The sequence below is a fragment of the Kribbella yunnanensis genome, from assembly GCF_039529655.1.
GTDB classification, from domain to species: Bacteria; Actinomycetota; Actinomycetes; order Propionibacteriales; family Kribbellaceae; genus Kribbella; species Kribbella yunnanensis.
The window spans coordinates 188201-240474 of record NZ_BAAANF010000020.1 but is presented as its reverse complement, the minus strand read 5'-3'; the positions used below and the strand labels follow the sequence as shown (position 1 = coordinate 240474).

At 67.1% G+C, this 52274-nt stretch carries 48 protein-coding genes; 27 read left to right on the top strand and 21 right to left on the bottom strand.

From position 1 onward, the window contains the following. The first annotated feature begins 433 nt into the window (after positions 1-433). Together ABD231_RS31120 and ABD231_RS31115 are read left to right on the top strand one after the other, a co-directional pair. A complete protein-coding gene (locus ABD231_RS31120) occupies positions 434-1006 on the top strand; it encodes a hypothetical protein (protein WP_344159811.1) in 573 nt (190 codons plus the stop codon). A gap of 18 nt (positions 1007-1024) precedes the next feature. Further along, a complete protein-coding gene (locus ABD231_RS31115) occupies positions 1025-2275 on the top strand; it encodes a winged helix-turn-helix domain-containing protein (protein WP_344159808.1) in 1251 nt (416 codons plus the stop codon). Here the strand turns inward: ABD231_RS31115 and ABD231_RS31110 are convergent. From ABD231_RS31110 to ABD231_RS31095, 4 genes are read right to left on the bottom strand one after another with little or no spacing between them, the layout of a single operon-like run. Continuing rightward, a complete protein-coding gene (locus ABD231_RS31110; RefSeq protein WP_344159805.1) occupies positions 2250-3473 on the bottom strand; it encodes an MFS transporter in 1224 nt (407 codons plus the stop codon). The two genes, ABD231_RS31115 and ABD231_RS31110, sit on opposite strands and share 26 nt — an antisense overlap. Then, positions 3470-4834: a GH1 family beta-glucosidase gene (locus tag ABD231_RS31105; protein ID WP_344159802.1), complete on the bottom strand. Its 1365-nt coding sequence runs from the start codon at positions 4832-4834 to the stop codon at positions 3470-3472. The genes ABD231_RS31110 and ABD231_RS31105 overlap by 4 nt, the downstream gene beginning before the upstream one ends. Continuing rightward, positions 4824-5444: a YbjQ family protein gene (locus ABD231_RS31100; RefSeq protein ID WP_344159799.1), complete on the bottom strand. Its 621-nt coding sequence runs from the start codon at positions 5442-5444 to the stop codon at positions 4824-4826. Before ABD231_RS31100 ends, ABD231_RS31105 begins: the two co-directional genes overlap by 11 nt. 15 nt (positions 5445-5459) lie before the next feature. Further along, complete coding sequence (locus ABD231_RS31095; RefSeq protein WP_344159796.1) at positions 5460-8621, bottom strand: penicillin acylase family protein; 3162 nt, start codon at positions 8619-8621, stop codon at positions 5460-5462. A gap of 126 nt (positions 8622-8747) precedes the next feature. Here ABD231_RS31095 and ABD231_RS31090 point away from each other — a divergent pair, with 126 nt between their 5' ends. After that, a complete protein-coding gene (locus ABD231_RS31090; protein ID WP_344159793.1) occupies positions 8748-9836 on the top strand; it encodes an aminotransferase class V-fold PLP-dependent enzyme in 1089 nt (362 codons plus the stop codon). 45 nt (positions 9837-9881) lie between these two features. Here ABD231_RS31090 and ABD231_RS31085 read toward each other — a convergent pair whose 3' ends face one another. Next, positions 9882-12104: a DEAD/DEAH box helicase gene (locus ABD231_RS31085; protein ID WP_344159790.1), complete on the bottom strand. Its 2223-nt coding sequence runs from the start codon at positions 12102-12104 to the stop codon at positions 9882-9884. Between the two features lie 348 nt (positions 12105-12452). Between ABD231_RS31085 and soxR the strand changes: the two genes are divergently transcribed. The 5 genes from soxR to ABD231_RS31060 all read left to right on the top strand — a co-directional run bounded on the left by soxR (position 12453) and on the right by ABD231_RS31060 (position 16879). Beyond that, positions 12453-12926: a redox-sensitive transcriptional activator SoxR gene (gene soxR, locus ABD231_RS31080; RefSeq protein WP_344159787.1), complete on the top strand. Its 474-nt coding sequence runs from the start codon at positions 12453-12455 to the stop codon at positions 12924-12926. Positions 12927-13114: 188 nt separating this feature from the next. Then, positions 13115-13789, top strand: coding sequence for a snapalysin (snpA, locus tag ABD231_RS31075; protein WP_344159784.1), 675 nt, complete (start codon positions 13115-13117; stop codon positions 13787-13789). 83 nt (positions 13790-13872) lie between these two features. Next, complete coding sequence (locus ABD231_RS31070; protein ID WP_344159781.1) at positions 13873-14481, top strand: nitroreductase family protein; 609 nt, start codon at positions 13873-13875, stop codon at positions 14479-14481. Positions 14482-14506: 25 nt separating this feature from the next. After that, positions 14507-15022: a hypothetical protein gene (locus tag ABD231_RS31065; protein WP_344159778.1), complete on the top strand. Its 516-nt coding sequence runs from the start codon at positions 14507-14509 to the stop codon at positions 15020-15022. Between the two features lie 75 nt (positions 15023-15097). Then, positions 15098-16879 (top strand): exo-alpha-sialidase, encoded by a 1782-nt coding sequence (locus ABD231_RS31060; RefSeq protein ID WP_344159775.1) that lies wholly within the window; start codon positions 15098-15100, stop codon positions 16877-16879. Here the strand turns inward: ABD231_RS31060 and ABD231_RS31055 are convergent. Then, complete coding sequence (locus tag ABD231_RS31055; RefSeq protein ID WP_344159772.1) at positions 16876-17895, bottom strand: LacI family DNA-binding transcriptional regulator; 1020 nt, start codon at positions 17893-17895, stop codon at positions 16876-16878. The genes ABD231_RS31060 and ABD231_RS31055 overlap by 4 nt on opposite strands. Positions 17896-18195: 300 nt before the next feature. Here ABD231_RS31055 and ABD231_RS31050 point away from each other — a divergent pair, with 300 nt between their 5' ends. Then, positions 18196-19275 (top strand): ABC transporter ATP-binding protein, encoded by a 1080-nt coding sequence (locus ABD231_RS31050; RefSeq protein WP_344159768.1) that lies wholly within the window; start codon positions 18196-18198, stop codon positions 19273-19275. A gap of 902 nt (positions 19276-20177) precedes the next feature. Here the strand turns inward: ABD231_RS31050 and ABD231_RS31045 are convergent. Beyond that, positions 20178-21158, bottom strand: a complete 981-nt coding sequence (locus ABD231_RS31045; protein ID WP_344159765.1) for an ABC transporter permease subunit — start codon at positions 21156-21158, stop codon at positions 20178-20180. After that, the gene (locus ABD231_RS31040) at positions 21155-22078 is read right to left on the bottom strand and encodes an ATP-binding cassette domain-containing protein (RefSeq protein ID WP_344159761.1); all 924 of its coding nucleotides are present in this window, start codon (positions 22076-22078) and stop codon (positions 21155-21157) included. The genes ABD231_RS31045 and ABD231_RS31040 overlap by 4 nt, the downstream gene beginning before the upstream one ends. A 149-nt stretch (positions 22079-22227) precedes the next feature. On the opposite strand from ABD231_RS31040, the gene ABD231_RS31035 reads away from it, so the two are divergent. The 7 genes from ABD231_RS31035 (at position 22228) to ABD231_RS31005 (ending at position 28038) form a co-directional block, all read left to right on the top strand. After that, positions 22228-22698: a nuclear transport factor 2 family protein gene (locus tag ABD231_RS31035; RefSeq protein WP_344159758.1), complete on the top strand. Its 471-nt coding sequence runs from the start codon at positions 22228-22230 to the stop codon at positions 22696-22698. A 103-nt stretch (positions 22699-22801) separates the two neighbouring features. Beyond that, positions 22802-23101, top strand: coding sequence for a metal-sensitive transcriptional regulator (locus ABD231_RS31030; protein WP_344159755.1), 300 nt, complete (start codon positions 22802-22804; stop codon positions 23099-23101). Positions 23102-23118: 17 nt separating this feature from the next. Beyond that, positions 23119-23352, top strand: coding sequence for a heavy-metal-associated domain-containing protein (locus ABD231_RS31025; protein WP_344159752.1), 234 nt, complete (start codon positions 23119-23121; stop codon positions 23350-23352). Continuing rightward, a complete protein-coding gene (locus ABD231_RS31020) occupies positions 23349-24314 on the top strand; it encodes a hypothetical protein (RefSeq protein ID WP_344159750.1) in 966 nt (321 codons plus the stop codon). Before ABD231_RS31025 ends, ABD231_RS31020 begins: the two co-directional genes overlap by 4 nt. Positions 24315-24330: 16 nt before the next feature. Then, positions 24331-26541, top strand: coding sequence for a heavy metal translocating P-type ATPase (locus ABD231_RS31015; protein WP_344159748.1), 2211 nt, complete (start codon positions 24331-24333; stop codon positions 26539-26541). A gap of 68 nt (positions 26542-26609) precedes the next feature. Continuing rightward, positions 26610-26990, top strand: coding sequence for a helix-turn-helix domain-containing protein (locus tag ABD231_RS31010; protein ID WP_344159746.1), 381 nt, complete (start codon positions 26610-26612; stop codon positions 26988-26990). Then, positions 26923-28038, top strand: a complete 1116-nt coding sequence (locus ABD231_RS31005; protein ID WP_344159744.1) for a type II toxin-antitoxin system HipA family toxin — start codon at positions 26923-26925, stop codon at positions 28036-28038. Before ABD231_RS31010 ends, ABD231_RS31005 begins: the two co-directional genes overlap by 68 nt. On the opposite strand, the gene ABD231_RS31000 is transcribed toward ABD231_RS31005, so the two are convergent. From ABD231_RS31000 to ABD231_RS30980, 5 genes are all read right to left on the bottom strand, one after another. Beyond that, positions 28035-29576: a glycoside hydrolase family 13 protein gene (locus tag ABD231_RS31000; protein WP_344159741.1), complete on the bottom strand. Its 1542-nt coding sequence runs from the start codon at positions 29574-29576 to the stop codon at positions 28035-28037. The two genes, ABD231_RS31005 and ABD231_RS31000, sit on opposite strands and share 4 nt — an antisense overlap. Positions 29577-29585: 9 nt before the next feature. Next, positions 29586-30455, bottom strand: a complete 870-nt coding sequence (locus ABD231_RS30995; protein WP_344159738.1) for a carbohydrate ABC transporter permease — start codon at positions 30453-30455, stop codon at positions 29586-29588. After that, positions 30452-31234, bottom strand: coding sequence for a carbohydrate ABC transporter permease (locus tag ABD231_RS30990; protein WP_344159735.1), 783 nt, complete (start codon positions 31232-31234; stop codon positions 30452-30454). Before ABD231_RS30990 ends, ABD231_RS30995 begins: the two co-directional genes overlap by 4 nt. 164 nt (positions 31235-31398) lie before the next feature. Continuing rightward, entirely contained in the window at positions 31399-32763 is a 1365-nt protein-coding gene (locus ABD231_RS30985; protein WP_344159732.1) for an ABC transporter substrate-binding protein, read from the bottom strand. 157 nt (positions 32764-32920) lie between these two features. Beyond that, the gene (locus ABD231_RS30980; protein WP_344159729.1) at positions 32921-33913 is read right to left on the bottom strand and encodes a LacI family DNA-binding transcriptional regulator; all 993 of its coding nucleotides are present in this window, start codon (positions 33911-33913) and stop codon (positions 32921-32923) included. Positions 33914-34010: 97 nt separating this feature from the next. Between ABD231_RS30980 and ABD231_RS30975 the strand changes: the two genes are divergently transcribed. From ABD231_RS30975 to ABD231_RS30955, 5 genes are all read left to right on the top strand, one after another. Further along, positions 34011-35231 (top strand): DUF4032 domain-containing protein, encoded by a 1221-nt coding sequence (locus ABD231_RS30975; protein WP_344159726.1) that lies wholly within the window; start codon positions 34011-34013, stop codon positions 35229-35231. A gap of 109 nt (positions 35232-35340) precedes the next feature. After that, a complete protein-coding gene (locus ABD231_RS30970; protein ID WP_344159723.1) occupies positions 35341-35979 on the top strand; it encodes a nucleotidyltransferase family protein in 639 nt (212 codons plus the stop codon). A gap of 50 nt (positions 35980-36029) precedes the next feature. Further along, positions 36030-36377, top strand: a complete 348-nt coding sequence (locus ABD231_RS30965) for a hypothetical protein (protein ID WP_344159721.1) — start codon at positions 36030-36032, stop codon at positions 36375-36377. Positions 36378-36456: 79 nt separating this feature from the next. Continuing rightward, positions 36457-36945, top strand: a complete 489-nt coding sequence (locus tag ABD231_RS30960; RefSeq protein WP_344159719.1) for a SigE family RNA polymerase sigma factor — start codon at positions 36457-36459, stop codon at positions 36943-36945. Further along, on the top strand, positions 36945-37907 hold the full coding sequence (locus ABD231_RS30955; protein WP_344159716.1) for a hypothetical protein: 963 nt from the start codon (positions 36945-36947) through the stop codon (positions 37905-37907). The genes ABD231_RS30960 and ABD231_RS30955 overlap by 1 nt, the downstream gene beginning before the upstream one ends. Position 37908: 1 nt before the next feature. On the opposite strand, the gene ABD231_RS30950 is transcribed toward ABD231_RS30955, so the two are convergent. From ABD231_RS30950 to ABD231_RS30930, 5 genes are read right to left on the bottom strand one after another with little or no spacing between them, the layout of a single operon-like run. Continuing rightward, complete coding sequence (locus tag ABD231_RS30950) at positions 37909-38793, bottom strand: glycoside hydrolase family 16 protein (protein ID WP_344159713.1); 885 nt, start codon at positions 38791-38793, stop codon at positions 37909-37911. Positions 38794-38804: 11 nt separating this feature from the next. Further along, positions 38805-39629 (bottom strand): carbohydrate ABC transporter permease, encoded by an 825-nt coding sequence (locus ABD231_RS30945; RefSeq protein ID WP_344159710.1) that lies wholly within the window; start codon positions 39627-39629, stop codon positions 38805-38807. Continuing rightward, entirely contained in the window at positions 39626-40534 is a 909-nt protein-coding gene (locus ABD231_RS30940; protein WP_344159707.1) for a carbohydrate ABC transporter permease, read from the bottom strand. The genes ABD231_RS30945 and ABD231_RS30940 overlap by 4 nt, the downstream gene beginning before the upstream one ends. Next, positions 40531-41895, bottom strand: a complete 1365-nt coding sequence (locus ABD231_RS30935; RefSeq protein WP_344159704.1) for an extracellular solute-binding protein — start codon at positions 41893-41895, stop codon at positions 40531-40533. Before ABD231_RS30935 ends, ABD231_RS30940 begins: the two co-directional genes overlap by 4 nt. Positions 41896-41905: 10 nt before the next feature. Continuing rightward, on the bottom strand, positions 41906-42688 hold the full coding sequence (locus ABD231_RS30930; RefSeq protein WP_344159701.1) for an NAD-dependent epimerase/dehydratase family protein: 783 nt from the start codon (positions 42686-42688) through the stop codon (positions 41906-41908). Between the two features lie 99 nt (positions 42689-42787). On the opposite strand from ABD231_RS30930, the gene ABD231_RS30925 reads away from it, so the two are divergent. Both ABD231_RS30925 and dgoD read left to right on the top strand, forming a co-directional pair. Next, positions 42788-44038: an ROK family transcriptional regulator gene (locus tag ABD231_RS30925; protein WP_344159699.1), complete on the top strand. Its 1251-nt coding sequence runs from the start codon at positions 42788-42790 to the stop codon at positions 44036-44038. Beyond that, positions 44035-45180 carry a galactonate dehydratase gene (gene dgoD, locus ABD231_RS30920; RefSeq protein WP_344159696.1) on the top strand — a complete coding sequence of 382 codons (1146 nt, stop codon included), beginning with the start codon at positions 44035-44037 and terminating at the stop codon, positions 45178-45180. The genes ABD231_RS30925 and dgoD overlap by 4 nt, the downstream gene beginning before the upstream one ends. A gap of 36 nt (positions 45181-45216) precedes the next feature. On the opposite strand, the gene ABD231_RS30915 is transcribed toward dgoD, so the two are convergent. Next, entirely contained in the window at positions 45217-45984 is a 768-nt protein-coding gene (locus ABD231_RS30915; protein WP_344159694.1) for an SDR family NAD(P)-dependent oxidoreductase, read from the bottom strand. Continuing rightward, positions 45981-47132, bottom strand: coding sequence for an acyl-CoA dehydrogenase family protein (locus tag ABD231_RS30910; protein WP_344159691.1), 1152 nt, complete (start codon positions 47130-47132; stop codon positions 45981-45983). The genes ABD231_RS30915 and ABD231_RS30910 overlap by 4 nt, the downstream gene beginning before the upstream one ends. Positions 47133-47217: 85 nt before the next feature. Here ABD231_RS30910 and ABD231_RS30905 point away from each other — a divergent pair, with 85 nt between their 5' ends. The 4 genes from ABD231_RS30905 to ABD231_RS30890 all read left to right on the top strand — a co-directional run bounded on the left by ABD231_RS30905 (position 47218) and on the right by ABD231_RS30890 (position 51442). After that, the gene (locus ABD231_RS30905) at positions 47218-47802 is read left to right on the top strand and encodes a TetR/AcrR family transcriptional regulator (protein WP_132409194.1); all 585 of its coding nucleotides are present in this window, start codon (positions 47218-47220) and stop codon (positions 47800-47802) included. Between the two features lie 17 nt (positions 47803-47819). Next, the gene (locus ABD231_RS30900) at positions 47820-49448 is read left to right on the top strand and encodes a DUF7800 domain-containing protein (protein ID WP_344159686.1); all 1629 of its coding nucleotides are present in this window, start codon (positions 47820-47822) and stop codon (positions 49446-49448) included. Between the two features lie 88 nt (positions 49449-49536). Further along, positions 49537-50418 (top strand): S1 family peptidase, encoded by an 882-nt coding sequence (locus ABD231_RS30895; protein WP_344159683.1) that lies wholly within the window; start codon positions 49537-49539, stop codon positions 50416-50418. Positions 50419-50560: 142 nt separating this feature from the next. Further along, positions 50561-51442 (top strand): S1 family peptidase, encoded by an 882-nt coding sequence (locus ABD231_RS30890; protein WP_344159680.1) that lies wholly within the window; start codon positions 50561-50563, stop codon positions 51440-51442. Positions 51443-51747: 305 nt separating this feature from the next. On the opposite strand, the gene ABD231_RS30885 is transcribed toward ABD231_RS30890, so the two are convergent. Next, on the bottom strand, positions 51748-52274 hold a 527-nt coding region (locus ABD231_RS30885; protein ID WP_344159677.1), incomplete at its 5' end, for a nucleotidyltransferase family protein.

Below are 52274 nucleotides of genomic sequence, written 5' to 3'. Positions count from 1 at the left end.
TCGCTGCTCTTTGTGCACCCTGCTCATCTTTGAGAACCCACCAACCACATAGCGCCCCGAAAAGTGACTGGTGGATACACAAAGATGGATCTCGTGCACAAAGAGAAGGCGACCCACCTTTGGGTATCAGGGTGGGCGTGGCCAACGCCGATTGACATCCATAGGAGCATCCCCCGCGTCCCCCGCCTCCGGCCGGCTCCCATTTGGTGGGTGAACCCACCGGGTTGGAGGTTCCTGCCCGAATCCCGGGGTGGGAACCTCCTATTTGGTGGGTGCACCCACCTTCTGTACGGCGGGGCCGGCGACTCAGCTCGTCCTTCATGCGCGAATGGGCACGAAATGATCTCGGTGGGATTCGGGCCCAACCATTGGTGAGCAAGGTGCGTCTCAGTTCGCGTTAGGCCATCGGGGCCGGCGTGAGGGAGGGCTTGTGATGAAGAAGAGCGTGCTGGGGCGGATGCTTGCTGGGGCGTTGGCTGCAGGGGTGGCTGCTGTGGTTGCGGGCGCGGGGGCGAGCAGTGCGGCGGCGCCTAGTTACGCGTACAAGTGCTGGGGGACTTCGAAGGATCACTGCAACGTGGCGCTGCAGGCGCCCAAGGGGTGGAAGTTCACGCAGATCGATCGGTTCGAGGGAAAGTTCACGCACGGGTCGAACGAGATGCTGCGGGTGGACGGCATCTACGCGAAGGTGAGCCCGAAGGCTCAGGTCGCGCGGAAGACGGCTGAGCTGAAGAAGGTGCCGGGACTCAAGATTCTGTCGCTGTCCAACGGGGTCACGCCGTCGACGGTTCCGTGGAACGCCAAGAAGGTCGTCTTCTACGACGTGAAGTACACGTACCGCGACGGCGCTCGGGGGCAGCGCGTCGTCACCACTCGGTACGCCGACACGCTCGACGGGGGCAACCGGGCGTACCTGGAGCTGACTGTGGGTGGGCGGCTGCAGGACCAGTCCACGATGGACGACGTGCTGCGCAAGGCGACGCAGACGGTCACGCTTGTCGGTTGAGGGCGATAGCTTCAGATCATGAAGCTGATCGGGGACGACCTATCGGTCGCTGCGGCTCGACGAATTGCGCTGGGGGCGCAAGGGTTCGCGGGCGGGCGGCCGATAGGTCGTTTTGATGTACGGCGGATGCGGTCGGCGATCGGGGACGCCGGCGTACTGCAGGTCGATGCGGTGAATGTGCTGACGCGGGCGCACTACCTGCCGCTGTTCTCGCGGTTGGGCAACTACTCGCGGGACCGGCTGGACCAGCTGAGCTGGGGGCCGCAGGCGGAGCTGTTCGAATTCTTCTGGGCGCACAAGGCGGCGTTGCTGCCGGTCGAGTACTACCCGCTGCTCCGGCACCGGATGCGGGCCGCCAGACAACAGGACTGGTCCGCGGATCCCGCGCCGGAGATCACGGCTCCGTGGTCGGTGGTGGTCGGGATGCGCCGGTTGCAGGCCGAGCGGCCCGGGTTCGTCGAGAAGGTGCTGGCGACGATCACCGAGCGAGGACCGCTGACCGCCGGTGAGATCAGTCCCGACGAGGTACGCCGGAAGCGCAGCGACCCGGATCCCGACCCCAGCACGGGGTCGATGTGGAACTGGCAGGACGCGAAGATCGCGGTCGAGTACCTGTACTGCGCCGGTCTGGTGAGCATCGCCGGCCGGCGGAACTTCGAGCGGCTGTACGACCTCACCGAGCGCGTGCTGCCGGCCGCCGTACTGGCTGCGCCGGAGCCCGACGATCCGCAACGCGAGCTCATCAAGATCGCCGCCCGCGGCATCGGCATCGGCACGGCCGCCGATTTATGCGGTTCCCGCGGACACTACAAACTGCCGACCGCCACCGCCCGCCGGACCGTCGCGGAGCTCGTCGAGTCCGGTGAACTCGTCCCGGTACAAGTCGAAGGCATCACCAAGCAGAGCTACCGCTGGCACGAGTCCGTCGATCGCCCGGTCAACGCCCGCGCACTGCTGTCGCCGTTCGATCCCCTGCTCTGGAACCGCGACCGCACCCACCAGTACTTCGACTTCTTTTACCGCATCAGCATCTACACCCCAGCCGCCGACCGCATCCACGGCTACTACGTCCTCCCGTTCCTGCTAGGCGACAACCTAGTAGCCCGCGTAGACCTCAAAGCCGACCGCTCCACCTCCACCCTCGTGGTCCCCACCATCACCCCCGAACCCAACGCCCCCGACTTCACCGACCCCCTCCGCGAAGAACTCGAACTCATGGCGACCTGGCTCGGTCTGGAGAACGTCACCGTACGGAACGAACCTTGCTGACTAGTACGCCGGCTAGGGCGGTGACGACTGCGGAGAGTAGGTAGAGGACGGGGTAGCCGCCGAAGTGTTTGACGATGGGGGCGGCGATGACGGGGGCGATGACCTGGGGGAAGGAGTTGGCGATGTTGATGACGCCTAGGTCTTTGGCGCGGTCTTTGGCGTTGGGGAGGACCTCGGTGATCAGGGCGAAGTCGACCGAGAGGTAGACGCCGAAGCCGATGCCGAGGACGATCGCGCCGAGGATCGCGCCGGGCCAGGTCGGCCAGAGGGCGAGGATCACGCCGGCGACTGCCATCACCAGGCCGGAGCCGATCACGAAGATCTTCCGGCGGCCGGTGCGGTCCGACCAACTGCCGAAGGCGATCGCGGTGGTGAGTACACAGACGCTGTAGATCGCGGTCAGGATCAGTACGGCGGTGGTCGCGTCGGCGACGCCGACTTCATCCTGCAGGTAGTAGAAGAGGTAGAGCAGACCGAGCGAGTTCCCCACGTTGAACAGGAACCGCGTCAGCCACGCCCACCCGAAGTCCGGATAACGCCGCGGACTGACCCAGAACCCGCGCAGAAACTCACGAAGCACGAACGGCGGTGGCTGCACGGCGAGCGGAGTGTCCTGCGCGCGCAGCACATACGGTACGACGGACAGCGCGAGGAAGACCGCACAGGCGACGTACCCGAGACCGATGCCTCCGGCAACCGTCACCAGCGCGGTCCCGACGAGTGCGCCGGGGACCTGGGCGACGGCCACCCAGCCGCCGACGACGCCGCGCTGGTCGACCGGCACGCAGTCGGGGACTGTCGCCGTCTGTGCAGCCAGTACGGCGTTGCCGAACAGCTGCACGAGGCACCAGCCAACGAGCATCAGCGCGATGCCCTGTGCACCGGCCAGGATCAGCAGACCGGCCGCAGCGCCGAGCGCACCGCCGGCTGTCCACGGCCTGCGACGGCCGAACCGCGAGGTGGTCCGGTCCGACACCGCGCCGAAGACCGGCGCCGCGACCACCGACACCGCTGCACCGATCCCGGTGACCAGTCCGAAGACGAACTCTTTGTTGCCAGGAGCAATCGCTTCGGACTGTTTCGCCAGCAGCACCTGGATCGGGCCGAACCAGGCCGCGAACACCCCGACGTTCGCGAGCACGACCGCGGCGGTCCACCCGGCCCGAACCCGCACGGTGGGCTCGGTGAGAGCGGTCATTCGCGGTTCTGCGCGATCACGTCGCGCAACCAGTGGTACGACGCCTTGGGCGTCCGCTCGAGGGTTTCGAAGTCGACATGCACGAGCCCGAATCGCTGCGAATACCCGGCCGCCCACTCGAAGTTGTCCATCAGCGACCACTGGAAATACCCGCGGACGTCGACCCCGTCATCGATGGCCGACCGCAACGACCGCAGATACCCATCCAGGTAAGCGATCCGGCGCTGGTCGTCGACCACCCCGTCGACCGGTACGTCGTTGATCGCGCACCCGTTCTCGGTGATGTAGATCGGTGGAAGGCGATCGCCGTACCGGTCCTTAAAGGTTCGGAGGATCTCACCGAACGCCGCCGGCACGATCGGCCAGCCGAAGTCGGTCCGCTCCACACCTTCCAGAGCCCGCGGCTCGAACGGCAGTCCCGGCGGGAGCGGGATCCCGTCGGTCGCACCCACATCCGCATTGCCCGTCGCGGCACCGACCGAGACCGGCGCGTAGTGGTTGATCCCGAACCAGTCGAGCGGTGTCGAGATGATCTTCAGATCCTCTTCGACCGGCCCCGGCATCGCGGCCTCGTACCCGGCCGGATACTTCCCGAGCAGGATCGGGTCGGCAAACAGCCAGTTGATCAGGTTGTCGTAGAGCCCGGCGGCCTCGACATCCTCGGCGCTGTCACTGGCCGGCCAGGTCGGCGCGTGGTTGCTGGCGATCCCGATATTCAGAGCTCCGCCCGCCCGCAGCGCCTGGACCGCCCGGCCGTGCGCGAGCAGTTGGTGATGCGCGACCGGGAGAGCGTCGAACATCAGCTCCTTACCCGGGGCGTGTGCGCCGAGCGAGTAGCCCATCAGCGTGAGCACCATCGGCTCGTTGATCGTGATCCACATCGGCACCCGGTCCGCGAACCGAGCGGCCAGCACCGACGCGTAGTCGGCGAACCGCTCGGTGATGTCGCGCGACAGCCAGCCGCCGGCGTCCTCGAGCGGCTGCGGGGTGTCCCAGTGGTACAGCGTCGGCGCGGGGTTGATCCCGGCGCCGAGCAGGGTGTCGATCAGCCGGTCGTAGAAGTCCAGACCGGCCGCGTTCCCCGGGCCGGTCCCGTCCGGCTGGATCCGCGGCCAGGCGAACGAGAACCGGTAGGTGTCGATCCCGAGCTCGCGCATCAGCGCGACATCCTCGGCGTACCGGTGGTAGTGGTCGCACGCGACCGCACCGGTCTCGCCGTTCAGGACCTTGCCGGGCTCGGCGCAGAACGTGTCCCACGTCGAAGTGCCGCGGCCACCCTCGGCCACGGCCCCTTCGATCTGGTACGCCGAGGTGGACACACCCCAGCGGAATCCGGGCGGAAAGGAAAGCTCAGCCGTCACTCGCATCATCCTCATCGGGTGTGGTGTCCACGGGGCGCGGCGGCTCGACCTTGTGTACGACGACCGCCGTGCCGTACGCCGCGACCTCGCTCATCGTCTGCGCGATCTCGGTGCAGTCGAACCGCATCGCGAGGATCGCGTTGGCACCCATCTGGTGCGCCATCTGGCACATCCGCATCACGGCGACGTGCCGCGACTCGGCCAGCATCTGGGTGTACTCCGGCACCTCACCGCCACCGAGCGACCGGAAGCTGGCGGTGAAGTTCGAGCCGAAGTCGCGGCTCCGCACGGTCAGCCCGAAGACCTCGCCGAAGACCTTGTCCGCGACGTACCCGGGCAGGTCGTTCATGGTCGAGACCAGCACCGGGTACGGCGAGCCCTGCGGCGCGACGTGCGGAACGTTCTGCTGCGCCGGCGGGTAGTTACCCGGCGCCTGCCCGTACCCCGGACCCGGCCGGCCGTAGCCCTGCGGCGGCGGCCCCTGCTGGTACCCCTGCTGCGGCGGCGGCTGGTAGCCGGGCGGGGGTCCCTGCTGGTACCCGCCGCCTTGCTGCGGGTGCTGCTGCGGCGGGTAGGGCTGGTTCGGGTTCGGAGGGAAGTTCTGTGTCATGCACTCATCCTGACATCACTGCCGAAACACCTGCAGCTCATACAGCGAATACCCGTACGACGTCGCCCGCTGTGTCCCGACAACCCGCACAAATCGTGCCTGGGTCGCCGGGAATCGCACCACGTCCTCGCCACCGTTCCCGGTCGTCGTCGCGTACACCTGTCGCCAGGCCGACCCGTCCGTCGACACCTCGACTCGATAGGCCTTCGCGTACGCCGACTCCCAGTTCAGCACCACCCGGCCGACCTGCTGGGTGCTCCCGAGGTCGACCGACAACCACTGCGGATCCGACCAGCCGCTGGCCCACCGGGTGCCGAGGTTCCCGTCCACCGCGTTGGGCGGCGGCGAGTTGTACCAGCCCGTCTCGTGGCTGCTCGCCGTCGCCGTCTTGCCCTGGGCAACGTTGCTCACGTCGTCACCGCGGTGCGCCGGGAACTCGATCACCTGCTGGTACGTCGGCCGGTTGACCCAGGCACTCCGGTCTTGCGTGATCCCGCCCATCGGGTTGTGCGCGATCTGGTCGGCGCAGAACTGGTCGCCCGCCGTACAGTCCGCTGTCGCCGGGTACGTCGTCGTGGCCGACACCTTGGTTGCGGCCAGCAAGGAGTCGGTGAGGAGCGAACGGCAGGCGGCGAGCGCTCCGCTACCGCAGAACGTCACCGGCTGGGACGCCTTGACCGGATCGCCGAGCACCTTGCGGAGGTCACGCTGCACGAAACCCCACCAGCCGCTCTGGAACGCCGATCCCTGCGCACTCGGGCGCTCGTCGATCTTCAGGTTCTTGACCAGAGCGCCGTACAGGTCGGGTCCGAGGTCCTTGAACTGGGCGGGGACGAGGATCGGCCACCACGCGTCGAGGATCCGGATCGCTTCCGCGTGGTCGTAGGTCTTGGAGGATGCGTTCGGCGACTTGCGGTGGCTGCCGGCGTCCTTCCAGGCGGTCAGCTTGGCGACCGCGTCCGCCACCGCCGGGTCGGTGATCGGTGCGCTCTTGAGCACCCGGAGCAGGTACGGCAGGACATAGTCGGCGCGCAGATCGACCGTAGCCGCGCCCTCCATCGCCTCGACGAGCTTGCCGCGGGTGAACTTCTGCCCGCTGCCGATGACCGCCTTGATCCGGTCGTCGAGCGGCTGGTTGCGGTACAAACCGTTGTAGCCCCACTGACCGTCGGATGCCGAGAACCCGGGTGCCTGCTTGTTGTTCCAGCTAGTCAGGTAGTCCTGGTTGACGACCTGCGGATGCTCGGCCGGCGGCGTGTACGTCGCCCTGTTGGTCGACGAGTTCCAGCCCTGCCACTCGTACGTGCTCCAGGTCGGCAGGTTCGGATCGGCCCCGGCCGCGCGGACCGGGTTGTCGCCGGAGTTGTAGTACGCGATCGACGACTTGTCGGTGTAGAACCAGTTGAAGGTGTAGCCGATCTTCTCCGAGGCCTTCTTGAAGTCGGCCGCGGACTTCATCTTCTCCGGGTCGTTGAACATCATGAAGCCGAGTGCCGAACCCGCGTCATTGCCGTACGTCGACCGGTTCTTGGTGAACAGCACCGGTTTGCCGCCCACCGTGCCGCGGTGCGTGACGATCCCGAATTTGGTGCGCAGGGCAACCAACGTGTACGAACCGGCCGGCTCGGACGACCCCAGACTCGAGTACCACGCGTTGTTCCGCTCGAGCCGCTCGATCGGCGTGCACTCGCCCCGGAAGACGTAGTACGTCGAGTTCTTCGTCGGCGTACCCCCGTTCGGCTCACAGAGCGGTACGGCGAACGTGTCGGTGATGTCCTGGCCGGCGGAGGTCGCGCTCCAGGAGTAGTCCGGACCGCGGCCGATCAGCGTGTAGAAGTTGAGCCCGGAGAAGGCGATCCCGCGGGTGCTGATGCCGGGACCTTGAAGCTCTTGGCGGAGCAGGAGTTGCGGTGCGAAGTAGCCGGTCTGCGGCCCGTAGACCGCGACCGGGTTGCCGCTCTCGGTGTGTGCACCGGAGACCAGCAGCGCGTTCGACATCGCCTTCTTGCCGTAGCCCTCCGGGAAGACGCCACCGTTGAAGATGCCCTTGAGACTCTCGGATCCCTTAGGCGCCGGCTTGGCCGCGGCTGTCTTGTTGACGGTCTGGTTGATGACCTCGGGTTCCGGGGTGACCGAGCCACGATCGGGCATCGCCCGGCCGGCCGGGTTCGGACCAGTGGTTCCGTAGGGGAACGACGTGCCGTTGTGGACCGTCGTACTGGCTTCCGGGTCGTTCTGGGATCGGAAGGACTCCCAGACTTTGGTGCCCTGGGCAACGCCGTACTTGGCCTGAGCTTCCAGCAGGGCAAGGGCGGAGTTCACTTCGGAACCACCGCCGGTGCCGAAGATGCCGGCCACCACGGCCGCGGTGGCGACCACGTCGGTCACCTTCCACGGAGCCGTCGGCCAGTCCAGACCGAGCGCCACGTATTCACCGGGGTACGCGATGCCGATCGTGGTGATGTAGTGGTTGACTCCGTCGACCCAGGCTTGGATGTCCTGCTGCATCTTCACGCCATCGGCGCCGTACAGCTCGTCAGCGTCGTCGTACTGACGCTGCAGGTCGGCCTCCGTGTACGGCGCGGTCCGCCAGAACTCCTGCTCGAACGCCCGGTTGGACGGCGCCCCACCGGCGAACGGCGTCAGCTGGCCCCGACCGAGGTGCCGGAAGACGTCCATCACGAACAACCGGTCCTGCGCACCCGCGAACCCGGCGCCGAACATCGTCCCCAGGCGAGTGGTCCCGGTGATGTGCGGGATCCCGCGCGACTTGTCCCGGACGATCGTGACGTCGGACCGCGGCGAGATCGTGCTCGCGACATCGCCCGGTTTCACCCCGAACGAGGCATCGTCGAAGTACGGCGCGAGGCCGTCGTCCTGGATGCCCTGGGAGTTCCAGACCAGGTCCTGGTACGGCTTCACGGTGTCGCTGAAATGCGGCGGACGGACCCCAAGAGCCTTGAAAGCAAGGAGATCCGTGAAGGTCGCGTTGCCGTTCTGCCCTGGCGGCAGGATGTCGCGACACTGCGCGGCGCAGTAGTCCACGGGCGCGGCCGCAGTCACGACTTGAGGTGTGGCCTGGGTGGTCGGGACGGGCAGTGTCGCCAGTACGGCGGTACTCGCCAGCACTGCGATCGTCGTACGAAGGGTGCGGGTCCTGGGCGCGGGGCGGGGCACGGAGTCCTCCCTTGGTCGAAGAAACTGAGAATGACTCACTAGTAGCTTCGTGGTCAAGAGCTCGGCGATTGGTCCGGGGTGACTACTGTTCAAGTACGGACAGTGACCATTACTGTGACGACCACCATGAGCATTCATGACCGATATCGGTTGAGTTCGGTGATCAACGCCAAGGGGACCTTCACCCCGCTGGGTGTGTCCCGGAGTTCCGACGGGGTAGCGGACGCCGTCGCACAGGCTCTCCCTGAGTTCTTCGTGATGACCGAGCTCGGGGACCGGGTCAGCGAGACCATCGCGCAGGTCACCGGCGCCCAGGCGGGTGCCGTCGTGCACTGCACCGCGGCCGGGATCACGCTCGCCGTCGCGGCCACCATGGCCGGCGCGGACCCGCGCCGGATCGCCTCGTTGCCGGACGCAACGGATATGCACAACCGGGTAGTGATGCCGGCCTGTCACGTGGTCGACTACGGCCACTCGAATCTGCAGGCCATCCGGTTGTCGGGTGCTCAGGTCGATCTCGCGGGTGACGAAACCCGTTGCACCATTGACGATCTGGAGGCCGAGCTCGACGGCCCCGATGTTTGTTGCCTGATGCTCGTATCGTCACGACTGACCAGCGGTCCACCGATCGACCTGGTGGCGGCGATCCGCGCTGCCCACCGCCGCGGCGTACCGGCGATCATCGACGGGGCGGCCCAGTTCCCGCGGGTGGCCGACTTGCTTGCCACTGGCGCCGATCTCGTGCTGATCAGTGGGCAGAAGTACCTCGCGTCGCCGACTGCCGGGCTGGTCGCCGGAACTTGGCCGCTCGTGCAGGCTGTCCGTGCGCAGGAAAAGGGCATCGGTCGGACGATGAAGCCGACCAAGGAAGCGGTCATCGGGGTCATCGCCGCACTCGAGGAGTGGCAGGCGCTGGACCGGATGAAGTGGGAGGCCGACGAGCTGGCCAAGGTCAGCGAGTTCGCCGAGGCCGCGGCCAAGATCCCCGGTGTGACGGCAACCGTCGTACCGGATCCTGCTGGGTTACAGATCTCCCGCGCGGTCCTCACCGTGCCTAACGCACACGACGTCGCGACTCAGCTCGAGGCCGGCAACCCATCGATCTACGTGATGACCGATCGGCTCGCTGATGACCAGTTGGTGCTTGAGCTCGTCCCGCTGACCCAGGACGAGGTCGATGTCATCCTCGCGAGACTCTGGTCCTTGCTGACATAACGAAGCCCCGACCTCCTCTGCAGGAGATCGGGGCTTCGCTCAGTGTCAGTGCTGGTACGACTTGCGCGGGCCGCTGTCGCGACGTGGGCCGTTGCTGTCCCGACGCGGGCCACTGTTGCGGCGCGGGCCGCTGCTGCCACCGCCGAAGCGACGACCGCCACCGCCACCGCGCTGCGGCTTCGGAGCGGGGAGCCGGACCGGGTAACCGGACGGCGTCTTGCCGCCGGTCAGCTCGGTGACCAGCTCGTCGCCCGGACGGGCGCGGACCGGCTCGGCCTCGACACCCGCGGTCTCGGCCATCCGGATCATGCCCCGACGCTGGTGCGGCAGGAGCAGGGTGACAACCGCACCCTTGCCACCGGCACGCGCCGTACGACCGGCGCGGTGCAGGTAGTCCTTGTGCTCGGCCGGCGGGTCAGCCTGAACGACCAGGCCGACGTCGTCGACGTGGATACCGCGCGCGGCGACATCCGTTGCCACCAGCACCGGAACCGAACCGTCCTTGAACTGGTCCAGCGTCCGGTTGCGGGCACCCTGGGTCAGGCCACCGTGCAGGGCCGCGGCCATCACGCCACGGTCGCGCAGCTGAGTGGCGACGCGGTCGGCGCCCAGCTTGGTGCGGACGAAGACGATGGTGCGGCCGTCGCGGCTGGCCAGCTCGGCCGTCAGCGACTGCTTGTGCCCCGGCTCGATGACGAGCAGGTGGTGCTCCATCGTGGAGACCGTGGCCTGGCCGGACTCGGTCGAGTGCGTGACCGGGTCCTTCAGGTAGGTCTTCACGATCGTGTCGACGTCGTTGTCCAGCGTCGCCGAGAACAGCAGCCGCTGGCCTTCGGCCGGGGTCATGTCCAGCAGCGTGGTGACGGCCGGCATGAAGCCCATGTCGCACATGTGGTCGGCCTCGTCGAGGATCGCGACCTCGACCGCGCCCAGGTCGGCAGCGCCCTGCTCACACAGGTCGATCAACCGGCCGGGGGTGGCGATCAGCAGGTCGACGCCGCGACGCAGCGACTCGATCTGCTTCGGGTAGGGCAGGCCACCTGCGATGAGCTTCAGCGACACGTTCATCACGTGGGCCAGCGGCTCGAGCGCGTCGTGGACCTGCATCGCGAGCTCCCGGGTCGGGACGAGGATCATCCCGCGCGGGCGGCGCGACTCGGTGTGGCCGCCGGACAGCCGCATCAGCGTCGGCAGGCCGAAGCTCAGGGTCTTGCCGGAGCCGGTCTGACCGCGGCCGAGAACGTCCTTGCCGGACAGCGCGTCCGGGATGGTCGCGGCCTGGATCGGGAACGGCGCGGTGATGCCGTCGCGGGCCAGTCGCTGCACGAGCCGCGGCGCGAGGCCGAGCGCGGCAAACTGGTTGTCCTCGGCAACGGTGCCCAGGTCCTCCGGCGCGACGTCCTGGCTCCGGGTGTCCTGGTAGTTCGGTCGTTCACGGTTCACGTAGGGCTTGTCCTCACGACGCTGGTACGAGGGGCGCTCGTCACGCTGCTGGTACGACGGCCTGTCGTCCCGGCGCTGGTACGACGAACGGTCGTCGCGCTGCTGGTAGGTCGGCCGGTCGCCCCGCTGTGCGTAGGTCGGCCGGTCGTCACGCTTCTGGTACGACGGACGCTCGTCCCGCGACTGGTACGACGGCTTGTCGTCCCGACGCTGGTACGACGGGCGGTCGCCCCGCGAGCGGTCGTCCCGCTGCTGGTACGACGGGCGCTCATCGCGACGCTGGTACGACGAACGGTCGTCGCGCTGCTGGTAGGACGGCTTGTCGTCCCGACGCTGATACGACGGGCGCTCGTCCCGCGACTGGTACGACGGCCTGTCGTCGCGGCGCTGGTAGGAGGAGCGGTCGTCGCGCTGCTGGTACTGCGGGCGGTCGCCCCGCGAGCGGTCGTCCCGCTGCGAGTAGGACGGCCGGTCGTCACGCTTCTGGTACGACGGACGCTCGTCCCGCGACTGGTACGACGGCTTGTCGTCCCGACGCTGGTACGACGAACGGTCGTCGCGCTGCTGGTAGGCCGGCCGGTCGTTGTCGCGGCGCGGCTGCGTGCTCCGGTCGGAGCGGTAACCCTTGGCCGGCGGACGACGGTCGTCGCCACGCTGTCCACGGTCGGAGTACTGCGAAGGTCCGCCACGACGCTCGGCGCGGTCGTCACGAGCTGCCGGCGCGGTGGAGGGGGTGTCACCCATCCGCTCGCCAAAAGACTGGTTCTGGAACTTCTTGTGCCGCGGCTTCTTCGAGGCCGCATCTTCCGGGTGGTGCTGAGTCACAATCTCTCTCTCGAAAATCGCGGACGACACCCCGAGTGGCCCGCGTGCAGAGGCCGGGCAGCCAAAAGCTGTCCGGTCTGAACATCAGGCAGGAGATAGGCATCGACCTGCGGGTGCTATCGCGTTGCACCCTCGGCGCCGGACTTTTCAGCGGGTGCTGAAACCGACGGGTCGGAGCGCCTGGAAAGAACTCTGGTGACGCGACTCGCGCACCGACACCTGACAAGTGTACAGGAAATGCCCTGCACCCCTGACCATGATGCCCGTCACCAGACCAGTGACAGAACTGGGCTGTCATCACAATTAAAGCGAGCTTGAGTTCTTGGTGTGCGGTTCTAGGGTGAAGGTATGGCGGAGGAGAACGTCCCGAGCAAGGACCACTGGCTGTCCATCGGGGAGATTGCTCATCGGTCCGGAGTGGCGGCGTCGGCACTGCGGTTCTACGAGGACCAGGGTCTGATCGGCTCCCGGCGGACAGCCGGCAACCAGCGGCAGTACCAGCGCAGCACGCTCCGGCGGATCGCGTTCGTACAAGCGGCCCAACGGGTCGGCCTGGCCCTGGCCGAGATCCGCGAGGCGCTCGACTCCCTCCCCGACGACCGCACCCCCACCCGCTCCGACTGGAGCCGCCTGTCCAAGACGTGGCGCAGCCGCCTCGACGAGCGAATCCTCGAGCTCGAGCGCCTCCGCGACGACCTCGACGGCTGCATCGGCTGCGGCTGCCTCAGCCTGCAACGCTGCAACCTCTACAACAAGTCCGACCGCCTCGCCGAACGCGGCCCCGGCGCCCGAATCCTCAACGTCGGCATCCCCGGCGAGTAGTCACCGCCACCCCACAGTCATAGGTGGGCGGTTATGGAGGACATAGAACCGGGAGCGGGATTCGCGGGTTAACCCCCGAGTTCTTCGCGAATGCGTGCGGAAAATCGGCGGGCGGGGCAGGCTCGCGACTGTAGCGGCCAGTAGTCCGCTGGTTGCTTTCCGCCACTGATCCGGAGTGAGGCCCTCCCATGTCGCATCGCCGCATCCTGTCCTGTTTCGCGGGGCTCGCCGCCGCCGCGCTCGCCGTACCGGCTGTCGCCGCCGCGGCCCCCGCCCCTGCGGCACCGTCCGTGTCCACCGCCAGCACGCGCGCGGCGTACACGGGGTCACCGCAGGACGAGGCCGCCACCAAGGCGTTCTACGACGCGGTCATGAAGTCCGCGCGCGCCAAGCAGGCCAAGGCCGCCAAGTCGGGGCAGAAGCTCGACGCGGTCACCGTCACGTACTCGGTGGACGCGCCCACCTTCGCGAGCCAGATCAGCCGTAGTACCCAGATCTGGAACTCGTCGGTCAGCAACGTCCAGCTCGTCGAGGGCAGCAACTACGACTTCTACTACACCGAGGGCAACGACTCCCGCGGTTCGTACGCCTCCACCGACGGCCACGGCAGCGGCTACATCTTCATCGACTACGCCCAGTCCAAGGAGTACGACTCCACCCGCATCACCGCCCACGAGACCGGCCACGTACTCGGTCTGCCGGACCACTACTCCGGCCCGTGCTCGGAGCTGATGTCCGGTGGCGGCCCCGGCCCGTCCTGCACCAACCCCAACCCGGACGCCACCGAGAGCAGCAAGGTCAACCAACTCTGGGCCAACGGCAAGGCCGAGTCCCCCGCAGCCGCCTTCCACACCGCGCGCTGACCCACCCGGTCTCTCCGGCTCGACCATCCCGGCAGGGGGTAGGTCGAGCCGGAGTTTCGTTGCCCACGCACTACCGTGCACCCGTGGAGTTCTCCGAGGCAGTCCGGCGCCGGCGAATGGTTCGTTCGTTCACTAACGAACCGGTGGACGACGACGTCGTACGGCGGGTTCTCGACGCAGCTCGGCGTGGTCCGAGCGCGGGCTACAGCCAGGGCGTCGAGTTCGTCCTGATCACCGACCCGGCCAAGCGCGCGACCATCGCCGCGACCGGGGACGAGATGTTCGAGCAGTTGCAGCGGCCCAACTTCGCCGCCCAAGCCCCAGTGCACGTGGTCGTCTGCGTCAGTCCGGCGATCTACACCGACCGCTACCACGAGTCCGACAAGCAGGAGGTCGTCAGCGAGACCAGCGACGACGACCTGTGGAAGGTCCCGTACTGGTACGCCGACGCCGGCGCGGCTCTCTCCCTACTCCTCCTCGCCGCTGTCGACGAAGGCATCGCGGCCGCGTTCATCGGTGGGGTCGAGCACGAGCTGATCCGCGACCTGGTCGGCATGCCGTCGTCGTACGTCCCGGTTGGCATCGCGCTCCTCGGGCACGAGGCTCCCGACGCCAAGCAGTACGGCGATGTTGCCGCTCGGCCGCGGAAACGGCGGCCCTATAACGAAGTGGTTCACGAGAACACCTGGTGACGTCGGCCGGCCGTAGCCTGACGAGATGCGTCGATGGGTGGGGATCTCGCTCGTGGTGGCCCTGGGTTTGGGGTGTCTGACGAGTTGTGGCGTGCCTGGGGGCGGCGTGTTCGGGATGCTTGCTGATGGGACGGCGGTTGTGCAGATGTGTGAGGGGCACATCGACGGGGCCACGCTTTACCTGCCGGATCCGGACGTGCGGCCGCGCGCGGAGCGGAACGACGAGATGATCGGCGAGTGGGTTGCCGATCCGGCCGTCACCGGGTTCTCGCAGTTCAGCCTGCAGGACGGTGGGAACGGGTGGACGCTGAAGGGTCGGCTGAAACCGCGCGACCCCGCGAAGCGGTACACGATCTACGGCTGGACCTACGACAACAGCTGGTCGGCCGCCCATCTCGACTTCAGCCAGGACGAGCTGGCGAAACTGAAGCCAGGCGAGCTGGTGAGCCTCCCCACCGACCTTCCGGAAGAAGACGTCGAGGTGCCGAACCGCGTCTGGACGCTGACGGAGTTTCAGGCCAAGGCGTGCGAGGTCTACTGACCGCAGGACATCGGACGTCCTACGACACGCCGTGAACGGGAGCCTCCAGGCGGTAGGACAACCAAGACTGGTCGCATGCGATTTCGTGGGGTACTGCTCGCGGTTCTGCTGATGATCACGGTCGGGCTGACAGTGCCGGCGTACGGCGTAGGTCTCGAGGGGAAGGCGATTCTGTCGCCGGGGACTGCGGGGTACTCCTGCTTCCGGATCCCCGCGTTGGTGACGGCAGCCGACGGATCGCTGGTGTTGTTCGCGGAGGCGCGGAAGCCGACCTGCGGGGATACCGGGACGCACGATGTGGTGATGGTTCGGTCGACCGATCGAGGGCAGACCTGGAGTACGCCGAAGGTCGTGCACGCGGGCATCGACGTGACCGCGCACAACCCGGCGCCGGTCGTCGACTCGCAGACCGGGCGCATCTCGTTGCTGACGACGCGGCAGTACGACACGGTCTGGGCGCAGTACAGCGAGGACAACGGCGTGAGCTGGACTGCGCCGCGCGAGATCACCGCGCAGGTGAAGTCGCCGACCTGGAAGGGGTACGCGACCGGGCCTTCGCACGGGATCCAGCTCCGCCGCGGCGCCCACGCCGGCCGGCTTGTCGTCGGGACCCACTACACAACGACGGTCGGCGATCGGAAGGGTGGCGCGCTGGTCTACAGTGACGACGGTGGGCTCACCTGGGCCGTCGGCGCGCATGACGAGTCCGCTGATCCGGCGCTGCGTGTGCAGGAGTTGTCGGTCTTCGAACGGCCTGACGGTTCGCTGTTCGCGATGGCGCGGGACGAGAACGGCACCGACACTTCGTCGACCGTGGCCTCGGCGGTTTCGAGCGATTCCGGAGAGACGTTCTCGCAGGGCTTCCACGCCGGCGCGGCCGAACAGAGCCTCGCCGTACCGACTGTTCAGGCGTCAACGCTGGAACTGCGCGCCACCGATCAGGGCGACCGCTACAACCGCGTGCTGCTGGCCACGGAGACGCGCCAGGGCACAACCCGCGAGAACCTGACGATCCGTTCGACGTACAAGGGCGGCACCGAGTGGGTCGATCCGGGGGCCGGCGTTGTCATCTACGGCGGCATGGCGGCGTACACGGATATGACGCTGCTGGACGACAACACCGTCGGGCTCGCGTACGAGCGGGCGGCCAATTGGTCGCATGGGTACATCTGGTTCACGACGTTCACCGAGTCCGCGCTCGGGCTTCCGGATGGCAACACGACCGGCGTACCGACGACACCCGATGCCTCAGGCAACGATCTGCACGGCTTCCTGCGCGGGGGTACTTCGACTGCTGGTCGGTTCGGTACGGCGCTTGCCCTCGATGGGACCGACGACTACGTCCAGCTTCCGTTCGCCGAGAAGCTTGCAGTCAGCAGCGGCGACTTCACGTGGACGGGCTGGTTCAACTACGGAGCCAGTACGGCGGATCAGCCGCTGCTGTGGGCGTACAACCAGGGCGATGTCTATTCGCAGCTCTGGTTGCGCGCCGAACCGTCGAAGAACCGCCTGCGGGCTCTCGCGCAGAGCGGCGAAACCGCTGTCACTCTGGCGACTGCTAAGGCCTACAACGACCGTGCCTGGCACCACTTCGCGCTTCGACGACAGGGGTCGACGTTCACGCTGTCCGTTGACGGGAGCACGGCCGCGACGAGCACCGCCGTACTGGGGTCTGTCAGCCCGAAGCGACCGTTCCAGATCCACCTGGGTCAGCGGCTCGACGGTGCACAGAACCTGCGTGGTTCCCTCGACGACGTCCGCCTTTACGGCCACGCGCTCACCGCTGCCGAGATCACGTCGCTGTACTCCAGCAACGCCACGACGATCCCCGACCTCCGTCTTCGGTACCCGTTCTAGCGCGCCGGGCCGGTGGTGTTGCGGACGACGAGCTCAGGACGGAACAGGAACTCGGTTTTCGGCGTGGCATGACCGCGCACTTCTTCAAGCAGGGACTGTACGGCGGCCAGTGCCATCGACTGGACGGGCTGGCGGATGGTGGTCATCGGTGGATCGGTGAATTCCATCATCGGCGCATCGTCGTACCCGACGACCGACAGATCCGTCGGGATGGTGAGACCACGCTGGCGGGCGGCGCGGATGACGCCGAGGGCCATCATGTCGGAGCCGCAGACGATGGCGCTGGCACCGGCATCGAGGAGCGGCTGGGCGGCGGCCTGACCGCCTTCGACACCGAACATGCTCAATGAGACGAACGGATCCAAGTCCTCGTCGGTGACACCGAGCTGGGCCTTCATCGAGGTGCGGTAGCCGGCCAGCTTGCGCTGCACGACGATGAACCGCTCCGGGCCGGACGCGAACCCGATCCGACGGTGGCCGAGGGCAACCAAATGCGCGACCGCGAGCTCCATCGCCGCGTTGTCGTCCGAGGAAACGAAGGGCGCCTGCACCTCGGGCAACCAGCCGTTCACGAACACCACGGGCAGTCGCCGCTCGACCAGCGATTGGTAGCGCTCATGGTCCGCGCCGGTATCCGCGTGCAGCCCCGAGACGAAGATGATCCCCGAGACACCGCGCTCGAGCAGCATCTCGACGTACTCCTCCTCTGTCGCACCGGAAGGAGACTGCGTGCAGAGCACGGGCGTGAAGCCGCGCTGGGACAACGCCGACTCGATCACCTGGGCGAACGCCGGGAAGATCGGGTTGATCAACTCCGGCATCACCAGCCCGATCAACCCTGCCGACCGCCGCCGCAACCGGGTCGGCCGCTCGAACCCCAGTACGTCGAGGGCCGTCAGTACCGCCTGTTTCGTATCCTCCGCAACCCCCGGCTTGCCGTTCAGTACCCGAGAGACCGTCGCCTCACTGACCCCCGCCTTGGCCGCGATATCCGCCAGCCGCGCCCTGTTGCTCATTCCTCCGCCTCGCTTCGCTCAGCTCCAGAATGAGCAGAAGCACTGTGCTGTCTGGTTCGCTCGCTCTGCTCGCTCACGGCGGAACCTTACCCACCTGTCCTTGACATTGCAGCAAGAAGTTGCAAGAACTTGCAGGCTGAGATTGTTCAGAGCTGTCCACTTGGTGAACAGAATGGACAGCTCACACCCTGCATCCCTTGTCAGGAGGAGCGCGGGAGGCGAGGATAAGCGCACCCCCGCCCGGGGGCCTTTACTCGGATCGTCCGGCACGTTCCTGCCGGTGAAGGGATGTACCCAGTCATGGCTACTGTGTCTTTCAAGGCCGCCACCCGGATCTACCCCGGTGGTGACACCCCCGCCGTCGACAAGCTCAACCTCGAGATCGAGGACGGCGAGTTCATGGTCCTCGTCGGCCCGTCCGGATGTGGCAAGTCCACCTCCCTGCGGATGCTGGCCGGCCTCGAAGAGGTCAACGAGGGCTCGATCTACATCGGCGACCGCGACGTCACGCACCGTCCGCCGAAAGAGCGCGACATCGCTATGGTGTTCCAGAACTACGCCCTCTACCCGCACATGTCGGTCGCGGACAACATGGGCTTCGCGCTGAAGATGCAGGGCGTCTCCAAGGAAGACCGCGCCAAGCGCGTCCAGGAAGCCGCCAAGCTGCTCGGCCTCGAAGAGTACCTGGACCGCAAGCCGAAGGCCCTGTCCGGTGGTCAGCGCCAGCGCGTCGCCATGGGCCGCGCCATCGTCCGTAACCCGCAGGTCTTCCTGATGGACGAGCCGCTGTCGAACCTCGACGCCAAGCTCCGCGTCCAGACCCGCACCCAGATCGCCGAACTCCAGCAGCGCCTCGGCGTCACCACCGTCTACGTCACCCACGACCAGGTCGAGGCCATGACGATGGGCGACCGCGTCGCCGTACTGAAGGACGGCCTGCTCCAGCAGGTCGACACCCCGCTGAACCTCTACGACAACCCGAAGAACAAGTTCGTCGCCGGCTTCATCGGCTCCCCCGCCATGAACCTGCTGACCGCCGAACTCGTCGACGGCGGCGCCAAGCTCGGCGACTACACCATCCCGGTCGCCCGCGACATCCTCGCCAAGGCCGGCTCCGACAAGACCGTCACCATCGGCGTCCGCCCCGAGGCCTTCAAGGTCTCCGACAACGGCCTCCCGGTCCACGTCGCCGTCATCGAAGAGCTCGGCGCCGACGCCTTCCTCTACGGCACCGCCGAGCACGACGGCAACCACCAGCAGATCGTCGCCAAGATCGGCGCCCGCATGAACGTCGAAAAGGGCTCCCTGATCCACCTCGAAGCCCAGCCCGACAAGCTCCACCTCTTCAGCACCTCCACCGAAGAGCGCCTCACCGCCTGATCTCTGTTATTCGCAAGGCCCCGGAGCTGTCGGCTCCGGGGCCTTCGCATATGCCCCACCCGTCCTCGCGGTTGTCGTACGCACGCGCGGATTCGCCCGCCGGGTGCTCGCTCCGGCAGATCCGGCCGGAGCCCGGCGAGCGCGGCGAGCATGCCGGAGCGTGGCGAGCATGCCGACAGGTGATCCTGGTCTGGGTGCGGACCGCCATCACCGTCTAACTCTGCACGGCGGACGTGGTTCACGCTCAGCACGGCCTGCCTGAATGGCCCAGGAGCAGGTTAGACGGTGGTGCAGGTCCGCCCCGGCACACCGCGTAGGCCCGATTCACACACCGCATTCATGCCAGTTGCCGGGGTGGGGAGAAAGTCGACCCGAACAGGCCCATCACTCGCCCCACACCCACCATGCGGGGTGGCCGGCGGCGGGTTCGCGGATGATCGCTGCCGCTCGGTGACAGTAGACATCCGCGAACCGCCAAAACCACCGCGACGGGCCAGCAAGCAAGCAGCCCAACCGCCGCGCAACCACCGCGACGGATCACCTACCAAGCAGCCTCACCGCCGCCAGCAACCACAGCCCGGAACCTCAGGCCACGCCCACGCGATCGCCGACCGCACCATCCCGCCCAGCCACAGACCCGCCCAGCCACACCCCTCTGTAAGCCGGCCGCAGCGGCGAGCGACCCCCGCGAACCCCACCGGCCGCACAGAAATCGTCGGGAGGGATGCGTTGACCCTCCGAGTCGCCGAGAGCTTGACCCGCTGACCGCCCATCCTCCCCAAACCGGTTTGGGGAGCCATAGCGCATCAGGCTCTCCGTGAGAAGTAGCGAGCACGGGCGGGGTGATCAGCCAATGCACGAACTCGGGTGCACGGGTGGGGGAACCACCCGCGCACCGCGCGTTAGTTGACGTCTCGGCGTTGGAAGATGGCGCCGGCTACGACGACTGCTACCAGGGTCAGGATGCCGAGGTACCAGGCTCCGTGTTCGAAGGTGAGGGTCTTCTCGATCGACTCGCAGTTGTAGTTGCCGTTGGCATCGGTTGCGCATTTGTTGAGGTAGTACTTGGTGTCGTGGAGGACGAAGGCGTCGAAGTTGCGGCCTAGGAGCCAGGGTTGGGCCTTCTGGAGGAAGGAGCCGAAGACACCTTCTACCAGGACGATGTAGCCCATCACCAGGCCGATCGCGGCTGCCGTGTGCCGCAGTACTAGGCCTACTACCGCACCGAGGACTGCGCCCATCGCCGTCGTGGTCACGACTCTCGAGACTGAGCCGGTGACGTTGCCCCAGTCAGTACCGGCGGTTGAGCCGAGCCCCGCGGTGATGAAGTAGGCGCCCAGTGTCACGACGCCGGTGATCAGCACTCCGAGCGGGACGAACCACAGACCGGCCGCGACGATCTTGCTGCCGTAGACCCGTAGCCGACGTGGTTCGAAGGTCAGCCAGTTGCCGATCGCGCCAGAACTGAACTCAGCCGCGACGAAGCTCGCGCCGATCAGGAAGGCGGCGAAGAGCAGGAAGTACGACGCTCCTTGCAGCAGGTTCGGGATCAGTTCGGCGAAGACTGCCTGCGGTTTGCCCCACTCGGTGATCTTCGGCTCGGGGTACGCGCACATCTCGTCGATGGGCGGCTTCGAGCCCTGGATCTGGTCGTAGCTCTTGCGGCACTCGGCTTCGTTCTCGACATGATGCTCGACCCAGTCCTTGTGGGCCATCTCGAACTGTGTCTGGGCCGCCCGCTGCTCGCCCTCGGACAGCGGCCGCGCCTCGCGCCAGGTCACGAACAGCAGGAACGCCGTGATCAGTACGACGCCCGCCACACCAATCATGGTGATTCGGCGCGCGGTCAGCCGGCGTAGTTCTACTGCGGTCAGGCGGATCACGCCAGCCCCTCCCCTGCGGTCAGCTCCAGGAACACCGACTCGAGGTCGGCCCGGATCGGGACCAGTTCGTTCACGTACAACTGCTGGTCGGCCAAGCGCTTGGTCAGCTCGGCGGGGTGTTCGACCCCGTCCACCAGGAGGTAGTTGCCGTCGGCCCGGACCACGAGCCCGGCGGCGGTCAGTACCCGGGTTGCCGCCTCGCGGTCGGCGACACCGACCTTGACGGTGGTCGTCGTACCGCCACCGATCACTTCGGCGACTGTGCCGGAGGCGAGCAAGCGGCCGTGGCCGATGATCGAGACGGTGTCGGCGACCTGCTCGACCTCGGCGAGGATGTGGCTGCTGACCAGGACGGTCTTGCCCTGGTCGCCGAGCCCGCGCATGGTTTCGCGGATCTCGCGGATGCCGGCCGGGTCGAGACCGTTGGTCGGCTCGTCGAAGATCAGCAGGTCGGGGTCCTTGAGCAGGGTGGCCGCGATTGCGAGCCGCTGCTTCATACCGAGCGAGTAGCCCTTGAAGCGGTCCTTGCCGCGCTCGGCCAGTGACGTCTGCTCGAGCACCTCGGCGACTCGCTGCTTCGGCGCCCCGATGGCCGCGGCGAGCAGCTCAAGGTTCTTGCGGCCGCTGAACGCCGGGAAGAACTTCGGCGACTCGACGATCGCCCCGACCCGCCCGACCACCTCCGGAAGCCGAGCCGGTACCGGCCGGTCGAAGACGGTCATGGTGCCGGCGTCGGCCCGGATCAGCCCGAGCAGCATCCGGATCGAGGTGGTCTTCCCGGAACCATTGGGGCCCAGGAAGCCGTGCACACCCCCGACCGGCACATCCAGGTCGAGCCCCTGCACCGCCACTACCTTGCGGCCGCGCCGCGTCCGGTACGTCTTGCGCAGACCGCGCGTACTGATCGCCAGGTCAGGCATGCCACCCCTCTCACGTCGTTCCCCCGATGAGGGGACGAACATCTTTGCAGAGGAAGACTCCACCGGCGGGCGTTTGGTTGATCTCTCGCCCGATTGGGTCCTGTGGTCCAATATTGAATGGATACTGTCGACCATCGAAGGAGCTCGTCGTGACCACCCGACCCCCGCTACCGCCCTTCACCCGGGAGACCGCCGTACAGAAGGTTCGCGCCGCGGAGAACGCCTGGAACAACCAGATTCCGGAGGCCGTGTCGCTGGCCTACACACCGGACACGTACTGGCGGAACCGGGGCACCTTCGTCACCGGCCGGGCCGAGGTGGTTGCCTTCCTCACCCAGAAGTGGGCGCGCGAACTGGACTACCGGCTGATCAAGGAACTCTGGGCGTTCACCGACGACCGGATCGCCGTACGGTTCGTCTATGAGTCCCGGAACGCCGATGGGCAGTGGTACCGCTCGCACGGCAACGAGAACTGGGAGTTCGACGAGAACGGCCTGATGCGGGTACGGCGGGCGAGTATCAACGACCAGGCGATCACCGAGTCCGAGCGACTGTTCCGCTGGGACGCTCCCGGTCCGCGTCCGGACGATCACCCAGGGCTCACTGAACTGGGGCTGTGACCCAATACCCCCTCCAGGTATCCTCCAAGGACTTGCATCGGATACCTCTAGGGGGTACTTTTTTGCCTGTCGACATACCCCATGGGGGTAGAGAGGGGTCGTAATGAGCAGCGAGGAACACGTCCACGGCTATACGTCCGAGAAGTCCAGCCATCTGAAGCGGCTGCGACGGATCGAGGGCCAGATTCGCGGTCTGCAGCGGATGGTCGAGGAGGACAAGTACTGCATCGACATCCTGACCCAGGTGTCGGCGGCCACCAAGGCGCTGCAGTCGTTCTCGCTCGAGCTGCTCGACGAGCACCTGTCGCACTGCGTGGTCGAGGCCGCGCAGAAGGGCGGCGCGGAGGCGGAGGAGAAGGTTCGCGAGGCCTCCGACGCGATCGCCCGCCTGGTTCGTAGCTAACTTCGAAGGAGACCGATATGACCACCACGACCTACTCCGTCACCGGGATGACCTGCGGGCACTGCACGTCCGCCGTCACCGAGGAGCTCACCAAGCTGGACGGCGTCACCGAGGTGAAGATCGACCTGAACGCCGGCGGCACCTCCGCCGTCCACGTGACCAGCGCCGCAGCGCTCGACGAGACCGCCGTACGCGAGGCCGTCGACGAGGCGGGCTACGAACTGGCCCCAGCACCTGGCCCGACAGCATGACCCGGGCCGTCGCGCTCCGGCTCGGCGTGTTCGCCGGTGCGCTCGCGCTCGCCTTCGCGGCGGCGTTCGCGATCGGCTCCGCCGTCGACCCGATCGCGGCGGCCGACCCCGCCCCACCCGCCGGTATGGCGGACATGGGCGGAGCGCACGGTGGCGGACACAGCGAGTCGAGTGGGCAGCTACCCGGGCTCGCGGTGTCCGATGCCGGCTACACGTTCGTACCGGAGTCGACGTTCTTCACGGCGAACAGCAAGACAGTGCTGCGATTCACGATCAAGGGTCCGGACGGGAAGCCGGTCACCGGCTACACCCCGACCCACGAGAAGGATCTGCACCTGATCGTCGTACGGCGGGATCTGTCCGGGTTCCATCACATTCACCCGACGCGCGATGCGGGCGGCACTTGGTCGATCCCGTTCACCTTCACCGCCGGTGGCACCTGGCGTCTGTACGCCGACTTCCAGCCGGCCGGGTTCGATCGCACCCTGACGCTCGGGACCGACGTGAACGTGTCCGGGCTGTACATCCCGGTCCCGCTGAACGAGCCGGCCAGTAGCTACAGCGTGCACGAGTACGACGTGACGCTGGCCGGGACCCCGGTTGCGGGCAAGGAATCCGAGCTGACGTTCCGGGTCAGCAGCGGCGGTAAGCCGGTCACCGACCTGCAGCCCTATCTCGGGGCGTTTGGACACCTGGTCTCGTTGCGCAGCGGGGATCTCGCCTACCTGCACAACCATCCGGCGCAACATGCGGAGGCGGGGATGAAGGGCGGGCCGGAGATCAAGTTCGGCACCACCTTCCCGACCGCCGGGACGTACCGGTTGTTCCTGGACTTCCAGCACGCGGGCGCGGTCCACACGGCCGAGTTCACGGTGCAGGTTGGCGGCGACGGTAAGCCGATCGTGCCGCCAACCGTGGTGCCGTCGGACCCGTCGCATGAAGAAACCCCGCACGGTCACTGAGAGGAGAGCAGTAACCATGAGTCAATCCGTTGAACTCGTCATCGGTGGCATGACCTGCGCCTCCTGTGCGATGCGGGTCGAGAAGAAGCTGAACCGGATGGACGGTGTCACCGCGACCGTCAACTACGCCACCGAGAAGGCCAAGGTGACGTACGACGAGGGTGTCACCACCGACGATCTGGTCGCGACCGTGGAGAAGACCGGCTACACCGCCGCGCTTCCGGCTGCCGAAGTTGCCGAGAGCAATGAAAACGACGAGCTCCGGCCGTTGCGCGAGCGACTGATCGCGAGCGCCGTACTCGCCGTGCCGGTGATTGCCTTCGGCATGATTCCGGCGCTGCAGTTCGACTTCTGGCAGTGGGCCTCGCTGACGCTGGCCTTCCCGGTGGTGACGTGGGCGGCCTGGCCGTTCCACAAGGCCGCCTGGACGAACCTGCGGCACGGCGCGGCCACGATGGACACGCTGATCTCGGTCGGCGTGCTGGCCGCCTTCGGCTGGTCGCTCTACGCGCTGTTCCTCGGCTCGGCCGGCGAGCCGGGGATGACGATGCCGTTCACGCTGATCCCGTCGCGCGGTGGCGGCGCCGAGGAGATCTACCTCGAGGTCGCGGCCGGCGTGACCACCTTCATCCTTGCTGGTCGGTACTTCGAGGCTCGGGCCAAGCGTCGTTCGGGCGCAGCCCTGCGCGCGCTGCTGGAGCTCGGCGCGAAGGACGTTGCTGTACTGCGGGATGGCGTCGAGACGCGGATCCCGGCCGAGCAACTGAAGGTCGGTGACGAGTTCGTCGTCCGGCCGGGCGAGAAGATCGCGACCGACGGGATTGTCGTCACCGGCAGCAGTGCGGTCGACGCGTCGATGCTGACCGGTGAGTCGGTACCGGTCGAGGTCGGTGCGGGCGATGCCGTCGTCGGTGCGACCGTGAACGCGGGCGGCCGGCTCGTGGTCCGCGCGACCAGGGTCGGTGGGGACACTCAGCTGGCGCAGATGGCGCGGCTCGTCGAGGACGCACAGAACGGGAAGGCCGCCGTACAACGGCTTGCGGATCAGGTCTCCGGGGTGTTCGTACCGGTCGTGATCGGGCTGGCGCTGGCCACGCTCGGCTTCTGGCTGGGTAACGGTTCGCCGGTCGAGGTCGCGTTCACCGCGGCGGTCGCCGTACTGATCATTGCCTGCCCTTGTGCGCTTGGGCTGGCCACGCCGACCGCGCTTCTGGTCGGTACCGGGCGAGGCGCGCAACTCGGCATCCTGATCAAGGGGCCCGAGGTGCTGGAATCCACGCGTCGCGTGGACACCGTCGTACTGGACAAGACTGGGACTGTGACCACGGGCCGGATGGAGCTGGTCGACGTACTGCTGGCTCCTGATCAGGACCGCAGTGAGGTACTGCGTTTGGCCGGAGCGCTGGAGCATTCCAGCGAACACCCGATCGCGCAGGCCGTCGCCCGAGCCGCACTGGCCGCCGGCAAGCTCCCCGAGGTCGAGGACTTCGGCAACGTCGAAGGCCTCGGCGTCCAAGGCATCGTCGACGGCCACGCGGTCCTGGTCGGCCGCACCCAACTCCTGGAGGAGTGGAGTCAACACCTCCCCGCCGAGCTAGCCCACGCCAAGGAACACGCCGAGGCCGAAGGCAGCACCGCAGTAGCCGTCGGCTGGGACGGCCAGGCACGAGCCGTCCTGGTAGTCGCCGACACGGTGAAGCCAACGTCGACCCAAGCCATCAAGGACCTGAAGGCCCTAGGCCTGCGCCCGGTCCTGCTCACCGGCGACAACGAAGCCGTCGCCCAGAAGGTCGCAGCCGAGGTCGGCATCGACGAGGTCATTGCCGAGGTCCTCCCCGCCGGCAAGGTCGACGCCGTGAAAAAGCTCCAAGGCGAAGGCCGCGTAGTTGCCATGGTCGGCGACGGCGTGAACGACGCCGCAGCACTTGCTCAGGCCGACCTAGGCCTCAGCATGGGCACCGGCACCGATGTAGCAATCGAAGCCAGCGACTTAACGCTGGTCCGCGGCGACCTCCGAGCCGCCGCCGACGCCATCCGCCTGGCCCGAAGCACCCTCCGCACCATCCGCGGCAACCTCTTCTGGGCCTTCGCCTACAACGTAGCCGCCGTCCCGCTAGCCGCCGCCGGCCTCCTCAACCCCATGCTCGCCGGCGCCGCCATGGCCCTCAGCTCCGTCTTCGTAGTCTCCAACAGCCTGCGATTGCGACGCTTCAAACCACTCACCTGACACAGAATGTGGTCGTACGGCAACTTCTGTTAGAGTGGCAGTACGGTCACATCGACAGGCGAGGCGCCATGGAAATCCGCTCGGCACGCAACCTCGGCGCTGCGGTGCGCGACGCACGCCGTCGGCAGGGTCTGACCCAGCAAGAGTTGGCGCGCCGGGCGGGAGTCTCCCGGGAGTGGCTCGTCCGGCTCGAAAAGGGTCATGCGCGGCTGGAGTTGCAACTGGTTCTGAACACGCTCGCGGCTGTCGGCCTTGTCCTCGAGGTCAGCGATGACGATCCGGCCGCCGCCGACCCGACCACCGCCGCGTGGACCGAGGTCTTCAGCACCCTCGCCGAAGGCCCCGCGGGCCCGTCCGGCTTCCCCCCCGCTGTCCCTGTCGATGCCCAAGGCGGAAAGAACTCATCCCAACAAGAGAGTTCTTGCCTTCATCGCCGGTCTGCTACCTGACAGCGAGCCTGCGCTCCAGCGGCTCGGCCGGAAGTACGGTGTCTCCGCGAACAACCCGTTCGCCTTGCTAGGGCATATCGGCCGCGACGCAGCGGGCGCCGTACAGGTGCTGCCGATGACATCGGATTGCGACGACGCGGCCGGCCGGCAGGGCGAGATCGAGTGGCTCAGCGACAAGGACGTCGACCGAACCCTCACCGACCTCGCCCGGAGTCCGGAGAGCTGGGACCCGGGCCGGAACGCAGGCCGGTGGAGTCTTGCCGGCGCCCAGAGCAAGATCGCCTTGTTTCGTTCACCGGAAGGACGTTGGGGAGTGCCGTGCGACTCGACCCCGACGACGCACATTCTCAAACCTTCGATGCCACGATTTGCGGGGCATCACCTCAACGAGCACCTGTGTCTGCGGGCAGCACAACTCTGCGGACTGCCCGCCGCGGACACCGAACTGCTGACCACCGATCGCTACGAGGTGCTCGTCGCGCGGCGGTACGACCGCATACTCGACAAGAGTGGCCGCTGGCGACGGTTGCATCAAGAGGACCTGTGCCAGGCACTCTCTGTTCCACCGGGCAAGAAGTACCAATCCGACGGCGGTCCAGGCATTGCACAGATCGGGCAATTGCTCACCACCAGCGGTCTGCCCGCGTCGCAACACAGCAACCTTCGCACCTTCTTCGACTATCTCGTCTACAACGTCGCCATTGCAGCGACGGATGCACACGCGAAGAACTTCTCCGTCCTGCTGGGCCCGCGCGACGTCAGGTTGGCACCGTTGTACGACGTTGCGTCCCACCTGCCGTACGACCAGGAGTCGCGACTGCAGTCCGCGATGAAGATCGGCGAGCACTGGGACATGGTCAGCGTCACCGAGAAGGATTGGGCAGCCGTCGGCACTCGCTTGGGCATCACCCGCGACGAGGCGGTCGCCCGCGCTCGAACTCTCCGAACGAAAATCCCGCTGGCCTTTGCAACGGCCGCGAGCGAGCCGGGGATTCCCGACTCACTGCGTGACCAGGCCCAGCGGATCGCCGAGTTGATCGGCGGTTAGCGGATCCAGGCGGTGGTGTCGGGTGGGAGTTGGCCGTTGTCGAGGGGGGTGCTGGTGAGGAGGAGGTCCTGGTACGGCGGGAGGTCGATCGGGTCGGGGGTGAGATTGGTGATGCTGGTGAGGGACTCGCGGTGGAAGGACAGGACGCCGGGCCGAGACTCCAGCCAGGTGAGGGATCCGTCGCCCAGGTGGTGGCGGCGGAGGGTTAGGGCGTTGCGGTAGAGGGCGAGCATGGAGTTTTGGTCGGCTTGCTGGGACTCGACTGTGAGGTTCTTCCAGTCGGGGGGTTGGGGGAGCCAGGGGGTTGCGGTGCCGAAGCCGAAGGGGGGTTCTTTGGCGGACCAAGGGAGCGGGACTCGGCAGCCGTCGCGGCCTCGGTCGGTGCCGTTGGAGCGGGCGAAGATGGGGTCCTGCAACAACTCGTCGGGCAGGTCCTCGACCTCGGGTAGGCCTAGTTCTTCGCCTTGGTAAACGTAGACGGCGCCGGGGAGGGCCATGGCCAGGAGGGCGGCGGCTCGGGCTCGGCGTTCGCCTAGGGCTAGGTCGGTGTGCATGCCGTGTTTGCGGTCTTGGTGGGAGAACGACGTGTCGGGGCGGCCGTACTTGGTGACGGGGCGGGTTACGTCGTGGTTGGAGAGGACCCAGGTGGGTGGGGCGCCGATGGGGATGTGGGTGGCGAGGGTGAGGTCGATCGAGGCGCGGAGTTCGGCGGCTTCCCAGGGGCGGGAGAGGAAGTCGAAGTTGAAGGCGGTGTGCATCTCGTCGGGGCGGAGGTAGAGGGCGAAGCGTTCCTGATCGGGCATCCACATTTCGCCGACGAGGAAGCGGCCGTCGTACGAGTCGGTGATGCGGCGCCATTCGCGGTACACGTCGTGGACCTCGTCGTGGTCGGTGTAGGACTCCTCGACGCTGTCCAGGTCCTTGAACAGTACGGCGGCGCTGTCGATCCGGATGCCGTCGACGCCGCGGTCCAGCCAGAACCGGAGGATGTCGTGGAACTCCTCGACCACCTCGGGGTTGCGCCAGTTGAAGTCTGGTTGCTCGGGGGCGAACAGGTGCAGGTACCACTCCCCGTCCGGGACCTGCGTCCACGCCGGGCCGGCGAAGATCGACTGCCAGTCGTTGGGTGGCTGATCGCCGCGGCCTTCCCGAAAGATGAAGCGCTCGCGCTCGGGTGATCCCGGGCCGGCCTGCAGGGCTTGGACGAACCAGTCCTGCTGGTCGGAGCCGTGGTTCGGGACGATGTCGATGATGGTGCGGATGTTCAGCGCGTGGGCCTCGGCGATGTACGCCTCGGCCTCGGCCAGCGTGCCGAATGCGGGATCGATCGCGCGGTAGTCGGCGACGTCGTACCCGCCGTCGGCCATCGGGGACGGGTACCAGGGGTTGAGCCAGATCGCGTCGACGCCGAGCTCGGCCAGGTACGGCAGCCGCGCGCGCAGACCGGCGAGGTCGCCGATCCCGTCACCGTTGCCGTCGGCAAAGCTGCGCAGGTAGACCTGGTAGATCGCTGCGCCACGCCACCATTCGTCGGCCATCGAAGCTCCTTATCCTTTGAGGGAACCGGCCGTGAGGCCGGCCATGATGCTGCGCTGGAACACGAAGAAAACCAGGATGGTCGGCAGGCTGGCGATCACCAGCGACGCGATCAGGACGTTCTGCGGCATCTGCGCGGACAGCGACGCGATGCCGACGCTGATCGACATCTTGTCAGTCTCCGGCAGTACCAGCAGCGGCCAGACGAAGTCCTTCCAGACCGTCACCACGGACAGGATCGAGACCACGCCGAGGATCGGCCGCGACACCGGCAGCACGATCGACCAGAGGATCCGCATCGGTGACGCGCCGTCGATCTCGGCCGCCTCGAGCAGTTCCTTCGGGATCGAGTCGAAGAACCGCTTGAGCAGGAACACGAAGAACCCGTTCGCTGCCGCCGGCAACCAAATCGCCCAGGGGGTGTTGAGCAGATCGAGGTGCAGGATCGGCAGATCCTTGGCCACCAGGTACGTCGGCAGCAAGAGCACCATCGGCGGGATCATCAACGTGGCCAGCATCAGCGCGAGAACCACCTTGCCGAACATCGGCCGGAGTTTCGACAACGCGTACGCCGCCGTGACGTCGACTGCCAACGTGAACAGCCACGCACCGCCGGCGTACAAGGCGGTGTTCTTCAGGAAGACACCGAGCTGCAGCTGGTTCCAGGCCTCGACGTACACGCCGAAATCGAAATTCGACGGGAAGAAGCTTGGTGGGATCTGCGCCAGCTCGTCGGGTGACTTCAGCGCGCCGGTGATCATCCAGTACAGCGGGAAGACGAACGCGCCGGTGAAACCGACCACGGTGATCGTCAACACGGACCAATAGAGCACGCGTCCGCGTGAGGTCTGCAGAGCGAGCGGGGACACCAGGGTTCTCATCGCTCCGCCTCCCGGGAGATGCGCAGGTAGATCGCGGAGAACACCATCAGCACGATCATCAGCATCAGGCCGAGTGCGCTACCGCCGCCGAAGTCACCGAAGTTGAAGGCGTACTGGTACATCAGGTAGGCGACCGTGACGGTCGCGTTCTCCGGACCGCCGCCGGTGAGCAGGTACGGCTCGATGAAGACCTGCATGGTGGCGACGACCTGCAGGAGCAGCATCACCAAGAGAATCAGCTTGGTCTGCGGGATCGTCACGTGCCAGACCCGCCGGAACAGCCCGGCTCCGTCGAGTTCGGCGGACTCGTAGAGATCACCAGGGATGCTCTGCAACGCGGCCAGGTAGATGAGAGTGCCGGTGCCGAGGTTCATCCAGGTCGACACGAGCACGAGGCTGATGAGCGCCGTACTGGTTGAGTCCAGCCAGCTCAGTGCCGGCAGACCGACTGCCCCCAGCACCTGGTTGAACAGGCCGGCTCCCGGGTCGTAGAACCACTTGAACAGGAGTACGGCGACCGCCGGCGGCAGCATCACCGGCAGGTAGACGACGAAGCGCAGATACGCCTTCGCGTGCTTGAGTTCGTTGAGCACGACCGCGAGCACGAACGGTACGGCGTACCCGACGACCAGCGCGAGTCCGCTGAACACCGCGGTGTTCAGCCAAGCCTGCCGGAACGCCGGATCCTCGATGACGGTGCGGAAGTTGTCGAACCCGACCCACTTCCCCGGGTCCACGAAGTTGTTCTCCTGGAAGCTGAGAATCACTTCCCGGATCATCGGATACCAGGAGAACAAGGCGAAACAGATCAGTGCACCGCAGAGAAACCCGTACGCCGTGAGGTTCCGCCCGATGCTTCGTTTCAGGGCACCGTGGTCATCAGGGCGCGGGCCCGCCGCCCTCAGAGGCTGAGGACGGCGTACCCGCTCTTGGGTGACAGTCATTACGTGTCCTTCGCCAGGATCTTGTTGGCCTTGGACTCGGCGTCGCTGAGCAGCTTGTCGATATCGGCGTCCTGACGAGTCAGTACGGCGGACATCGCGACGTCGAGGACGGCGTACAGCTCCTGGGCCTTCGGCGGCTCGAGCTTGTTGGTGATCGTGGACTGCGCGGTCACGTACGGCGTGAAGTGGTCGACCGGGACCGTGGCGAACTGCTTGCGCAGGGCAACGATTTCCTTCCCGGCGGCCGAGTCGCCGTACAGGTCCGGGATCGGCAGACCGACCGGGCGGCCCTGTTCCTTGGCGCGGGCGTAGTTGAACTGACCCTGACCCGGCGTGAGCTCGTGGAACTCCAGCCAGAGCAGACCGGCCTTGATCTTCTCCGGCGACGCCTTCGGGTTGAACATGTAGCCGTCGCCACCGCTCAGCGACGACTTGCCCTCGGACTCCGGTACGGCGGTCACTCCGTAGTCCTCGAACTTGCCCTGGAAGTCGTTGTTCACCGACTGCACGACGTCCGGGGCGCCGATCATCATGCCGAGCTTGCCCGAACCCATCATGCGCATCAGGTCCTCCCATTGCAGCAACTGCTTACTGCCCATGGAGTTGTCGTTCCAGCGCATCGTCTTCAGGTTCTCGAGAACCGCCTTGCCCTCGGGGCTGTTGAACGCGGCAGTCTTGCCGTCGTCGCCGACCATCGAACCGCCGCGGGCGTACAGCGACGCGGCGAAGTGCCAGCCGCCGGTGTTGCCTGCGGAGTACTCACCGAAGCCGACGTACCCGGCGCCGAGGCCGGCGATCTTCTTGGCCGCGGCCTGTACGTCGGCCCACGTCTTCGGCGGGCTGTCCGGGTCGAGCCCGGCCTGGGTGAACAGCTTGCGGTTGTAGACCAGGCCCATGTTGTAGTTGTTGCGCGGCAGTCCGTAGGTCTTGTCCTCGGACTTGAAGACACCCTGGACATCGGGGCGCAACTCCTTGGCGGCTTTGACGTCCCCGACGTACTGGCTGATGTCGGCGGCCTGACGGGCCTTGATGATCTTCTGGACGTCGGTGTAGTAGACGTAGAACACGTCCTCCTGGGTGCCGCCGGCCAGCTTCGCCTGGAAGGTGTCCGGGTTGATACAGGGGAACGCGTCCTTGCTCTCGATGGTGATGTTCGGGTGCAGTTTCTGGAACGCGGCGACGTCGGCGTCCCAGCCCTCCCGCTCCTTCGGATTGCTCTTCGGTGGCTGACAGCCGACCGTGATCGTGACCGGTCCGCCGGAGCCTTGGGCCCCCGGCTTGTCGTCCCCCGAGCCGCAGGACACGGCCCCCAGCCCGAGTCCCGCCACCAGCAGCAGGCTGAGCCCGCGGCGCCTTGTCGTCATGTTGAACCCTCTCCCTCGACTCTGCGCCACACCGTAGGGTTGTCGACACATGAACGCAATACTTCAAGAGAAGATTGCAAAAAGGTGACTAGAGAGCGCCTGGACGTGCGAACGCCCCGTCCACCTGGGGTGAACGGGGCGCTACTGGCAGTGAGAGCTAGGTGCGGGCGCGGGCAGTGGAAGCCCGTACGACGAGCTCCGGCTCGAAGAGGAGTTCGTCGGCCGCGACGGCGGCTCGCTCGATCAGCGCCATCAGCATCTCGACGGCCGCCCGGCCCATCGCGTCGATGGGCTGCCGGACGGTGGTCAGTGGCGGGTCGGTGCAGTTCATCATCGCGGAGTCGTCGTACCCGATCACCGAGACATCGCCGGGTACGTCGAGACCAGCCCGCCGTACGGCGCGGATGACGCCGAGCGCGAGGATGTCGCTGGCGCAGACGATGCCGGTGACGCCGGCCGCGACCAGCCGGCTGCCCGCGGCATGACCGCCCTCGAGCGAGAACATCGTGTGCTCGACCAGCTTCGGATCTGCCTCGTCGGAGGCGAGGAACGCGGCCAGTTTGCGCCGCGACGGGATGTGGTCGCGCGGGCCGAGAACCATGCCGATCCGCTGATGTCCCAGCGTGCGCAGGTGTCCGATCGCCATCTCTGCGGCGACCGTGTCGTCGGTCGAGACCTGCGGGAAGCCGAGGTGGTCGACCGCCGCGTTCACCAGGACAGTCGGGAGCTTCCGCTCCTGGATCAGCTCGTAATGACCGTGCGGCGCATCCGCCTGCGAGTAGAACCCACCGGCGAACACCACCCCGGAGACCTGCTGCTGCAGGAGCAGGTCGACGTAGTCCGCCTCGGACACCCCACCGACCGTGCGGGTGCAGAGCAAGGACGTGAAACCTTGCTGCGCCAGCGCTCCCCCGACGACCTCGGCGAACGCCGGAAAGATCGGGTTCTGCAACTCCGGCAAAACCAGCCCGACCAGCCGGGCCCGGTCACCGCGCAGCTGGGTCGGACGCTCATAACCCAGTACGTCGAGCGCCGTGAGCACCGCTTCCCGGGTCGCCTCGGACACTCCGGGCTTGCCGTTCAGCACCCGGCTCACGGTGGCCTCGCTGACGCCGACCTTCTTGGCCACCTCTGCAAGTCGTCGTGTCATGACGCAAACTCTACGCCCGATCACGCAATTTCTTGCAACGACTTGCGCTCGATGGAACCGACTGTCTGAGAGGTCAGGTTGCTGACAGACTGGGCTCGTGCCTCGCTTCGTCGCCACCCGTCCGGACACCGGTCTGCTGTCACTCCCGTGGGACGTCCCGCTGGAGGACTGGCCCGAGGAGCAGCTGGTCGCGCTGCCCCGCGGTATCTCGCGGCACGTGGTCCGGTTCGTCCGGGTCAACGGCACGGTCTACGCGATCAAGGAGGTGCTCGAGCACCTCGCGCTGCACGAGTACCGGCTGCTCCGCGACCTGGAGCGCCTCGAGTCACCCTCGGTCGAACCGGTCGGCGTCATCACCGACCGCATCGATCGTGACGGTGAGCCGATCGACTCGATCCTGATCACCCGGCACCTGCAGTTCTCACTCCCGTACCGCGCTCTGTTCTCCAGCACGCTGCGCCCGGACACCGTGAACCGGCTGATCGACGCCCTGGTCGCGCTGATCGTCCGACTGCACCTACTCGGCTTCTTCTGGGGCGACTGCTCGCTGTCCAACACGCTGTTCCGCCGGGACGCGGGCGCGTTCGCGGCGTACCTGGTGGATGCCGAGACCGGTGAGCTGCACCAGGAGATCTCCAGCGGCCAGCGCGCACACGACCTCTACACCGCCGAGATCAACCTCTTCGGCGAGCTGCTCGACCTGCAGGAGGGCGGTCTGCTCGACGAGTCACTCGACCCGCAGGAGATCGTGCAGACGATCCAGGACCGGTACGAAGCACTCTGGGCGGAGCTGACCGCACCCGAGGAGTTCGCCACCGACGAGATGCACCGGCTGGACTCGCGGATCCGGCGGCTCAACGAGCTCGGCTTCGACGTCGCCGAGATCGACATCATCACCGACTGGGACGGCAGCCAGGTCCGCATCCAGCCGAAGGTCGTGGACGCCGGCCACCACACCCGCCGCCTGATCCGCCTCACCGGCCTCGACGTCGAAGAGAACCAGGCCCGCCGCCTACTCAACGACCTCGACTCGTACGCCGCCTCCACCGACCAGCAGAACGAGGACGAGGAGATCGTCGCCCACGAGTGGCTGACCGACGTCTTCGAACCGGTCGTCCGCCTGGTACCGCGCGACCTGAAGCGCAAACTCGAACCCGCCGAGGTCTTCCACGAGGTCCTCGAACACCGCTGGTTCCTCTCCGAGGAGGCCGGCCACGAGGTAGACACCATGGAGGCCGCCCGCTCGTACGTCGAGGACGTCCTGAGCTCCAAGCCCGACGAAAAGCTCGCCCTACCGACCGCACCGGACAATCCCTAAGCGTCTACCAGCAGCATGCTCGGGAGCGGCCGCCCTGCCTGATATCTGGCAGACTTGCCACATATCAGGCAGATCTGCCAGAATTTTGGCACCTGAGGAAGGCGGCCGCATGCTCCTACAAGATCCGTTCGGCGTCATCCACACAGCCGCAGACGGGCGAATCCTGCAGGTGCTCGCTCGCGCGGATACCTGGTTCGGTATTGCTCAGGTGTGGGAGCTGTCGAACATCAGCAGCCGGGACCAGGTGCGTCGAGCCCTCGCCCGGCTGGCGGCGGACGGCATCCTCGACGAGGAGCGCGTTGCGTCGATGTACCGGTACCGCCTCAATCAGGAGCATCTCCTGGCCGGACCTCTCCAGGAGATCTCCACGACACGCGAGCGGTTCCTCGGGCAACTCACGTCGACCTTGGGTTCGTGGCCGGATTTGGTCTATGCGGCCTTGTTCGGCTCGGCAGCCCGGAACGACATGCGCCCAGGCAGCGACGTCGACATCTTCCTGGTGCGATCCGACGACGCACTCTTCAGGGACATCACCGACGAGGCCTGGGACGAACGCGTCCTGGCGCTGGAATATCACGTCTCACGGTGGACCGGGAATTCGTCCAACGTGCTCCACCTCCGTGAGTCAGAGGTCCGGGTCGCGGGGGACATCGACGCGCTCGCCAACGTCCGAAGGGAAGGTATCCCGTTGGTCGGCGACAAGGTGTGGCTCGTGAAGGCGTTGCACCACGGCGGGTCCACAGGATGAGCGGCCGCACAAATCGATGCAGCGCCGCCGATCGGCGTGGCCGAATGCGCGTGGCCGAGCAGTTCCACACGGCAGCAGGACTCATTGAGGAGTTCACCGGAGACCCGGCCGAGGACACGATCAACAATGCGTACGTAACCCTGTGCGTCCACGCCGGCATCGCGTCCGCAGACGTGATCTGCTGCGCTCGATTGGGCGAGTACTCACGGGGAGAGGACCACAAAGAGGCTGTCGCACTCCTGTCCAGGGTCGACAAATCCCTGGGCACGGTTCTTGCCAGACTCCTGGCGCTCAAGACGCCGGCTGGATACCAGCCACGGACGGTATCCCGGCAGCATGTGACTACCGCCGGTCGGCAGGCGGACCAGCTGATCGCCGCTGCACGTGCTGCTGGCTGACGAGCTCGGCGGGACAACTTCACCCTAGCCATGCAACATCCCGCGCCTGCCCTGCGTGCAGTCAGATGGGAGGTGCCGGATGGAGGGGCCTGAGTTCGATGACTGGGTTGCGCAGCGGGGTGCGGCGTTGTTGCGGTTTGCGTACTTGGTGACGCGGGACCACAGTCGCGCGGAAGAGGCAGTGCAGGACGCGCTGATCTCGGCGTACCCACGCTGGAAGCGGATCAGCCGGGATGGCGATCCGGAAGCCTATGTACGGCGTTCGATCGTGAACGCCGATATCTCGCGCTGGCGGAAGTTCTTTCGCCGGGAGACGGTCTCGGAAGAGGCGGTGGTTGGCAGCGCCCCGGATCACGCGGTTGCGCACGCCGACGCCGACGCGATCTGGGCGCTGTGCGCCACCCTCCCCACCAAGCAGCGAGCAGCCGTGGTGCTCCGGTACTACGAAGACCTGCCGGACGGCGACATCGCAGTCATCCTCGACTGTTCGCCCGCCACCGTCCGCTCCCAGATCCACCGCGCGCTGGCCACCCTGCGCGCCACTGTCTCCGAGGAGGTCGACAACTGATGGACGCATCCGAGCAGCGCATTGCAGACAGCCTGACCAGGCACGCCGCCGACGCCCCGTCGGACCACGACCTCCTGTCGACGGTCCACACCCGCCTCCGCCGCCGCCGTACCGGCCAGGTCGTCGGCACCGCCGTACTGGCGATTGCAGTCGTCGCCACCGGCATCACCGCGGCCCAGTCGACCCACACTGAGCCGCAGCCCGCACCCCAGCCCGTGCCACCTGCACAGGCCGGCTGGCGATGGGAGTCGTACAAAACCGCGCAGATCCAGGTACCCGAGGTCTGGCAGCAGCACATCGCGGGCCCGGCCCCCTGCGCATTCATGCAGAAGGGCAAGGCTCTGGTTGGCCGGTTCTACGACTGGCTGCCGCGCGACCAGTACACGTGCTCGAACGCCGTGATGCCGTTGTCGTCACGCCAGCCGTACGTCTGGTTCGACGACGTGCAGGCGCCAGGCGTCAAGCAGTACGACGGCGGGTGGTCGGAGGAAACACGCTTGGTCGGCGGCACCAAGGTGAGCGTGCTCGCTCCGAACGAGCAACTGCGGCGCGAAATCCTCGATACCGCCCGGCCGATCACCAGCACCGACGTCTATGGATGCACACCGACCGATACCCGCCCGGCCGGCGGCACTCCGAGCCGGGACGTGGACGGTGCGGAGATCTGCCAGTACGCACGGGGCTCGCTGATCGCCGGGACCCATCTTCCGCCGCGACAGGCAGGGCAGCTCGCCCTGGGGCTCACCAAGCGACCGACCGATTGCGACCCCAGCGGCGAGCAACGCTCCTACGTGATCACGCTGCACTCCGGAGCCGATAGCTTCACCGTCCGACGGCAGGAGCGCCCCTGTGTGTTGAGCACACCGCTCGGCCTCGACTTCCTGCGGGATGGCGCGCTCGGGCCGTACGACCCGAGCGCGTTGTTCGACCCCGCCGGTCCGGTGACTCCACCGGTCCGTTAGCTCACCGTGTGCGGTACACCCTGATGTAGTCGACGTCGAAGGAGTTGGGGAAGCGGGTGGTGGCGTCGGGTGGGCCGCCGCGGTCGGCGTTCGCCCACGTTCCGCTGTTCAGTACGACGTACATGGCCTTGCTCGGTACTTGCGCACCGGTGAGCGTGTAGGTCGGTTTGCCGTCGGTGTAGAAGGTGAGTTGGCCGGGCTTCCACAGGACGCCGTACTTGTGCCACCCCGTGGTTGGCGCGGTGCCGGCGGTCCACTTGCTGTCCCAGCGGACGTCCGGCCAGGTGCCGGAGGCCAGGCCGGTGTGCATGCTCGGCATGCCGGCGAACCACTCCGCCACGTCGATCTCCGGCGGCCAGCTGCGGTCCTGCGGGATCAGCCAGAAGGCCGGCCACAAGCCCTTGCCGGCCGGGAACTTCGCGCAGATCTCCCAGTAGCCGTAGGACTGGAAGAACTTGTCGTGCGACGAGATGAAGCCTTCGGTGTACTGGTAGGTGCCGGCCGGGTCCGTGCCGACGACGGGCTTGTTGTCTGCGACGAGTCGCAACCGGCCGTCGGAGAGGACGACGTTCTGGTCGACGGCATAACTTCCGTACGACGAGTTGTGGTAGTGACCGCCCGCCCGGCCGGGGAAGTCCATCACCGTGCTCCATCGACGGGTGTCCAGGGACCTGCCGCCGAACTCGTCGCTCCACGTCAGTGGCAGCCCTCGGGCCGGTGGCGAGGTCGCCGTCGAACAAGTCGCGCCGTACCGGGCGGTGCCGGTGGCCGATGGCGTGTCAGTTGCTGACGGCAACTGAGTCGGCGTGGCCGCCGCGCTGAGTGAGCCGGCCGCGAGCAGTAGACCGGCCACGCCGATCGACCAGGTGCGCAGTCGTGTTCCCATCTGGTGCCTCCTCATCCCTTGATTCCCGAAGTCGCGAAACCGCTGACGAAACGGCGCTGCATCACCATGAACAGGACGAGCACCGGCAGCACGTACAGGACGGCGCCGGCCGCGACGAGGTTGTTCATCGGCAGGCCCTTGTCGTTGACGTAACCGGTGGCCATCGCCACCGCGAGGGTCGTGCTGTCCTGGTTCAGGAACATCGCCGGCCCGACGAAGTCACCCCAGGCATGGGTGAAGGAGAGGATCACGCTGGCCGCGATCACCGGCCAGGACTGCGGCAGGAAGATCCGCCAGAAGATCCCGACGTACCCGCAGCCGTCGACGATCGCGGCCTCCTCCATCTCTCGCGGGATACCGGCGAAGAACTGCCGGAACAGGAAGATCAGGAACGCACTGCCACCGAGCCCCCAGGCCACCCACGGCCAGTAGGTGTTGACCAGGTGCAGCTTCGCGAAGATCAGGTACGTCGGAACCAGCGTGACGATCCCCGGCAGCATCATCGTCGCCAGCAGTACGACGAACAGCTGCTTCTTGCCCGGCGCGGTCAGCCGGGCGAACCCGAACCCGACCCAGGCCGAGCTCAGCGTCGTCAACGTGGTGGAGATGAACGCGATGGTCAGCGAGTTCCGCGCGGCACCGAGGAAGTTCACGCTGTTGACCGCCTCGGTGTAGTTCTCGAACCGCGGTGCGGACGGCCACCAGGTCGGCGGGAACGACGCCATCTCGGCCGGCGACTTCAGCGAGCTCGACACCAGCCAGAAGATCGGGCTGATCAGCACGAGGACGACGGCCAGCGCCGTGATGGACAGCGCCCACCGGTAGGTCCGGGTCATTTCGTCCCCTCCGGCTCGACGGTGTAGAAGACGGTCCGGGCGCTCACCTTGATGATCAGCAGCGTGACGAGCAGGATCACCGCGAACAGCATCCACAGCATCGCCGACGCATAGCCGAACCGGGACGCGCTGAAGTACTGCGCGAACACGTGGATCATGTACATGTAGTTGCCCTGGGGAACCGTCCCGGCGCCGCTCAGCGAGCCCGACGACAGCAGCAACGGCGCGAACGACTGCAGTGAGCCGATCACTCCGGTGATCACCTGGAAGAGGATCACCGGTGACAGCAGTGGGACGGTGATCCGTGTGAAGGACTTCCAAGGCGACGCCCCGTCGACCCTTGCCGCTTCGAGCAGCTCACGTGGGATGTCCTGCAACCCCGCCAGCGAGATGATCATCGATCCGCCGCAACCCCACAACACCAGCGCATACAGGACGTAGCGGGCATTCGGATCCACCAGCCAGGTGATCGGATTCCCGCCGACAGTGCTCAGGATGCCGTTCGCCGCCCCGGCATCCCGGTCGAAGATCAGCCGGAAGGTCAACGCGGCGCCCACCGGCGGGACCACGGCCGGCAGGTAGATCAGCGCCCGGTACAGCCCTCTGGCCCGGATCGGCTGGTTCACCAGCACCGCGAGCAGCAGGCCGGCGAAGATCGACAGCGGCACGGTGATGAGCGCGAACACACCGGTCTTGCCCAGTGAGCTCAGCGTCAGCGGGTCGTTGAAGATCTCGACGTAGTTCTCGAACCCGACGAAGTGAGTCTTGGGCGACAGACCGTCGGAGTCGGTCAGGCTGAGCCAGAACGCATAGCCGAGGGGGAACACGGTGAGCGCGACGAACCCGATGACCCACGGCGCGACGAACAGGTAGAACGTCCGCGCCTTCCGGTACGACGATCTCACCGCAAGCGCTTCTTTCCATCCGCGAGTTGCGCGTTGATCTGGCCGTTCAGGCTGTCGGCGAACTGCGCCGGCGAGACGGTCCCCTTGATCGCCTTGGGCAGCTCCCGGCTGATCACGCCGTCGATCGCGTCCAGTCGCACGTACGGCGTGAAGGTCATCACCGAGAAGTACTTCTGCTCGGCCATCTGGACCTGGTACGCCTCCTTCTGGAACGGCTGCGTCTGCGGCATCAGCTTCTGCAGCGACTTGAGCGGCGGGATGCCCCAGCCGCCGGCCGCGCGGGTCTTGGCAGGGTCACCGGCGAGGAACCACTCCATCACCTGCCAGGCGGCGTCCTTGTTCTTGCCGGCCTTCGGCATCCACAGCCCGGTGGCGCCGTAGCAGGGACTGATCCGGTGCTCGGTGCCGAACTGCGGCGCCGGCAGCAGGTGGGCGAGTTTCGCGTTCTTCGCGTCGCTGCCGAACAGGCCGCCGAACCAGTAGCCGTCGGTCGCGATCGCCATCCGGCCGGCCTGGAAGGTCGGACCGTCCCACCCGTTCGGATCGGGATTCAGTACGGTCGGGCCGATCCCGGCTTTGGCGTAGTCGAGGTACCAGGTGATCGCGCGCAACGCCTCCGGACTGGTCAGGTCGACGGACCCGAGGTCGTCGGCGAGCACCTTGCCGCCGGCCGAGGCCGTCATCCCGCAGAGCGTGATGAACACACTCAGACCGTTCGCGTTCAGTCCGTACGCGCTCACCTTGGCGCCCTGGCGCCTGGTCAGCCGCTTGCCGAGGTCGAGCAGCTCGTCGAACGACAACGGCTCGGCGGACGTCGGATGCGCGACCTTGGCCGCGTCGAACAGCGCCGAGTTGTACCAGAGCATGGCGTCCTGCGAGTAGTCCTTCGCGAACCCGTACCGCGGTCCGGTGCCCTGCTTCTGACCGTCGAACCGCCACAGGTCGTTCACCGGGTCGATGTCGTCGGCTTTGATCAGCGTGCTCTTCGCGAAGTAGGGATCGAGGTCCTCGGCCACCTGGCGGGCGGCCAGGTAGGCGGTGTCGGTCGCGCCCATCCCGCGGACCACGTCCGGCGGGTTGCCGCTGGCAAGCATCGCGGTCAGTTTGGTCAGGTCGTACTCGACCGTCTTCACCGTGATGCCGAGCGCCTGCCCGGCCGCCTTGGCCTCCTTCGGGCCGAACTCGCCCGCCTGGGACATCACCGTCACGACCCCTTGCTTGGCGGCCGAGCCGGACGCAGCGGTGACCGGGGTCTTCGTGGAGGACGCCGGCGCGCAGCCGACCGCCAGTGCGCTGCCCGCGGCCGCACCGCTCAGGGCCAGGAATCGGCGGCGGGACAGCCCTGGGTTCGCTGTGGTCATGACCAACCTCTCAGTCTGAAATCTGTGGATCGAAGAGCCGGCAGACCGGGCCGGAGGAGGGGCCGGCCCGGTCTGCGAGGACTTCGCTGTCGTCTTCGGGGCGGTAGCCCAGCTCGTGCCGGGCCGAGCTGATGTCCCAGTGGGCGCGAGTGTTCGCGGAGACGCCGAAGTGCACGCCGTACCGCTCGGTGGATCGCAGGGCCGCGAGCACGAGCCGGCCGGCGTCGTCGTCGGACAGCCACTGGCCGAGGTAACGCCGCTCGGTCAGCGGCCAGCCGGTCAGGCCGAGCCGCAGACAGGTGACGGAGGCGCCGGTCCGCTCCGCGGTAGTCCTGCCCAGTGCCTCGAGCACGACCTTGCCGAGCCCGTACGGACAGCACGGGCGCGGGTCGAGCCGTGGATCGACAGGCCAGTGCGCGGGCCGGTTGTACTCCCCCATGACGTGCAGCGAACTGGCCAGCACCAGCTTCGGTACGGCGTGTGCCGCCGCGGCCTCGAGGACGACCTGAGTCGTGCGCACGTTGGCGGCGTACACGCTGTCCCAGGTCTGCCAGGGGCTGCTGTTCGCCGCCAGGTGCAAGATCGCGTCGGCTCCCGCAAACGCCCGGTACGCCGCATCGGGATCGCCGATGTCGGCCTGGACCACGTCGTCGTGCGGATGGGTCGGCCTGGCTCGGTCGACCAGGCGGAGCCGGTAGTGCTTGCGCAACCACGGCCGCAGCACCGTCGCCACGCGCCCCAGCCCACCGGTGACCACCACCAGCGGCATCAGGTCGTCCCTCGCTGCGTCCATGCGAAATTGTTCGAGCATCTCGCGATCTGTGTCAAGAGTGTGAACACAGAATGTCAGTTTTGTTGACGCCGCTCCGCCGTTTCGTCGATAATCGACCTCGTGGCTACGAAGGACACGGGATCACTGCGAGCGCTGCGGCGTACCAACTCCGAGCGGATGCTGTCCGCCCTGATGGAGCACGGGGCGCTGCACCGGGCCGAGCTGGCGCGCATCTGCGGCCTGTCCCGGACGACCGTGTCGACGATCGTGGCCGACCTGATCACCGGCGGCGTGGTGATCGAGGTGGTCGGCGACCAGGTGGCCCGCGCCGGCATCGACGCGTCGGAGGTGGACGGGCGGGCGCGTGGTTTCCTGCAGGCCAACCCCCGCGCGGGGACGGCCGGCGGCCTGGACTTCACCCTCGAACGTGTCTGGTGCCATCTGACCGACCTGTCCGGTGCGACGGTCGCCAGCCAGGGCGCGACCGCGGCCCGGGACACCCCCTGGCAGGAGCGGCTCACCGCCGGTCTCGCGCTGCTCGACGAGTTGCTCAGCCAGGCAGGGGTCGATCGGGACAGCCTGGTCGGCGTCGCGATCGGTGTCCCCGGTCCGATCGACCTGCAGACCGGCGTGGTCGGTCCGTCGCTGCCCGGGCAGGCCTGGGCCGGGGTCAACGTGGCGGCCGAGTTCGCGCGGCACCTCGACGTACCGGTGCTCGTGGAGAACAACACCCGCCTGGAGGCGGTCGCGGAGTTCACCTGGGGAGCTGGGCGGGCGGCGCGCGACGTGCTGTACCTCGGGCTGTCCACCGGGATCGGATCGGGATTACTTGTCGACGGCAACCTTCATCTGGGTGGCGCGCGCGGTGGTGGCGGCGAGATCGGCCACTTGTCGGCGGATTCGAGCGGTGCGCCCTGTCCCTGCGGGAACCGCGGCTGCCTGGTGCAGTTCGCGTCGTTGAACGCCGTGCTCGCGGCGCTGGCGCCGGTGCTCGGCGAGGACGCCGGGCTGGACGAGTTGCTCGCGGCCGCTGCGGACGGCCGGCCTGAGACGGTGGAGGTGCTGCGCACCGCCGGAGAGATGACCGGGCGGGTCCTGGCGAACATCTGCAACCTGCTCAACCCGGAGCGGATCATCGTCGGCGGTGAGCTCGCCCGGGCCGGCGAGCTGGTGCTCGAGCCGATCCGGGCCACCCTGCGCCGGACCGCGATGGCGCTCACCCGTGATGTCGAGGTCGTCGCCGCTGAGCTCGACCTGGGCGCCCGAGCCGGCGCATCCGGGGCGGCCGCCCTGGTGCTGCGCCAGACCGATCAGCTGGTCTCCGCTCTCTTGGCAACTCCGGATCAACAAACAGCGGGTGAGGCAGTGTGAAGATCGTCGGGTACGAGACCTTCTTGGTGGCGCCGCGGTGGCAGTTCCTGCGGATCGACACCGACGAAGGGATCAGCGGCTGGGGCGAGCCGATCGTCGAGGGGCGCGCGGAGGCCGTCCAGGGTGCGGTGACGGCCTTGATGGAGTACCTCGTCGGCCAGGATCCGTTGCGGATCGAGGAGCACTGGCAGGTGATGGCGAAGGGCGGCTTCTATCGGGGCGGGCCGGTGCTGTCGAGTGCGCTGGCGGGAATCGACCAGGCGTTGTGGGACATCAAAGGCAGGTACCACGAGGTCCCGGTGCATGAGCTGCTCGGTGGTCCGGTGCGTGAGCGGGTGCGCGTCTACACCTGGGTGCACGGCCGCGACAACGCTCAGCATGTCGAGGACGCTCAGGCCAAGGTGGCCAAGGGGTTCACCGCCATCAAGCTCAACCTGTCCGAGGCGCTGCCCCCGATTCCGTCACCCGCGCAGTTGCACGCGGCGGTGAGTCGCGTCGAGGCGCTGCGGGCTGCCTTGGGCGACGGGATCGACATCGCTCTCGATTTCCACGGGCGCTTCAGTACGGCGGCCACGCGCCAGATCCTGCCGTTGCTCGAGCCGCTGTTGCCGATGTTCGTCGAGGAGCCGTTGCTGCCCGAGTTCGCACGGGACCTGCGCCGGGTCACCGAGTCGACCAGCATCCCGATCGCGACCGGCGAGCGCCTCTACTCCCGGTGGGATTTCCGCGATGTGTTGCCGACCGGCATCGCGGTCGCCCAGCCGGACATCTCGCACGCGGGCGGGATCTCCGAGGTGCGCCGGATCGCCGCGATGGCCGAGGCGTACGACGTGGCCGTCGCACCGCACTGTCCGCTGGGTCCGATCACGCTTGCCGCGAGCCTGCAGATCGACCTGGCCATCCCGAACTTCCTCATCCAGGAGCAGAGCCTCGGCATCGAGTACGGCGGCGGCAACGCGCTGCTCGACTACCTGGTCGACCCAGACGTGTTCTCGTTCGCGGATGGACACGTGGAGCGCCCGACCGGACCCGGACTCGGCATCGAGGTCAACGAGGAAGTAGTCCGAGCCGCCGCCGCGGAAGGCCACAGCTGGCGCTCGCCGGTGCTGAGGCATGCCGACGGCTCGTTCGCCGAATGGTGAGCGCGGTCGCGGAGTGGCGAGCGCGCGGGGCTCACGTCACCTGGGAGGCATCCGGAGGGCGCCGTCCAGGCGGATGACTTCGCCGTTGAGGAGTTGGTTGTCGAGGATGTGGGCGACCAGGGCGGCGTACTCCGACGGGCGGCCGAGGCGGGAGGGGTGCGGGACCTGCTGTTCCAGGACCTCGCGGGTTTCCTCCGGGAGGCCGGCGAGCATGGGGGTTTCCATGGTTCCGGGAGCCACGGTGACGACGCGGATGCCCTTGTCGGCGAGGTCTCGGGCGGCGGTCAGGGTGAGGCCGACGATGCCGCCCTTGCTGGCTGCGTACGCCGCTTGGCCGACCTGACCGTCGTACGCGGCGATCGAGGCGGTCATCACGACGACACCGCGGTCACCGTCGTCGGTGGGGTCCAGCGCGATCATTCGCTCGGCGGCCAGGCGGAGCACGTTGAAGGTGCCGATCAGGTTGACCTCGATCACCTGGCGGAAGGTTGCCAGCGGCAACGGACCCTTGCGGCCGACGACGCGGCCGGGGGTGGCGATACCGGCGCAGGTGACGACGACGCGGAGGTTGCCGAGCTCGGCCGCGGCATCGAGCGCGGCGGCCACCGCGGCCTCGTCAGTCACGTCGGCCGGTGCGAAGACGACTCGGTCACCGAGCTCGTCGGCAACCGCCTTGCCGGCGGACGACGGGAGGTCGACGATGACTACCCCGAGCCCGTCCGCGGCCAACCGCCGTACGGTCGCTTCTCCGAGGCCGGAACCGCCGCCGGTGACGAGGGCGACATCGGACGGGCTGAACTTCATGAAACGCTCCTCAGCAGGTCGCGGCTGATGACGAGCCGCTGGATCTGGTTGGTGCCTTCGAAGATCTGGGTCACCTTCGCCTCGCGCATGTAGCGCTCGGCCGGGAACTCCCGCGTGTAACCGTAGCCGCCGAGGACCTGGACGGCGTCGGTCGTGACCTTCATCGCGGCGTCGGTGCAGACCAGCTTGGCGATCGCGGCCTGCTGGCTGAAGGGGCGACCGAGGTCGCGGCGGCGCGCGGCCTGCAGGTACGTCGCGCGGCCGGACTCGACCGCGGCGGCCATGTCGGCGAGCAGGAACTGGACGCCCTGGAAATCCGCGATCGCGTGCCCGAACTGCTGACGCTCCTTCGCGTACGACGCCGCGACCTCGAGCGCGGCCTGAGCCAGCCCGATCGCGGTCGCCGCGATCCCGAGCCGGCCGGAGTCGAGCGCGGACAACGCGATCCGCATGCCGTCACCCTCGGCGCCGATCAGGTTCTCGGCCGGGATCCGGACCTGGTCGAAGTTGACCAGGGTCGTCGTCGAACCGGTCAGACCCATCTTGCGCTCGGGCGCGCCGAAGCTCAGTCCTTCGGCCGGCGCGGGCACGTGGAAGGCGGAAATACCGTGCTTCGGGTCGGCCGACGTACGGGCGAAGGTGGTGTAGAAGTCGGCGTGCGAACCGTGGGTGATCCAGGACTTGGTCCCGGTGAGCACGTAGGAGTCGCCATCGCGGACTGCCTTGGTCGTCATCCCGCTGATGTCGGAACCGGCCTGCGGCTCGGACAGCGCGTAGGCGCCGAGCAGCTCGCCGCCAACCATGCCGGGCAGGAGCCGCTGCTTCTGCTCGTCGGTCCCGAAGTTGGCCATCGCGTAGCTGGTCATCGTGTGCACGGAGACGCCGACCCCGACCGACATCCAGGCGGACGCGATCTCCTCGAGCATCTGCAGGTAGACCTCGTACGGCTGCTCGGCGCCGCCGTACTGCTCCGGGTAGGGCAGGCCGAGCAGGCCGGCCTTGCCGAGCGTGCGGAACGCGTCCCGCGGGAACGACTCGACCTCCTCCGCCTTGGCGGCGTACGGCGCGAGCTCGTGCTCGCACAGGTCGCGGACGAGCGCGAGCAGGTCAGTGGATTCTTCGGTCGGCAACAGGCGATCGACGCTCATCAGGCACCCCTCCCCGGGTCTGCTGAAATGATACCAGCGATGATACTGACGGCCATACTTCAGTATCGTTCTATGCTGTCTCGTTATGACGACAGTCGTGCCGGGGCGCCGCACTCGCAGGCAGAGCGAACTGCTCGACCGCCTCCTGTCCCTGTTCCTCGAACAGGGCTTCAGCCGGTTCACCCTGGACGACCTCGCCGCCGAGCTGCGCTGCAGCAAGACGACCCTGTACGCGCTCGCGCCGAGCAAGGAACAGCTCGCCGTCGAGGTGGTCAAGCACTACTTCAAGAACGCCACCGCCCAGGTCGAGTCCGCGGTCGCCCGGCAGACCCGGCACGACCGCCGGATCGCGGCGTACCTGAACGCCGTCGCCGACGCGCTGCGGCCGGCCAGCCGGACGTTCCTGGACGATGTCGCGACATTCGCGCCGGCTCGCTCGGTCTACGAGCGGAACACCCGGATCGCCGCCGACCGCGTGCGGACGCTGATCGAGGACGGGATCAACAGCAAGACCTTCCGGCAGGTCGACATCGCGTTCGCCGCCGAGATGATCGCGCACACCATGCAGGCCATCCAGCGCGGCGACATCGCCCGCCGTACCGGCCTGAACGACGCCGAGGCGTATCGCGAACTGGCGTCGTTCGTGCTGCATTCTCTCCGCTTGGATTGAGCCAGTAGGTTCTGCGCATGGAACTCAGGCTGGGGCCGTTGCTGCGGTACGTCGATGAGACGCGGGCGACCGTCTGGGTGGAGACCTCCTCGCCGTGTGCTGTGGAGGTGCTCGGGCATACCGCGCAGACGTGGTCGGTGCATGGGCATCACTACGCGCTGGTGGTGATCGAAGGACTGTCGCCGGACAGCTCGACGCCGTACGACGTTCGACTGGATGGCACGCCGGTCTGGCCGCTCGACGGGTTTGCGCCCAGTGTGATCCGGACTCCGCGGGCGGACGGTACCTTCCGGATGACGTTCGGGTCGTGCCGGCGGTCGGCGCCGTTCTCATCCGAGGCTTTCGAGAGGTTCGGCCCGGATGCGCTGGTAGCGCTGGCGGGTGTTGAGGAGTTGCCGGACGCGCTGCTGCTGCTCGGCGACCAGGTGTATGCCGACGAGCCATCGGATGCAGTCCGGCAGCGGCTGCGGAATGCGCACGGCGGGCGGCAGGGGTCCGAGGTGGCCGACGAGATCGGGAACTTCGAGGAGTACACCTGGCTGTACGACGACGCGTGGCTGAACCCGGCGGTGCGCTGGCTGTTCTCGACCGTGCCGCTGTGCATGCTGCTCGACGACCACGACCTGCGCGACGACTGGAACACCTCACTGACGTGGCGTCGCTGGGTCACCGCGCAACCGTGGTGGCGGGACCGCGTGGTCGGCGCCTACGCGTCGTACTGGGTCTATCAGCACTTGGGGAACCTGTCGCCGGAACAGCTCGAACAGGACGCGACATACCGGGCCATGCTGACACTCACTGATGACGAGGAGCGGTCGGCGTACCTGGACAGTTTTGCGTGGGCTGCGGACGACGACCCGGCCTCGACGCGCTGGAGCTTCTACCGCGACTTCGGTACGGCGGCGCGCGGGGTGCGGCTGGTGGCGATCGACTCGCGGTGTTCGCGGCATCTGGAACCGGGCGAGCGAGCCATGGTCGATGCGCACGAGTGGGCGTGGGTGCGGAAGGTGGTGCTCGAGGCGGGGCGGCCGATTCACCATTTGCTGCTGGCATCGACGCTGCCGTTCCTCCTGGCGCCAGGGCTGCATCACTTGGAGGGCTGGGACGAGGCGATCTCGTCTGGGGCGTGGGGACGGCGGGGCGCGCTGTTGGGTGAGCGGATTCGGCAGGGGATGGACCTGGAGCACTGGGCGTCGTTCCGGAAGTCGTTCGACGATGTGACGTCGTTGTTGAGTGCAGTGGTGAGTGGTGAAGATCCGCCGGCGTCGATCTTGATGCTGTCGGGTGATGTGCACTGCAGCTACATCGCTGAGGCTTCGCTGCGGGAGGTCGAGCATCCGGGGACAGCGATCCGGCAGCTGACGATGTCGCCGTTCCGGAACCCGGTACCTAAGCATGTGCGGTGGGCGAATCATCTGCTGGATGCGCGGTGGATGACGTGGTTGCTGCATCGGCTCGCGCGGTCGGCCGGCGTACGGGATGTGGCGGCGGACTGGCGGCTCGCGCACGGGCCTTGGTTCGAGAACGGTGCGATGACGGTGACGTTGTCGGGCGAGAGCAGGGCGGTTGAGGTATCACATGCTCTTCTGTCTGGTGACGAGCAGCTACTGGAGAACACTCTGCGTTACCCTGTGTCCAGCGCCTGACCGGGGCGGTGGGGTGGGGAAGGTATTTGAGCCGTCCGGTTGTTGCCACTCCGGTTAGGTGAGCCCCTCGTCATGGGAGGTTGATCGCATGAGATCTTCGACCATCCGCCGGAGTGCAGTGGCCCTCGCCGCAACTGCGCTCGTCGCCACCGCCGTCGTACCGGCCGCGGCAGATCCAGTGAAGCCGCCCCGGCTGTCCGCAGCCGCCATTTCGTCCGCGCTCGCGCGCGATGTGACCACGCCGGGTACCGCCTGGCAGACCGAACCCGACGGCACCGTTCTGGTGTCCTACGACTCGACAGTGACCGGCGACAAGCTGACCTCACTCACTGCGAAGACGCGCCGTCTCGGGGAGGGCGTGAAACTGGAGAAGCTGCCCGGGAAGCTGCAGAAGTACGCGACCGGTGGCGAGGGGACGTACGGCGGTGAGTACAAGTGTTCGGTCGGCTTCAACGTGTACCGCAAGGGGCGCTACTCGTTCCTGACCGCGGGACACTGCGGCAACGAGGCCTCGACCTGGTACGCCGACCCGGACCACCGGGTGAAGCTCGGCACGCTGCAGCACTCCAGCTACCCGTACAACGACTACGCGCTGGTGAACTACCCGGTGGGCATCAAGAAGCCGGGTGGCAGCGTGTACCTGTACAACGGGAAGTCGCAGGACATCACGCGGGCGACGACGCCAGCGTTCGGGACCTACGTCTATCGGTCTGGTGTGACGAGCGGTCTGCACAGCGGTCGGGTGCGCGGACTGAACGCGACCGTGAACTACGGCGACGGGCGGATCACCGGACTGATCCGGACCAGCGTCTGCGCCGAGCCGGGCGACTCCGGTGGTCCGCTGTTCAGCGGGCGCAGCGCCTACGGCCTGACCTCGGGTGGAACCGGTGACTGTAAGACACCGGGTGGCGTGACCTACTTCCAGCCGGTCACCGAAGCCCTCAAGGCGTACGGCGTCGTCGTGTACTGATTTTTGGCCGGAGCGTGCGGGAAATCCCTCACGCTCCGGATCCAGTTGAATACCCTGCGGTGATTGCGGGTAGGAGTGCTCACGGTTGAAGTCAAGGACGCACCCGCCCCGAGCGCGTCCTCATCGTGAGGAGGCTGAAACCGTGAACGTTTCTCCCATCCGCCGTACCACCGCGATCCTGGCCGCCGCCGGGCTCGCCGCCGCCGGACTGCTCGCCACCGGGCAGGCCTCGGCCGCACCCGCCGTACCGTCCCCGGCCGCGATCACGTCGGCGCTGAACAGCGACGCCCGGATCCCCGGCACCGCCTGGCAGACCAACCCCGACGGCCGCATCATCGTGTCGTACGACGACACCGTGACCGCGTCGAAGCTGTCGGCACTGACCCGCGTCACCGAGCGCTTCGGTAGCGCGGTCACCCTCGAGAAGATCCCCGGCAAACTCACCAAGTACATCGCCGGCGGCGACGCCATCTACGGCGGGCAGTACCGCTGCTCGCTCGGCTTCAACGTCCAGGACAACGCCGGCGCCTACTACTTCGTCACCGCCGGCCACTGCGGCAACATCGCCTCCAGCTGGTACGCCAACTCCGCCAAGACCACGCTGCTCGGCACCGTCACCGGTTCCAGCTTCCCGGGCAACGACTACGCCATCGTCAAGTACAGCACGTCGTACACGAACCACCCCGGCGTAGTGAACCTCTACAACGGCAGCACCCAGGACATCACCTCGGCTGCCAACGCCTCCGTCGGCCAAGCCGTCAAGCGCTCCGGCAGCACCACCGGCCTCCGCTCCGGCTCAGTCACCGGCACCAACGCCACCGTCAACTACGCCGAAGGCACCGTCACCGGCCTCATCCGCACCAACGTCTGCGCCCAAGGCGGCGACTCCGGCGGCGCCCTCTTCGCCGGCACCGTGGCCCTAGGCCTGACCTCCGGCGGCTCCGGCAACTGCACCTCCGGCGGCACCACCTACTTCCAGCCGGTCGTAGAGGTCCTCAACCGCTACGGAGTCCACGTCTACTAAGGACAAGACAGCAAGAACACAGAATCAAAAGAAAAGACAAGAACAAAAAGAACAGCAAAATAAGTTTAGAAACAAAGACAAAGATTTAAATTAGAGAGCTGCGGCCAGGTGGGTGCCCACCTGGCCGTCGGCTTTCATCGACCGGGCACAGCAGACTGGGCGGCTTCCAGAAGGCGGGTGGCCCAGTCGATGCTCTTGGTGGCATCGGCGGCGGAGACCGGGGTCGATTGGTACTGCGACTTGGACTTCAGTTTCAGCAGGCGCGAGAACGCCGTACTGGCCTCTCGTCCGACTGGGCCGAGCCACTAACTGGCTTTTTGGGTGAGGGTTCGGTGGGGGGTGGCGCCGGCGATGGGGACGGCGTCGCGGCGGAGTTCGTCGGCTAGGCGCTCGCCGCGTTCGACCAGGTCGGCGATTTCGGTGGCGCTGTACTCGACGACTTCGCAGGAGTTGCCGGACCAGGCGGTGGCGTGGGCTGAGAGTGCTTCCAGTTGATCCAGCCAGCAGGGGTCCGACTCGTCGACGGCATCGGGGCGGACGATCAGCAGGTCGAGGTCGCTGCCGACGTCACCCTCGGCGCGTGCAGTGGAACCGAACAGCCAGACCGCCTGCGCGGGCACCTTCCACGCCTTGACCTCGGCACGGATTCGATCGAGCAGTACGTCGCGGAGGCGCGCCAGACTGTGGATTGCCTCGTAGGCGACGTGCTGGCGGTTGAGGACGTAGAGCCGGGCGCGACCGGCCGGCTGGGCGATCACCACACCACTACTGACCAGATCGTCGAGAACCTTCTGCGCGCCACTGGCACTCCCGGGCACTCGCAGCAGGCCGG

Coding starts and splice junctions, on each gene's coding strand:
- ABD231_RS31120 (WP_344159811.1), top strand. CDS start 434: ATGAAGAAGAGCGTGCTGGGGCGGATGCTTGCTGGGGCGTTGGCTGCA.
- ABD231_RS31115 (WP_344159808.1), top strand. CDS start 1,025: ATGAAGCTGATCGGGGACGACCTATCGGTCGCTGCGGCTCGACGAATT.
- ABD231_RS31110 (WP_344159805.1), bottom strand. CDS start 3,473: ATGACCGCTCTCACCGAGCCCACCGTGCGGGTTCGGGCCGGGTGGACC.
- ABD231_RS31100 (WP_344159799.1), bottom strand. CDS start 5,444: ATGACACAGAACTTCCCTCCGAACCCGAACCAGCCCTACCCGCCGCAG.
- ABD231_RS31090 (WP_344159793.1), top strand. CDS start 8,748: ATGAGCATTCATGACCGATATCGGTTGAGTTCGGTGATCAACGCCAAG.
- soxR (WP_344159787.1), top strand. CDS start 12,453: ATGGCGGAGGAGAACGTCCCGAGCAAGGACCACTGGCTGTCCATCGGG.
- snpA (WP_344159784.1), top strand. CDS start 13,115: ATGTCGCATCGCCGCATCCTGTCCTGTTTCGCGGGGCTCGCCGCCGCC.
- ABD231_RS31065 (WP_344159778.1), top strand. CDS start 14,507: ATGCGTCGATGGGTGGGGATCTCGCTCGTGGTGGCCCTGGGTTTGGGG.
- ABD231_RS31060 (WP_344159775.1), top strand. CDS start 15,098: ATGCGATTTCGTGGGGTACTGCTCGCGGTTCTGCTGATGATCACGGTC.
- ABD231_RS31055 (WP_344159772.1), bottom strand. CDS start 17,895: ATGAGCAACAGGGCGCGGCTGGCGGATATCGCGGCCAAGGCGGGGGTC.
- ABD231_RS31050 (WP_344159768.1), top strand. CDS start 18,196: ATGGCTACTGTGTCTTTCAAGGCCGCCACCCGGATCTACCCCGGTGGT.
- ABD231_RS31040 (WP_344159761.1), bottom strand. CDS start 22,078: ATGCCTGACCTGGCGATCAGTACGCGCGGTCTGCGCAAGACGTACCGG.
- ABD231_RS31030 (WP_344159755.1), top strand. CDS start 22,802: ATGAGCAGCGAGGAACACGTCCACGGCTATACGTCCGAGAAGTCCAGC.
- ABD231_RS31025 (WP_344159752.1), top strand. CDS start 23,119: ATGACCACCACGACCTACTCCGTCACCGGGATGACCTGCGGGCACTGC.
- ABD231_RS31020 (WP_344159750.1), top strand. CDS start 23,349: ATGACCCGGGCCGTCGCGCTCCGGCTCGGCGTGTTCGCCGGTGCGCTC.
- ABD231_RS31015 (WP_344159748.1), top strand. CDS start 24,331: ATGAGTCAATCCGTTGAACTCGTCATCGGTGGCATGACCTGCGCCTCC.
- ABD231_RS31010 (WP_344159746.1), top strand. CDS start 26,610: ATGGAAATCCGCTCGGCACGCAACCTCGGCGCTGCGGTGCGCGACGCA.
- ABD231_RS31005 (WP_344159744.1), top strand. CDS start 26,923: ATGCCCAAGGCGGAAAGAACTCATCCCAACAAGAGAGTTCTTGCCTTC.
- ABD231_RS31000 (WP_344159741.1), bottom strand. CDS start 29,576: ATGGCCGACGAATGGTGGCGTGGCGCAGCGATCTACCAGGTCTACCTG.
- ABD231_RS30995 (WP_344159738.1), bottom strand. CDS start 30,455: ATGAGAACCCTGGTGTCCCCGCTCGCTCTGCAGACCTCACGCGGACGC.
- ABD231_RS30990 (WP_344159735.1), bottom strand. CDS start 31,234: ATGATCCGGGAAGTGATTCTCAGCTTCCAGGAGAACAACTTCGTGGAC.
- ABD231_RS30985 (WP_344159732.1), bottom strand. CDS start 32,763: ATGACGACAAGGCGCCGCGGGCTCAGCCTGCTGCTGGTGGCGGGACTC.
- ABD231_RS30980 (WP_344159729.1), bottom strand. CDS start 33,913: ATGACACGACGACTTGCAGAGGTGGCCAAGAAGGTCGGCGTCAGCGAG.
- ABD231_RS30970 (WP_344159723.1), top strand. CDS start 35,341: ATGCTCCTACAAGATCCGTTCGGCGTCATCCACACAGCCGCAGACGGG.
- ABD231_RS30960 (WP_344159719.1), top strand. CDS start 36,457: ATGGAGGGGCCTGAGTTCGATGACTGGGTTGCGCAGCGGGGTGCGGCG.
- ABD231_RS30955 (WP_344159716.1), top strand. CDS start 36,945: ATGGACGCATCCGAGCAGCGCATTGCAGACAGCCTGACCAGGCACGCC.
- ABD231_RS30950 (WP_344159713.1), bottom strand. CDS start 38,793: ATGGGAACACGACTGCGCACCTGGTCGATCGGCGTGGCCGGTCTACTG.
- ABD231_RS30945 (WP_344159710.1), bottom strand. CDS start 39,629: ATGACCCGGACCTACCGGTGGGCGCTGTCCATCACGGCGCTGGCCGTC.
- ABD231_RS30935 (WP_344159704.1), bottom strand. CDS start 41,895: ATGACCACAGCGAACCCAGGGCTGTCCCGCCGCCGATTCCTGGCCCTG.
- ABD231_RS30930 (WP_344159701.1), bottom strand. CDS start 42,688: ATGGACGCAGCGAGGGACGACCTGATGCCGCTGGTGGTGGTCACCGGT.
- ABD231_RS30915 (WP_344159694.1), bottom strand. CDS start 45,984: ATGAAGTTCAGCCCGTCCGATGTCGCCCTCGTCACCGGCGGCGGTTCC.
- ABD231_RS30910 (WP_344159691.1), bottom strand. CDS start 47,132: ATGAGCGTCGATCGCCTGTTGCCGACCGAAGAATCCACTGACCTGCTC.
- ABD231_RS30905 (WP_132409194.1), top strand. CDS start 47,218: ATGACGACAGTCGTGCCGGGGCGCCGCACTCGCAGGCAGAGCGAACTG.
- ABD231_RS30900 (WP_344159686.1), top strand. CDS start 47,820: ATGGAACTCAGGCTGGGGCCGTTGCTGCGGTACGTCGATGAGACGCGG.
- ABD231_RS30895 (WP_344159683.1), top strand. CDS start 49,537: ATGAGATCTTCGACCATCCGCCGGAGTGCAGTGGCCCTCGCCGCAACT.